This window comes from Streptococcus sp. CF8_Ac1-9 (assembly GCF_024295565.1).
In the GTDB taxonomy this organism is placed as follows: Bacteria; Bacillota; Bacilli; order Lactobacillales; family Streptococcaceae; genus Streptococcus; species Streptococcus parasanguinis_X.
In genome coordinates this window covers 115,344-172,887 of record NZ_JANCOY010000001.1, presented here as the reverse complement: position 1 = coordinate 172,887, position 57,544 = coordinate 115,344, and the positions used below count along the sequence as shown (strand labels likewise).

Below are 57,544 nucleotides of genomic sequence, written 5' to 3'. Positions count from 1 at the left end.
AGTCCCGCCTTTTATTTTTCGTCAATAACGATTCTTACTTTTTTATCTTCAGTTGGGACAGAGTAGACAATCGTTCTTATCGCAGAAATGGTGCGACCTTTTCGACCGATTACACGACCAACATCGCTAGGATCAAGGTCAAGATGGTACTCCAAAAATTCAGGAGTATCTTCGATCTTGATGGTTAAGGCATCCGGTTGCGAAATCAAGGGTTTCACAATTGCAATAATAAGATTTTCAATCGTATCCATACATCAACCTACTTTTTGATTATTTTGAGAATTTAGAATCGTGGAATTTCTTCAATACACCTTCTTTTGAAAGGATGTTGCGAACTGTATCTGAAGGTTGAGCTCCATCAGCCAACCATGCAAGAACGCGGTCTTCTTTCAAAGTTACTTGGTTTTCTTCAACAAGTGGATTGTAAGTTCCAACTGTTTCGATGAAACGTCCATCACGTGGTGAACGTGAATCTGCTACGTTGATACGGTAGTAAGGTTTTTTCTTAGAACCCATACGAGTCAAACGAATTTTAACTGCCATTTTTATAAGTCTCTTTTCTATATTTTAATTTTCGGTGAAATAGACAAGCTATTTAGCACATGATCTATTATAACACATTTTATAGACCTGTCAAGAAAAAAACTTGACACTATTAAAAATTTTTTAATCGATCTCAAAGTAATAAGATTCTTCATTTTTGAAATCCGATTCAATCACATAGTTCCCAGGAGGAAGACCGGATACATCCAAGTGCTTCCCTTCAAATTCTTTGGAGAGGGAAGTCACTGTAATGGTAAAGGAAAAACCCTTAATTTGGCGGTAGGTAGCATAATCCAAGTTCAGAATCCCTCGGAGATCTGTCTCTCCAGCTTTTTCAGCAGCCAGTAAGTCTTTTTCCAGTTGGGCTTCGAAGTCTGGATTTTGAATTGGTAACTGGAGACGAACCTCGCTTACCTCGAGGCGTTGAAGACGGAAGCGCTCTTTTATCTCTTGTTTTAATTGTTGAAATCCTTGAGATTCCGTAAAGCCTCTTTCAAAAAACGGGGCTACTAACCAACTGTTGTAATGTTGAGCCAGTTCTTCAGCCGTGTCATAATTTCTCCCAATTTCTTCTTTGGATAGGAGGCTTGCATAAGGAAAATCAAACTGAACCGTCTTACCCTCAACTCTTTCTTGATAGCTATAAGCATATTTGGTCGACATCCCATGGAGTTCAGCTGCTTTAAAATGTAGGTCTCCTTTAAATCCCGCTTCCTGATATAAGCCAGAAATTTGCTCTTGGATTTCTTTTTCTTCTTGATTAGTAAAATAAAAGAGAAAACCAATCAAGAGAGCGAACCCTGTGAAAAAAACAAGAACCAGATAGAAAAACCATTTCTTGATGTTGAATGCTATTTGTTTAAATATATTCATTTATCCATAATAACAAAAAACTAGCCCGAGAGCTAGTTTGAAAGAACTCTTTACTTAAGGATAGCCAGTAGTTCTTGATAGTCAGCAACAACATAAGTTGGAACGGCTGGACTGGTATTTTCTTTATGATCCGGATTATACCAGACAGTATCAATCCCCGCAGCATTGCCTCCAGCGATGTCCGCCGTCAAAGAATCTCCAATCATGAGAGCTTGTTCTTTGGCAAATCCTGGGATCAAGTTACTGATCTTTTCGTAAAAAGCCACTTCCGGTTTTTGAGTTCCTAATTGTTCAGAGATGAAAATTTCTTTGAAATAAGGGGTGATGGCAGATTTCTTTAAACGCCCTTGCTGAATAGCGGTAACACCATTGGTAGCACCATAGAGCTGGTAACCCCTTTCTACTAGCTTGGCTAACATGTCTTCCGCTCCTGGGAAACTCTGTCCCTGTTGACTAATGTAGTCCTGGTAACGAAGAGCCATCTCTTCACCATCTACCTCTCTACCAAAATGGGCAAATGCGATCGCAAATCGGCTGTTAATCAAGTCTTTCTTGCTAATTTTCTTTTGCTCCAAATCTTTCCAGAGGCCTTGGTTCATGGGTTTGTAGTAATCCTTAAAGGCTTGAATATCTTGAACCCCCTGATCTTGGAGGAATTGCGTTAAGGCCACTTCCTCCGCTGTATCAAAGTCCAACAAGGTGTGGTCTATGTCAAATAGTAAAAATGAATATGTCATTACAAACGATCCTTCAATTTTTCTAAAAATAAATAAGCTGCTGGGCAAGTCAGCGTATTCTTGATGGTCAGATGGTTGATCTGGTAGATCTTCTTGCGATCTGTATGAGGAAATTCCCGACAGGCTTTCGGACGAACATCGTAGATCGAACAGAGATTATCACCACCCAAGAAAGGACATGGCATGGATTTAAAAACCTTATCTCCATCTTCATCCACTTGAAGAAATTCCGCATCAAACGCGGGAAGCTTCATTTTGAAATACTTGGCGATGCGCGTGATATCTGCTTCCTTAAAATCGGGTCCTAGTGTCTTACAGCAATTGGCGCAGGCGGTACAATCAATTTCTTGAAAGACTTCATCGTGAATTTCTTGCGCTATTTTATCTAAATTCTTAGGTGGCTTCTTTTTCAGATTCGCCAATACCTTACGATGCTCCTTTTGCTTTTGGAGCGCTAACTGATGGTATTTTTCTAAGTCAATTTCCTGTGTCATCCTCTATTTCCTCTTCTAAACAATAGAAAGATTATACCACAAAGACTATGAAAAAAGATAGATCCAGCGATCTATCTCACTTGATTAATCCGTTACAGCACCTGTTCCGTCTAAGCTCCAAGTGTCTTCGACATAAGATGTAAATTGAGTTATTGTTTTCTCAAATCCTTCAACAACAATCAAATAAACCTTATCATCTTTTTGGAATACCCAACCAGCAACCTGCAGGCCTGACTTGAGAAAAATATGTATTTTAAGCGACTCATTTCCTCCAACGGTCGTTGTAGATTTTATCATTTTCTCAACAAGTTTAGGGTCATTCCACCTAGTCTCAAATCTTTGGGCCATCATCTCGGCATTAAATTTCACTCCTTCGGGGACATTTGCTTTTTCTCTAGTGGCAGCATTTAAAACAATAATATTGAAGGCGTTTTTATCTGTATACTGAATATTATCTCCGACTTGGATACTATCATTCTTTTTCCAGTCACTCGGGATATTGAGGTAACCATAATCTGCTGAACCGATTCGTTTAGTTTTCACATCCTCCTTATCACTATCCGATATTTCTTTCTCTACCTTGCTACTTGATATTGTAGTCTCTTTCACCACATAAGTGGAACTAGTATCCAATGATGATTTTTTAGACACTTTCTTCGGACTAGTACAAGCAGAAAGACTTACAACAGACAAAAACGTAACAGACGCGAGTAAGAACTTATTTTTCATATTCTCTCCTCAATGATGAATTTTCTTTCCTCTAGTCTACCATGATTTTTTAGGATTTGAAAGTGCGATTTCTATAGTATAAAGAGACTAGAAATGATTCTAGCCTCACTTCATCAATCCGTTACGGCACCTGTTCCATCCAGACTCCAGGTATCTTCGATATACGGGATAAAGGTTTTCAAGGTTTCTGCATCTCCTTCAAAAGAAATGGTGTAAACCTTTTCATCCTTTTGGAAGATCCAAGTAATCAGGTATTGACCGGATTTCATCACAATTTGAAGCTGGTAGGCATCCAGACCTGCGACTTTTGTTCGAGCTCCCGTCATCTTGCCAACATCCTTATTATCTTGCCACATAACGGCTAGTTTCTTGGCTAAAAATTCAGCATTAAACTCCATATCAGCGGGAACTTTGGCTTTTTCTTTGGTAAAACTGTTCAGGGTAACAATATTATAACCACTCCCATCAGTATATTGGACAGCCTCAACCCCACTAAGGTCCGTAAATTTGATCCATTTACTTGGAATATTGATGTATCCATAATCTGCATTTCCAATCCGCTTGGTTTCTTGATTGGTAGTACTTTTCTTTGTAGAAGCAGTATCCTTTGACGAAGAATGACTTGTTTTCTTTTCGACTTTGCTGCTACTTTCTTTTGTAGAAGAAGCAGCTGTATCCTTTTTAGTGGTGTGACTACAAGCCATTAGTGTGCAGACAGAAAGAACCGTAAGGGATGCGACTAGTAATTTGTGTTTCATGCTCAACCTCCTTGAGAACGTTTCTTTCCTCTAGTCTATCATGAATCCGGGTATTTTAAAATAGGATACGTGTCACATCTGATCGAACCTTTCAAATTCAGTTCATTTCTTTTAAACCTAAAACAAAAGGCTGGGACAAAAGTCCTAGCCTCTCATTTGTCTTTGGATTGTCGAGCAAGACGCAGTGGTTGAGTGGGCTCTACTACGCTGATTTCATCAGCTTATACAGCCCTACTCAACTGTGCGGAGGTGGGACACGAAATCGAATTCTAACGAGTTACCGATTTCTGTCCCACTCTCTAATTGTTATTCTTCATCCATTGACAATACGGATAAGAAGGCTTCCTGTGGTACTTCTACGGATCCAATGGCCTTCATCCGTTTCTTACCAGCTTTTTGTTTTTCAAGAAGCTTGCGTTTCCGTGAGACGTCCCCACCATAACACTTGGCCAAGACGTTCTTACGAAGGGCCTTGATATCTGTACGGGCCACGATCTTATGACCGATCGCCGCTTGGATAGGCACTTCAAACTGTTGACGAGGGATAATCTTCTTGAGTTTCTCAACGATCAACTTACCACGTTCATAGGCAAAATCCTTGTGAACGATAAAGCTGAGGGCATCGACAGTATCGCCATTGAGAAGGATATCCATTTTAACTAATTTAGAAGGACGGTATTCAGACAACTCATAGTCAAAGCTCGCATAGCCACGAGTAGAGGATTTCAATTTATCAAAGAAATCAAAGACAATTTCCGCCAGTGGGATTTGATAGATAACATTCACCCGATTTTCATCGATGTAATCCATGGTCACAAAATCCCCACGTTTCCGTTGGGCTAATTCCATAACCGCCCCGACAAACTCTTGTGGCACCATGATTTGGGCTTTTACATACGGTTCTTCGATCGAAGCGATCTTGGTTGGATCTGGGAACTCAGATGGGTTAGACACATCTAGTGCTTCGCCATCTGTTAAATTGACCTTGTAGATAACAGACGGTGCTGTCATGATCAAGTCAATGTTGAACTCGCGCTCCAAGCGCTCCTGGATAACGTCCATATGAAGGAGACCCAAGAAACCACAACGGAAACCAAAACCAAGGGCTTGAGAAGTTTCTGGTTCAAATTGAAGACTGGCGTCATTCAATTGCAATTTTTCCAAAGCTTCCCGAAGATCATTGTATTTGTTAGATTCGATTGGGTAAAGACCGGCAAAGACCATTGGGTTCATTTGCTTGTATCCATGTAGGGGCTCACTTGCCGGATTAGTCGCTTGAGTCACCGTATCCCCGACACGGGTATCCGCAACAGTCTTGATAGAGGCCGCTATATAGCCAACGTCTCCAGTCGCAAGGAAATCGCGTCCAACTGCTTTAGGAGTAAAAATCCCAACCTCGGTGACATCAAAGGTCTTGCCATTGCTCATGAGCTGGATCTTATCGCCTGGTTTAACAATTCCATTGACCACACGGACCTGAAGAATTACCCCACGATAGGCATCATAAACAGAGTCAAAGATCAAGGCTTGAAGAGGGGCTTCAACATCCCCAGTCGGTGCTGGAACTTTCCAAACGATCTGCTCCAAAATCTCTTCAATCCCAATACCAGCTTTGGCAGAGGCTAGGACAGCTTCACTAGCATCCAAGCCGATGACATCTTCTACTTCTGTGCGCACCCGTTCTGGATCTGCAGCTGGCAAGTCAATCTTGTTAATGACTGGAAGGATTTCCAAATCATTGTCCAGCGCTAAGTAGACATTGGCTAGGGTCTGAGCTTCAATCCCTTGAGCGGCATCCACTACGAGAATGGCCCCCTCACAGGCAGCGAGCGACCGCGAAACCTCATAGGTAAAGTCCACGTGTCCTGGTGTGTCAATCAAGTGGAAGATATAGGTTTCCCCATCTTTAGCCGTGTAGTTCAACTCGATGGCATTAAGCTTGATGGTAATCCCACGCTCCCGTTCCAGGTCCATGCTGTCCAAAAGTTGGGCTTGCATCTCCCGACTAGACACGGTTTCGGTTTTTTCTAAAATTCGATCGGCCAAGGTTGACTTTCCATGGTCAATATGGGCGATGATCGAGAAGTTCCGAATCTTCTCTTGTCGTTTTTTTAATTCTTCAAAATTTGGCATAATCATCTTCCTAGTAAATTTAATCGTACTCTTCATTATAACAAAAAAGATAGGCCTTTGCCTATCTTAATTCATTATTTTCAAAAATCGCTTCTGCGTTTTATTACCCTCATAGCCTATTCGTTCGTAAAAGAGATGGGCTTCTTTTCGATGAGAGGCAGAATTTAAACGGATAAAAGCATAATGCTTCCTTTTGGCAAGATCTTCTACTCGCTCCATCAATTGGCGACCAATCCCACGTCCTTGAGCAGATGGAAAAACCGCTAGACCCAAAACATTCAGACCGGCGTCACTATAGAGACTTTCATAAACTTCTGCTTCCACATAGCCAAGAATATGGCCTGTTTGGTCCTCTTCATAAACAAAGCAAAAATGATCCGAATCTGGCGAATTAAATTTATCAATCTGAGCTGCCACTTTCTCCAGGGTCGAATCATACCCCAATGCTTGGTGACATAAATCTCTAATTTGACCTGCATCTTTAACTTGAACAGTACGAATCATGCCTTCACCTCCATGAACCCTTTGGTATTATCTTAGATCTTTTTCCTCAAAAAGTAAAGGAATATCTGATAAAATTTAAAATGAAAATCCGATTTAGATCAAATTCATCTTTTTTCGCATTTCTCAGGGATTTCTATTTACTTTTTCGATTTAATTCATTATAATAGTAAGGGTAAATACAAGGAGGTGAGTACGTTGGCTAGAGGTCGTGGAAAAGCAAGCCCTCAAGACAAAGAGGCATTACGGATTATATCGGAAAAAATCAGAGAATTACTGAAAGAACAAGGAAAAAAACAGATCGAATTATCTCGTATTACTGGAATCCCTGCAAGTACCCTGACTGGATATGTAAAAGGAACTTCTCTTCCCGTTCCTGAAAATTTAGAGAAGATTGCAGCCTTTTTCCAGGTAGCAGTTGCTGAAATTGACCCTCGTTTGCGCAATGATTTTGTGGTCATTGATTCAGAGATCGAACGATTGTATAAAAAGCTCGATGAAGGAAATCAAGAAAATCTTCTTTCTTATGGAAAGAGTCTCTTGACCCATCAGAAAGAAAGACAGAAAATTGAAAAGCAATACCACTCTTATTCTGTCTATGATTCTTTTGCAGCTTACCAAAATCAGAAACAAGCTGATATCGTCTGGTTTGATCAAAAGATTCCTTACGATTTGGCTTTTTGGATTCATACGGATTCCCTCGAGCCTAAATACGTAAAAGGGGCCGTTGTGTTAATCAAGCAAACCTATTATGATCAGGCAGGGGCTATTTATGCCATTGATTTTGATGGGCAAACGTTGATCAAACGAGTATTTCGTGAGGCCAACGGTATTCGACTGGTTTCCCTCAATAAGAAATATAGTGATCAAATCATTCCACTAGATGAGGAACCTGGGGTGATTGGAAAAGTGATTGATGGCTTTGTTCCTCTTGATTTGGAGGAAATCAAATGATTAAATTAATTGCGATTGACTTGGACGGAACTCTTTTGCATGAGGATAAGACTCTCTCTAAAGGCAATATTGAAGCTCTCCACCGGGCCCATGAAGCCGGTTATGATATTGTGATCTGTACTGGGCGCCCTTTAGCGGGTGTACGTCCTATCTTTGAAGAGATTGGACTTCCTGATGGTAACTACTATATGATTATCAATAACGGGTGTACAACCTTGTCTACTCAGAATTGGGAAATCATTGGTAAGGAAGAATTAAGCCTTGAGGACATGCACCGGTTGCAAGTTTTGACGGAAGATACAGACGTCCAGCTAACCTTATTTGATATGGATCACTACCTAGTGGTTGCACCTGAAGCCAGTGAACTTGTCACGATGGATGCGGGTATTGTTAATAGTAAACCGACACCTGTCTCAGAAGAGGATCTGCCCAACCTTGTTCCTATTTTTCAAGCCATGTACGTAGGAGATCCTTCTGCTATTGATGACTTCCAAGCTCAGAACGAGGCTGCATTAGAGGCCGATTTTAACACTGTTCGTTCACAGGATATCTTATTTGAAATCTTGCCAAAAGGCGCGAGCAAGGCTTCTGCTCTTCAAGCATTAAGTCAAACATTAGGTTATAGGAGAGACCAGGTCATGGCTCTTGGAGATGCCAATAATGACCTTGAAATGCTACGTTTTGCTGGTTACAGCGTCGCTATGGGAAATGGCAATGCTGCTGTCAAGGAAATCGCAGACTTCATCACCCTGACCAATGATGAGGATGGCGTGGCCCATGCTATTCACAAATTAATTAAATCTGAAAAAGGAGAATGATCATGAAATACCAAAATTTGTTGGACCGTTTTATTACCTATGTAAAGGTTAACACACGTTCAGACGAAAATTCTACAACCACTCCAAGTACCCAATCACAAGTTGATTTTGCAACAAACATCTTGATCCCTGAAATGAAACGCGTGGGGCTTCAAAACGTCTACTATTTACCAAACGGCTATGCTATTGGGACACTTCCAGCTAATGATCCAAGCTTTACACGCAAGATTGGATTTATCTCTCACATGGATACCGCTGACTTCAATGCCGAAAATGTCAATCCACAAATCGTTGAGAATTATGATGGCGGTGTCATTACCCTTGGTGACTCTGGTTTCACACTCGACCCAGCTGATTTTGCTCATTTGAACAACTACAAGGGACAAACCTTGATCACGACGGATGGTACTACTCTTCTGGGTGCAGACGATAAGTCAGGTATCGCTGAAATCATGACAGCTATTGAATACCTGACAGCTCATCCTGAAATCAAACACGGAGAAATCCGTGTCGGCTTTGGTCCAGATGAAGAAATCGGAGTCGGGGCAGATCAATTTGATGCAGAGGATTTCGATGTAGACTTTGCTTATACTGTCGATGGTGGTCCTCTTGGAGAGCTTCAATACGAAACCTTCTCAGCAGCTGGGGCTGAAATTACCTTCAAAGGGCGCAATGTCCACCCAGGTACAGCCAAAGGTCAAATGATCAACGCTCTTCAATTAGCCATTGATTTCCATAACAAACTCCCTGAAGGAGCACGTCCAGAATTAACCGAAGGCTATGAAGGCTTCTACCACTTGATGAACATCGATGGAACTGTCGAAGAAGCAAGTGCCAGCTACATCATTCGGGACTTTGAAACTGAAAGCTTTGAGAAACGCAAAGACCTTATGAAATCTATTGCCGATCAGATGAATGCGGAGCTCGGTAGCGAACGCGTTCTCCTCACCCTCAAAGATCAGTATTACAACATGAAGCAAGTGATTGAAAAAGATATGACACCGATTACCCTTGCTAAGGAAGTCATGGAAGATCTTGGAATCACTCCAATCATTGAACCAATCCGTGGTGGTACAGATGGATCTAAAATTTCCTTTATGGGGATTCCAACACCAAATATCTTTGCCGGTGGCGAAAACATGCATGGTCGCTTTGAATACGTAAGTCTCCAAACCATGGAACGCGCAGTTGATACCATTATCGGTATTGTGACCAAAAAATAAGAAACAAAAAAGGATTCGGATAGTTTGTCCGGATCCTTTATTGTCTATTAGAAAGCTTGACAATATCTTTGACCTGATCAATTTTCTGAATCAGGTGAAGGCTTGTCTCATTGATCGGAAGATAGTAGACTTTATCTGCCAAAGATTCTGTAAAAGGACGATTCGTGAGTAAGATCACCTGTTGTCCTTTTTCTTTCAGCTCTTTCGTCTGCTTTCGCACCTTTTGGTAAAAATGCTCATCACGAATTTCTAGATCATCCACCAAGACACAAGCATCGTCCAAACCCAATGATTCATTGGTTCCATTCTGGGTCAGATAATAGGCTGCTCCCGCTTTGACCTCATATAAGCCAGCTGATGGCTCAACCGGAAGAAAGGCTGGGCTTGTTGCAACTTCTGCTACTTTTTCCATTGCTACAAGATTGGCTAGGACCTGCAAATAGACAGGTGCTAATTTACTCAAATCCAAGAGTTCCTCAAACTCAAAACCACGTTTCAAAGCTTCTAAGATATAGAAGAGCCGGTGGGGCATATGACGAGCAATTTTCTGGATTAATTCATCATCGCTCATTTCCTCAGGAAGGATGGTCAGCAAGTTCTTGTCTTTAATGGTTTCTAGGGCTTGTTGATAAGCCTCATCGATTCTCTTCCCAAATCCATAAACCGCCCCATAAGAGTGAATTTGGGTATTGAGGCGGGCATTTTTAGCAGCATCAGAAAAAATCGGAATCTTAAAGAAGATATAGTCCAAACTTGGTTCGTAAACGGCCTTTAAATCCTTTAACAAGGGATGAGGCAGATGCTCGAGAGAGCGTCCCAATTGTAACTGAACACCTTGCTCAAACAAGGAATAGCCCAAGCCCATTGAGGCCATCGAGATACTGTCTGAAGCAAATGGATTAACTTCTAGGATATAAAAAGCATAGCTCGTCGGATCCAAAGCAAACTTGATCGAAATGGCTCCTGTCAGCTTCAAATAGCGACTGATGTGGATCGCTGCTTCACGAAGATTTTGAAACTCCCGGTCAGTCAGGGTGACCGCTGGCATAAATTGATAAGAGTCACTAGAGTGGATCCCGACAGGATCAATGCTTTCAATAGAGGCCGCCAGGTAGTGATTGTCTTCGCGATCCCGCATGACCACAAAATCCAATTCCTTAAAGCCATAGGTCGAAAACTCTAGCAAACACTGCTGACTTGGAGAGACCGAAAGTCCTGTTTCTACTGCTTCGCACAAGTCATCCAGGTTATGAGCAATCTTTCGCCCCTGCCCTTGCTTACTCGCTACCGGCCAGATCATAATGGGAAATTGAATGCCTTCAGAAAACTCAATGGCTTCGCGAACCGAACCAACCAGTGCGGAAGCGGGTACCTGATAGCCCAACTCTTGAAAAAGACGTCGTTGATCCGCCTGCTGATAAAAGGTGCGGTAACGTTGAAGGCTCGGTCCCACAATTCTAATCGATGCCTCTTTGAAAAATCCAGTTTCTTCCAATCGAAATAAGAGATTTAAAATCTGTTTATCCGCAAAAGCTAAGAGCAAGCGAGATCGAGTATAAGAAAGAAGAATCGTCCTAAGAGCATCCAGCTTAAGCTTACTGACTACAACCTGTTTTCCAGCTTCTTGGGTGATAGTATTTTCTTCGCCCAGATAAAGGACCAGAGCATTCCCATCCTTGGCATTAAGTTTTTGTGCTTCCTTTACCGCAGCCAAGAGGCTAATATCCTGATAAGAATCTCCACATAGGAGAAGCAATTTCTGGTTTTCTTTCATCATTCCTTCTCCCTTCTACTTTCGTGAATTTTGGCATCAATCAATTCTAAAAATTCATCGTAAAAATAGAGATTTTCCCTTGGCCCTGGACTCGCATCCACTTGGAATTGAACCCCTAAAATCGGTTGGTAACGATGGCGAAAAGCTTCGATACTATGGTCATTGACGTTTTCATGCGTGACCAATAAATCATGGGGTAGGCTATCGCGTGCGATACTATACAAGTGATTTTGACTCGTTATCTCGATTTTCCCTGTCGCAATTTCACGGACGGGAATATTTAAACCGAAATGCCCAACTTCCATGGGAGCTAGCTCAGCCCCGTAAGCTTGAGCCAATACCTGTGCTCCCAAGCCCATACCCCAGATTGGAATCTGACCATTGAGCTTTTTGATCAAGCGGCAGAGTTTTTTCACCTGATGGGGATCGCCAGGCCCACTGGATAAAATAACGCCATCGGGCTGCTGTTCCATCAGTTCATCATAAGAGATATCATAGGGATAAACTGTCACATTACAGTCCCTTTGACTCAGCTGGCGTAAGACAGAGTGCTTGACCCCTAGATCAATCAAGGCAATACTCTTTCCAAAACCTGGTACAGCATAGGCCGTTTTTGTAGAAACTTGACGCACTTGGTCTTTGGGAAGGACCGTTGCTCGCAACTGATCCAAGATATGCTCGATCGAATCCCCCTTGTTAATGACAGTCGCCTTCATCCGTCCATACTTGCGGACAATTTTTGCCACCTGTTTCGTATCAATCCCTACAATACCAGGGATTTTTTTTCGCTTCAAGAATTCATCCAAGGTCATCTGCTGCCGCCAATTGCTCGGCATCTCCACTAGATGCTGAACGACTACTGCTAAACAAGTGGGCGTAATCGATTCAGAATCATCTCGATTGATCCCTGTTGCGCCAATAACTGGAAAGGTAAAGGAGAGGATCTGGCCACTAAAAGCCTGATCCGTGATCAATTCTTGATAGCCTGTCATGGCTGTCGTAAAGACCAATTCACCAGTCACATATAAGTCTGCACCAAAGGCTTCTCCTTCAAATACAGTCCCATCCTCTAGGACCAATAATCGTTTCATCGAACCCCTCCCTTCTTTTTACACTAATCCAATTTTATCATAGTTCCTCAAAAAAAGGAAAGTCAGATTCCATGTAGCTGTCTACTCTGTCCTCTTCCTTTCCTTTCAATGAATTGTCAGTTATCTTATTTTGCACCGCGACCTTTAAGAACGGCTTCAATGATGGCCATACGGACAAAGACACCGTTGGTCATTTGTTCTACGATGCGAGATTTAGGAGCTTCTACCAAGTGGTCCGCAATTTCAACGTCACGGTTGACTGGTGCTGGGTGCATCAAGATCGCTGTATCTTTCATACGGTCATAACGTTCTTGAGTCAAGCCATGAAGACGGTGGTAGTTTTCTTTAGAGAAGAGTGATTCGTAATCATGACGTTCGTGTTGCACACGCAAGAACATCATCACATCCACTTCTTCAATGACTTCATCGATAGTGACGAAGGTTCCATAGTCTTCAAATTCCGCACTTCTCCATTCGTCTGGACCTGCAAAGTAGAGGGTTGCTCCCAAACGTTTCAAGATTTGCATATTTGATTTAGCCACACGTGAGTGATCCAAGTCCCCAGCGATACAAACTTTCAAGCCATCAAAGTGACCGAATTCTTGGTAGATGGTCATCAAATCAAGCAAGCTTTGGCTTGGGTGTTGACCTGAACCGTCCCCACCATTGACGATAGAAGCTGTAATCGTTGGGCTTTCAACCAATTCTTTGTAGTAGTCCACTTCAGGGTGACGGATGACACAGACATCTACACCAAGAGCTGACATGGTCAAGATGGTATCGTAAAGTGTTTCCCCTTTGTTCACAGAGCTTGTCTTCACATCAAAGTCAAGGAGATCACATCCCAATTTCAACTCTGCCACTTCAAAGGCTTTGTGGGTACGAGTTGAAGGTTCAAAGAAAAGGTTTGAGATGATGTGTTGGTCTTCGTAGGATGCTTTAGCTCCGTTTTTGAACTCAATCCCACGTTTGATCAATGCCATTACTTCTTCATTGGTAAGAGTTTCCATTGAGACAAGGTTTTTAAGAGCGATTTGATTTTCAGACATGTTGATTCTCCTTTTATAATGTGAATGCAAATAGTTTACAATTTGTTTAAGCTTCTTTGATGAGGACGCGGTCTTGGCCGTCTAGCTCCACCATCTCGACAATGATTTCCTCTGACTTACTGGTCGGGATATTTTTCCCAACAAAGTCCGGACGAATCGGCAACTCCCTATGCCCACGGTCGACTAGAACCGCCAGACTCACCCGAGCAGGACGACCGTGACTGACCAGATTGTCAATGGCGGCGCGTATCGTGCGACCTGTATAGAGGACATCATCGATCAAGATGACTTCTCTATGAGCGATATCAACTGGTAACACCGTTGTATCTTCTGTCGCCTTCATGTCATCTCGGAAAGGCTTGGTATCTAGTTCTGCTACAGGGACATCGATTTGTTCCAGCTGAGAGAGGCGTTCTTGGATACGGCGAGCGATGTATACACCACGCGTCTTGATCCCCACCAGCACAATCTGGCTTAAATCTTTGTTTCGTTCAATGATTTCGTAGGTGATGCGGGTAATGGCCCGCTTCATCGTCAAATCATCAACGACTTCTTTGGTTTTCATTCAGTCCTCCTTAGATGTAAAAGAAAAACCTCCTTTTTCAAGGAGGTTCAGCAAATGAATGGTCTAAGAGGATAGAGTCTCGCCCTATGGTCCTAGCCATTGTTTTTCACAGTCTCCTTGCCTGCCTCACGGGACAGGATTAAAGGATTTATTTAATTGAGATAACTATATCACAGTTTCAAACGACATGCAAGAAAAAACTCAACATTTTTCAAAAAAATTTAAAAACAAGACTTTTCGTCCGAATAAAGTTCGGCTTTTACTCAGAAATAGCCGATTTTCGCTTGATATTTTTGATCCCATAGAGCACATAGCCAGCTAAAAGGTAGGCGATAAAGATGATCACCACCCATTTGCCCACAAAGGCCCAGCCGTATTTATTGACATTGATAAAGAAATAGGCAAAGGGACTATCTTTTGCTCCTGGAATCGGCCACTTCAAGACCAATCCATTGAGAAGGGCAAAGAGCATGTAAGCCAGGGGAATCGAGGTCCAAAAGAAGGGATCGAGCTTTCGGTATTGCTTGGCTTTATCAATCACTAGGGTATCAAAGAAGAACATCAAAGGAACTATGTAATGACAGAGGAAATTTTCCAAACGATAAAACTTCTCAGGAGTCGCCAGAGGCGCCAACATAAAGTGGTAGATGACACAGGTGATCATAATGGACATGGTAACGGCGCCTTTCATACGAAGGTAGTCCTGAGTCTGCGTTGAACGACCTCGAACCATGCGCCAAACCATGTCTCCCATAAAGAACATGACCAACATGTTAGATAAAATGGTGTAATAGAGCATCATGCCAAAGCCACCATGCTTGGTCAGTTGCAGATAAACGCCGATTACACTTAAGATAAACAATAGAAAACGATAGCTAAATAATAGTTTGAATTTCATAGTATTCTCCTGAAAGAAAAGGGCTAGGCCCTTCAGATTAATCAGGAACTTTCCTTAAGTGAAGACGGACGTCAGCGAACTTCTTCGAAGTTCCATGACTTAGTTTTGAACCCAAAGTTTCAAAACTCCCGAGTACTTGAAACAATATTGTTTCAAGTACTTTCCTCACAGCGGAAAGTTCCTTATAAACTTAAACAACTCTATTAATTTGTATACTTTATATAGAACTATTTCTTCTTTTCTTTAGATCTTCTTCACAAATTCTGATTTGAGTTTCATTGCACCAAAGCCATCAATCTTACAATCGATGTTGTGGTCTCCTTCCACGATACGGATGTTTTTCACGCGCGTTCCTTGTTTCAAATCCTTTGGTGCACCCTTCACTTTTAAATCTTTGATCAGAGTCACCGTATCGCCATCAGCCAATTTGTTTCCGTTGGCATCAATCGCTACGACACCCTCTTCTTCTTCGACCTCAGCTGGGTTCCATTCATACGCACACTCTGGGCATACCAAGAGCGCTCCATCTTCATAGACGTATTCAGAGTTACATTTTGGACAGTTTGGTAAGTTATTCATTTTTATCTCCTTATTCAAATTAACTTTCATAGTATACCATGAAAGCGAAAATTTGACAAATCCTGCTCGACTGTAGCATTTTCAATAAAAAAGGAGGCGACTTGGCCTCCCTACACGGATGATATTTCTCAATCTTCCTGCAATTCTTGAATGTCTCGAATCACGCGCACACCTGCTTGATTCTTCTCGCGCAGTTCAGCATCAGAGTAAGGAAAGGTATTGATCAAGATACTCTCCATCCCGATACTTTGGGCAACAGCGACATCTGTCGTAAAGTCATTCCCCACCATGACCGTTTTCTCAGGGTTCAACTGGTGCTCTTTCATCACTTCCAAGAGAAACTCTGGCTGAGGTTTGCGAATACCTGCATCAGATGACAAGTAAATGGCATGGAAAAGCTCTCTCAAACCAACCAAATCAATCTCCGGATTGGTAAAATCTGATTGGGCATTGGATAAGAGAAAGATTCGGCAACCTGCAGCTTTCATATCCTCTAATACTTCTTTCGTATGAGGATAAAGCTCCAAACGCTTGCGAGAAAGGACACGGAAAGTCCGCGCAATCAAACGTCCCCACTCTTTGAGGTGGACAACACTATTCCCGCTTGGATGGCCTTCTAAATATAATTGTACAAAGATGACCGTTAGATCAATCTCTGGGTAGGAAACTTGTTTTTCCTTAGCCAAGTCTTCTTCGGCTTGTTGCACCAACTCTCTATAACGCAGGCGCAGTCCTTCTCCTGTGTAGCTTGCCCCGTAGGATTGGTAGATCTGAGCCATGGTATCCCATAAAAGGGGACTCGACTCATCCGTTTCGATGTCGACCAAGGTTCCATAAAAATCAAAAATATAGTTTTTAAATGCGTACTTGTGCGGATTCATCTCTCACTCCCGTAACAAACATCGTAAAGGTTGCCTTGCAGACATTGGCCCCGTCTTGATTGGTAATATCGACATCCACAACTCGAGTCGTCCGTCCACTGTGGACACATTCGCCATGGATGGTCAGGACATCACCCAGACGCCCTGCTTTCAAGTAATTGATCGAAGATTGCAAGGTTACCCCATCGACCCCTTGAGAAACCACTACCAAACCACTGACTTGGTCACACAGGGTAAAGAGATAGCCTCCATGCGCATTTCCATAATAATTGAGCGATGATTCCACGACCTTGGTTGTCACCACCACATGGCCATCTCTCATCTTTTCGATTTCATAATTTTCAAATGCAGCAATTGCATCAAAGTGAAAATCTTTCATATACTTGCCACCTTTTCTAGCATCTTTTCAACTCCTCTATCATACTACAATTAAGAAGCAGATACAAGCAAAGGGGCAATTCCTTAGAAGCAGAAAAGGAGACTCCAACTAAGTAAGAAGACGATACTAGGAACAATGTATTTTCTTGGGTGCTTCCAACATTCTCTCTTTAAATTCCATTTTCTTAAAGGGAAATAGATTTCAATCAGTAAGTGCAAAACAGCTTCCACTACTGCTAGAATCATCACTCCTAGTAAAAATAGGATCCCCAAGTCAGGCATGACCACCATTTTTAATAAAAGAGCAACAAATAGATTCACAGATAGGAAATAGGTCAGCAACACACGGTAATACATCAGGTAAAAGAACCGACTCTTAGGGAGAGACTTAACATGATCGATCAAATCTTTATCAGCGGAAATGAGAGTGGTTAATGGCGTATTGACAGAAGCAATCGTTAACAGGATGATGATTTTTAAAGGAGCCTCATAATCCTGTATCAGAATGAGAAGGAGGAAGATGAGAGTAAAGACAAAATTGATGGAAAAATAGCGCTCTTGAAACAAGGAAATCCAAAAATAATTTCCACTTCTTCTCTTTGAAACGAGTAACTGATCATTTTTTGAAATCGCGATCAAGTCCTCATTTTTAAAAATTAAGACAGCAATGAAGGCTGAAAGTAAGATCATATAGGGCACTTGTTGAACCCATAAAGAAGATACTGTAAGAACAGTCGTTACAGAAATGAGGACTCCTCCTAGAAGACTTGGCCTGGTATTGAACTGGATAAAGACATAAAACACACTCAATACCACCAGTAAAGAAAGGAGGACAAGCTTAAAGGATTGTAGCAGGTCTAACCTGACTCCTAAAAAGAGGATCAATAACAGCACGCGCTCTAGTAAATTGAGAAGAAAGGTTACCGTCAGAAAAGACCCTTTGAAATGATTGAGAGACAAAGGAAGTTGGTAGTAGGCCTGGACCCTGTCCATCGAAAAGTAGGAATAGAGCAATTGAAAGGTTGATAGAGCAGTAACAATAGCCGTACTGATCAACAAGACTTGAAAGCTCGTAGAAAATTTTGCCCCAACAAGATAGTAATAAAGAGCAAAGGCTAAGGAAGTCAAGAACAAGAAGAGCCGATTTTTGGACACCACATCTCTAAAAATTGCTAGTAGCATGTTCTACCCCCTCTGACGATTGACGTCATGAAACCAATCTTCTAAATTCGATTCAATCGCGTCTAGGTGACCATCTTCAATAGAATAAGCTGTATCACAGACCCGAACGATACTCTCTGCGATATGCGAACTCATCAGAATAGAGCCTTCTTCTTTATACTGCAATAGCAAACCATATAGAAATTCTGTCGCATCAAAATCAAGGCCATCAAATGGTTCGTCCAAAATAAGGAGGGTAGGTTTGAGATAAAAAGCTGTGATCAAGAAGACTTTCTTCTTATTTCCCGTTGACAAACTACCAATGTCTGTGTTGAGAAACTCTTCAAAATGAAAGCCTGAGATCAGGTCCTGCAATAACGTTTCATCTCTCTTTCGATGATACAAACGACAGACAAAATTAAAATAATGAACAAAATCCCAGTTTAAAAAACTATTGTTTTCAGTAAAAACTGTATAGGTACGGCTCTTATAGAAATTCGTATGAAAAGAGGTCGCCTTGTCTTCTATGGTAACAGTCTCAACTGCATACTGCCGATGATCAAAGACACTACTTAAAGCTTTTAGCAAGGTTGTCTTCCCAGCTCCATTTCGACCAATCAACCCCACTACAGAATGATTGGGTACAAGCAAATTCGTGTCTTTTATAACGGGCTTGTCTTTTTTATACCAAACGTTTAGCCCCCTGATGTTTAAACACTCACTCTTCATCGACGCACTCCTTTATAAAGGTAAGAAGCCCCAACTAAAAGCAACAGCAAAGCGTATAACCATTCCTTTTGAAAGGCAAAGACTAAGGCACCGATCAAGAAGCAAATTCCTATAAGGATTCTAAATTGTAATTTCATATCTTGCCTTCTTTCTATTCACAGTATGAAAGATTACAATTGTATTTTATGCTTATACTATAGTACTTTTTCTAAGCAGATTCAAGCACGAATGGAATATTCTTTCTTCTTTCACCTTACAAGCAAAAAAGAGAGTGGGACAGAAATCGGTAATTCGTTAGAATTCGATTTCGTCGTCCCACCTCCGCACAGTTGAGTAGGGCTGTAAAAGCTGATGAAATCAGAGTAGTAGAGCCCACTCAACCACTGCGTCTTGCTCGACAATCCAAAAATAATTGAGAGGCTAGGACTTTTGTCCCAGCCTCCTTTGCTTAAAATCTTAATTTTTCCCAATCATCGTCTGTCCGTTTGCGATAATAGTACTCGGACAAATCTGGGTCTTCCATCACTTCCAGCAGAGGAAGCATATCGTAGGATAAATCCAACTTTTCTAATTGATCCTTCTCAACCCAATAAACTTCTCCTTCTTCAGACGATCTTAGCTGGCCTGTAAATTCTGTCGCTTTGTAGCAAAAGACGATGTAGCGGCCGCCCTCATCTTGTGGCCAGTCTTTGACTGCGACCAGTTTTGGATTTGTAATTGTAAGTCCTGTCTCTTCGTAGATTTCACGAATGACGGATTCTACAAGGCTTTCTCCTTCTTCGATATGGCCACCTGGAAAAGCATAGCCAGCCCAGTGAGTCTTTTCAGGTGAGCGGTATTGGAGGACTACTTTCCCATTTTCAAGATCTTCGACCATGCAAAGATTGCACAGTATAGTAGGCGTTGTACGTGACATATATTTCCTTTCTATGATGTAATACATCAATCAAAATAAACTTTTTTCTTTACTTCTTTCTTCATCGCAAAGGGATTTACCAGCTCATGGTATTCATCAAAAATATCCAAAAGAAAGCCTCTCTCAAAGACAATGGTCTTCTTTTTTATCGAATTTTCCGACCTTATTTCTCTTATTTTTCCTCAATTTTATTATGAATAAGATCAAGGCCGCTAGAATGAAGAAGATCGCATAGGTCACGATAGGAAACCAGATGTATTTCAGATTCAAGGTGTAAAGTGCTGGAATATAATCTCCCATACGTCGTCCTTTGATCCCAAACCCAATATGCACAACAGACGTAATTTCATTCACGTACAAAAAGACGGTTGCGAAAAATTCAATGGAAGCTCGGTCTTCTTTCTGCACTCGAAAGACATTAAAATATAATCCATTCAGCAATAAATATAGATTCATAAATAAGGGAAATAGATAATTAAAATCACGGTAAGTCCTTGGGATTAGATGATTGTCAAAAAGAAAGACACCTAGGGTAGCTCCCATTGACAAAAACATGATAAAATCCAAAAGCATACCAATACCTGAATGCTTTTCAAGCCACAGGTTTAAGCGAACTAACCAGCTTCTTTTACTCTTTATTTTATTTTGATGGTTGACCTTCTTTACAGTATTTTTCTTCTGCTTCATTAACCTCATTTCCTAACGTTAAGGATTTACTCAGAGTTTTTTCATTTCTGCTGCTACCTTTTGGAGATGGTGTTCCCGCATGCTAGCGGTGTTCACATCCCGGCCGACTTCTCCCAAGATACAGACGCGCTTGGTTTTGATCCCACAGTGGTTCAAGACGGCATTCTTCAAAACAGAGATACCATAACTATCCGGAATGTTGAGAGGACCTGAAAAGATCTTGTACCACCAAGTAGGCGCCATGGAGGTCGCATATATACTAGCTGTTTTCCCTTTGAGCAACTTCTTGAATTGCTTGCCTCTGAGGTAATTCCAGATAAAGCTGCCCTGATCATTAGCCGAGTAAGCAATCCCAGGTGTGAAGACCCGATCAATCCAACCTTTCATGAGGCTCGGCATACTGCTCCACCAGATGGGATAGACAAAGATCAGGTGGTCCGCCCACTGGATCCATTCTTGAGAACGAAGGATAAAGGAATCTTCCTCCATCCGCTTTCGGTAACCATAGCGAAGGACCGGATCAAAGTCCTCTTCATTGAGACTGATCACTTGGAGCTCGTGGCGATTTGAGTCAATAGTTTCGACAATGGTTTGAAAAATAGCCTGACAGTAACTTTCCTTATCCGGGTGTCCATTGATGACTAAAATTTTCATACTTTCCCTCCGCTTAATCCAAAGCCTTGACTTCCAACATCCTATCGCGGATTTGCGCTGCCAGCTCGAAATCAAGCACTTCGACGGCTTCTTGCATTTGACCTTGCAGTTTCTTGACCAGTTCTTTGCGCTCTTGGCGGTTGAGACTGGTGATATCCACTTCCTTGTCTTCTTCCTTGGCCACAGCCTTAGTAACAGAAATAAGATCTCGGATTTCCTTTTTGATGGTTTGTGGCACAATGCCATGCTCTTCGTTATAGGCCATCTGAATCTGGCGACGGCGGGCCGTTTCATCGATGGCTTTTTGCATAGACTGGGTTATGGTGTCCGCATACATGATCACGTGCCCCTCACTATTACGGGCTGCACGACCGATGGTCTGGATCAGTCCACGCTCATTACGGAGGAAACCTTCCTTGTCCGCATCGAGAATGGCCACCAGACTAACTTCTGGTACGTCAATCCCTTCCCGAAGCAGGTTGATACCGACCAAGACATCAAAGACCCCTAAACGCAAATCACGAATAATCTCCGTCCGCTCCAAGGTCTTAATGTCCGAGTGCATGTATTTGACTTTAACACCCATTTCCTTGAAGTAGTCGGTCAAGTCTTCTGCCATCTTCTTGGTCAGGGTAGTGACAAAGGTCCGCTCTCCACGTTCTACACGCGCATTGATCTCACCCAAGAGATCGTCCATTTGTCCCATGGTAGGGCGTACTTCCACTTCTGGATCCAGAAGACCAGTCGGACGAATAATCTGCTCGATGACGGTGTCCGTTTGTTCCATCTCATAGTCACCTGGTGTCGCTGACACATAGACAATCTGGTGGACATGGCTTTCAAACTCTTCACGACGCAGTGGCCGGTTGTCCAAGGCAGATGGCAAACGGAAACCATAGTTGACCAACATCTCCTTGCGTGAGCGGTCTCCATTGTACATACCCTTGATCTGTCCCATGGTCATGTGACTTTCATCGATCATGATGAGGAAATCTTCTGGAAAGAAGTCAAGGAGGGTGTAAGGAGGCTCTCCTTCACTTCGGCCATCCATGTGACGGGAGTAGTTCTCCACCCCATTGGTGTAGCCCATTTCCCGCAACATTTCAATATCGTACTCTGTCCGTTGCTTCAGGCGTTGGGCTTCTAAGAGCTTACCTTCTTTTTCAAAGACTTTTAACTGCTCTTCTAGTTCCGCCTGAATCTTGGCAATGGCCACTTCCATATGGTCGTCATTGGTCACGAAGTGAGTGGCTGGGAAAATGGCTAAGTGGTCCACATCTCCTAGAACTTGGCCCGTCAAAGCTTCAATCTCACGAATCCGCTCAATCTCATCTCCGAAAAACTCAACTCGAAAGGCATGCTCATCACGCGAAGCTGGGAAAATCTCGACCACATCCCCACGGACACGGAATTTCCCCCGTTGAAAGTCGATGTCATTGCGCTCAAACTGGATATCCACCAAGTCATTCAGCAGTTTATCACGTGAAATCTCGAGACCCGGACGCAAACTGACCACGCTGTCGGAATATTCCTTAGGCGAACCCAAACCATAGATACAGGAAACAGACGCAACGACAATCACGTCATTTCGTTCTAAAAGAGCGGAGGTTGCTGAGTGACGAAGCTTGTCAATCTCATCATTGACCGAGCTATCCTTTTCGATATAGGTATCGCTCGATGGTACATAAGCTTCTGGCTGGTAGTAATCGTAGTAAGAGACGAAATACTCGACCGCATTTTCAGGGAAAAATTCCTTGAACTCCCCATAGAGCTGACCTGCTAGGGTTTTATTGTGGGCGATGACCAAGGTCGGCTTATTGACTTGGGCAATGACCTGACTCATGGTATAGGTCTTCCCCGTACCAGTTGCCCCCATCAAGATTTGGGCCTTCTCGCCTCCCTCGATGTTATCCACCAACTGTTCAATGGCCTGCGGTTGGTCCCCAGACGGTTGGTATTTGGAGACTAGTTTAAATTTGTTATCAGTTACTCGATTAATCATCTCTTTGTCCTCACATATATAGACCTTATTTTACCATAAATCACTAGAATTCTCTGAGATGAGGAATGAAAGGGAAAACAACATATTACAAAATAATTAATTGGACACGCATTAGAGTGAAAACTAAACAAGACTCTCGCAATTACTTCGAAAGTCTTGTCTTTTATTCTAAAACAATGCAATACGTAATAAACTTCAGTGTCCATGATATACAAAATTAGCAAGGTTTGCTCATCGGTATCATTTTTACGAAATCAATTTACTACTTAACTTCTTGATTCCTTATCAAAAGGTAAAGAGTGGCTCCAAGTGAAAACACCAATTCCATAGCATAAACACATAGTTGCAAATAGGAAGCTCTCCCTAGTATTGTATCCGCAATAATATTGTAAAATAGATAACTAGTCATTGGTTCCACTACTCTTTCTATGAAAGGTTGTACCAAAATAGGAAATAGCAGCAAAATAGCTAAACTCCCCATTGGACTTTTGAAAAAATAACTTAAGAAGTAAGAAATCAAAAAATATTGGATGGAGCCAATCAAATAGAAACTGAAAAGTTCTAAACTGACACCATTTTCGCTACTAAAAAAATGAAACCATATAAGTAGTACAATGAAATTTAAGGTTGATTGGAGTACTACATCACATAATTCTACGAACAGGATCCGAATTGAACTTAAGATCCTTTTTCCACTTACCAAATAAACCAGTTTTGTTTCGTGTGATTGTAACTCAACAAATGCATTAACACACCCAATACCAACAGAGAGCATTGACGCAAAAACAAGAGCTTGCTTTATAGATAATTGTACAACAGTATCATTGATTGAAACTGGTAAAACACCTAAGAGACACACAAAACCTATCAAAAGTGACTGTATAGCTATCTGGTACTTTACGGGTTTTAAACTATATTTTTTGACGATAAGACTAAAAAATATTCTTGCCATTCTTCCTCCTCATTCGAATCATTTCTACAAGCATTATGAATACCAAGAACAAGATTCCTTCTACTACTAAAAGTGTAAATCCATATAATTGGCTCGTTTGAATCCCTTCAATTCGGCCAAAAGCAAATGACTTTGCTCCAATCAAAGGCAAGAGATTTTCTATTTTAGAAGAAATTCCTCTTAGAATACCTGATAAAGTGATTACCAATAACAAAACGTCTGCAATTAATGAAGTCATTGATTTTTTCGTTACTATTACGAAAAGTAAAGCTAATAAAGTAAGAACGATTGCAAATATCATAACCCTTACCGTGACATCTAAAAACAATGTCAATTCTAAAAAATTCTTTAGAGTTGAATCTAGAAAAACGAATAAAATAACAGCGTTTACTATAGAAAATATTAAAGTAGAGAGTAACGATAGGACAATCGAACTTGCAATAAACCCAGTAAGACGAACTTTCCAGTTAGGAATCAATAACTGGCTAAAATAATCATCACCAAATTGATAATGGGTTGAATAAACAAGTGAAACAAGAATTGGCAAGAAAATAACACTTGCTTGGTAGGGTGAAGATAAGAGAGCATCCCTGACTGTATGCACTGGATTCGATGATAACATAGATGGATCAAGGTTAACCGCTTGTCCATTTCCTTCTACTAAGGCATTTATCACCTGGATATTTTGAATTGAAAAAAATATGCTGACTCCCAAAATAAGAAAAAAAGTAACTTTAAAAGCAGGTAAACTACTATATTTATATAGGTCACTAAAAAAGGAACGCTTCAACAAATTATTCACCTTCTTTCCCTTCGAGTGCTTTAAAATATGCTTCCTCAAAAGAGCCAAACTGTTTCAAAATATCTTTTGTAGGAGCATCAATAACAATTTTGCCATTAGAAATACCAACCAAATGATCTACAGTTAATTCTAACTCACTCATATAATGACTTGTCATTAATACAGTTTTACCTTCATTGACAAAAGATTGTAAAAAATTACGTACCCAGCGAATTCCTTCTGGATCTAGTCCATTGATTGGTTCATCTAAAATTAAAATGTCAGGATTTGCTAATAAGGCTGTTGCTAACCCAAGACGTTGCTTCATTCCTAATGAATAGTCTTTTACCTTTTTATTTTTAGCTTCACTTAACCCCACCAACTCTAAACATTCCTTGCACCTATTTCTATCAACCCCACAAGCCAACCCAATCCACCGAAGATGCTGAAATCCTGTTCTGGTTGGGTAAGGTTGGCAACTGTCAAGGAACGATCCAACAATACAAAAAGGATTATCTCCCAATTGAGAGTATTTTTTTCCATCGATCAATGCCATTCCCATTTGACTATTTTCTAAGCCAAGTAAAATTCTGATTAAAGTTGATTTTCCAGATCCATTCGGTCCAATCAATCCAGTAATCTCACCTTTCTTAGCTTTGAAAGACACGTTTTGAAGGACAATTTTATTATTATATTCCTTATGTAGCTTTTGAATTGTTATCATTCATTCTTTTTCCCTTCTGACTTTTAGTGAAATTCCACCTTCACTTGGAGCAAGTATAACAGGAGAAAATCAGGAAATTCTCAGAATAATTATTTTTTTTATTTTCAACAAATTACATTCTATATTTGCTATAATATGCTCATATAATTGGAGGAACTATGAAGTATAAAATTTTAGCCATTGACGATGATGAAAAAATCTTACGATTAATAGGGAATTCATTAGAAGCAAACAACTTTCACGTGGAAACTCGTAAAAATATAGAGGAGATCAATATCTGTGACTTTACTGGATTTGATCTAATTTTACTTGACGTCATGATGCCTATTTCTGGTTTAGAAATTTGTCGTTCCATTCGTCCACAAATTGCTACTCCAATCTTATTTCTAACCGCTAAAGATTTTGAAGAAGATTTACTAAAAGGAATACAAGCCGGAGCCGATGATTACATTACAAAACCATTCAGCATTAAAGAATTGATTGCAAGAATTCAAATGCATCTTCGGAGAGAAGAAAGATCTCACCCTGCCTCTAAAGAAGAAATGAATTCAGATATTACTTTTTATCGAGATCGTCAAGAAGTTTATTATCAATCAAAGAGAATATCACTAACTAAGCGAGAGTTTGATTTACTTTATCTTTTAGCCAAAAATGAGAACCGAATATTTAGCATAGAAGAACTTTACAATTACCTCTATCCTGTAGACTCTGATGCACAACTACGATCCATTACTGAATACATCTATCAAATCAGACAAAAATTTAAGATTCATCAAATTGATCCAATCAAAACAGTATGGGGAGGAGGATACAAATGGAAAAAGAATTGACAATCAAGCAACTCATTAAGCGTACCTACCTTAAAATCATTTGGCAATTTCTTCTATGTCTGATACTTTTTTACATAGTTCCAGCTCTTCTATCTTCTGTGTCTGGAATTAATGAGAAAAATGCCAATCACTTTGCTTTATTTTTTAGCGTCAGTTCTTGGATTTATCTTTGCATCATTTTAATTTTTATCATTGTAATAAATATTAGACGGTTATTAACCAAGATTCAAACAGAAATGAACATGGTTTATCATAGTGGTCTATATTTCACAAAAAATGAACATCACCATTTGCAGATTAAAGAATTCATTGAAACAAACGATCTGATCGAAAAAATGCAATCTGAAATAAAAAATAGAATTCAAAATGAAAAAGATCAAAAAAAAGAACTCATGTTTCAAGTATCTAGCGCTGCACATGATCTTCGTAGCCCTCTAACTGTCATCAGAGGAAATGCCGAATTCTTACAATCCACCGAGCAAACACCTCAAACAATGGAATGTCTAAAAGATCTGGAGCAAGCAAGTATTCAATTAAATGATTATTTTAACCACTTCATCCAATACTCCAAAACTTTTTATGACCATGATATTCAACTTGAAAACATATCAATTCAACAAGTAACTCATCAATTGAAGGAACAGATCACTCCTTTACTCCCGAGAAATACACAATTTGTTTTTTCAAATACAGTAACTCCATCAACACAAATTGCCATTCATTCCAATTTATTTTTTCGAGCAATCACAAATATTATTAATAATGCAATACAACATCAAAAAGATAATGATGCAAAGATCCAGCTAACAATGTCACAAGAAAAAAATCGATTAGTTCTAACCATATGGAATAATCAATCTACTTTTTCAAAAAATGTATTACAACATGCTGGAAATCTTTTCTATAAAGAGGACCAAGCAAGAACACCCTCTCAAGAAAGTCACTTTGGACTTGGTTTATCTTTCGTGAAACGCGTCATGAAACTTCATAATGGAACTATGCATTTAGAAAATACTCATAATGGTGCACAAGTCAAGCTAATCATTCCCATTATTATATAGAAAAAGCCGAACTCATCAATATGTGTTCGACTCAGAATGCAGACAAACGTCATTTTTGGTGTTTGTCTTTTTCATATATGACTTTCAGACATTACACAGAGGTTAGTCATCAAACTTTTCTTTCCTCTCACCTAAGCGATAGACAATCACTAGGGATACAATAAGAACTAGGGTGGTGATGATTGATCCTTCTGCTCCAAATGCCCCTCCGGTCAACCAATCAGGACCATATCCCATGCTAAAGCTAAAAATCGAGGCATCTGCGCCTGTGCCACTGACTTGAAAACCAAGGAGATTTCCTTGTACATAGTTCCAAGTGCCGTGTTGGGCGACCACTAGCCAGATACTATCCGTATAGATAAAAAGCAGACCAGCCAGCACTCCATCGAGGATGATATTCAGAACGGATAAGAAGGTCACTCCTGCATTTCCCATATGCAGAATGCCAAAGAGACTACTAGAAATCGCGATCGCTAAAGGCAGATTAGTTCTTGCAGCCATCCGAGTCAGAAGCCAGCCTCGCGTCGCTACTTCTTCCGTCCCCCCTTGCAGAAGCCAAAATGGGAATAATCCTAGAATAAAGAGGATGGGTTCTAAACTTAATTCATTCAGCTCAAAAGACCCAATTCCACTTACTTGGTAGACAAGAGCAATGACTCCCATTTGAACAAGTGAAATCATGATCCCCCAGACTAGATACTTGAGCCAATTTCTTTTTACAAAGCCTAAGCTTGATAAAGCATTCTTCTCTATGACCTTCACCCAAAAAATAAAGAGAAATAGTATGATTACAAAACTGAAAAGCTCATAATAGAGAAGATAATGGTAGAAAAATTCTTGAATACTTGCTGTCCCATTTCCTGGCGAAAAGAACTCCACTAGAAAACCTATAACTAAGGAAAATGGCCCCACCAATTCACTACTAAGCCATAGTCCCCCTTCTATAAAGAAGGAGGCTAAAAATATATAGAATAGTGTAGAAATAAGAACTGGCATAGATGTGTTTGTTTTTATATCCTGAATGATCTTTCCTTTCTTCATGATCAACCTCCATTTATCTGATAGGTCCATTGTAACAAAGAAAATCCAGAGGTGCAATATTGTTTCATGTTAGAAAACCTAACATGAAACCTCGATTTTTCTTGCAAAGCAAACTATTTTCTGATATAATAGCTTTTGTAGAAAAACATAAGACCATTCATACTCGTTTTGGTATGAATGATTTGTTTTTTTAAGGCCATCCTTTGGTCAATGTGCTCATGGGTCAAATACCCAAAGAGAAAAGAATTAAAAGGAGACAGAAATGAAGAAAAAATTACTAGCATGTTTGCTTTTCTTATTTCCAATCGTTGCATTCGCTGGTCATGCTCATGCTGAGACGATCAAGGTCGTTTTCGACACAGCATATGCACCGTTTGAATTTAAGGATTCAGATCAAACCTATAAAGGAATTGACGTAGAGATCTTGGACAAGGTCGCTGAAATCAATGGCTGGGATTTGGACAAATCCTTCCCAGGATTTGATGCAGCGGTCAACGCAGTTCAAGCTGGTCAAGCGGATGCCATCATGGCCGGAATGACCAAAACAACAGAACGTGAAAAAGTCTTCACCATGTCTGATACTTACTACGATACAAAAGTTGTCATCGCGACTAAAAAAGCTGACAAAATCACGAAGTACAACCAATTAAAAGGGAAGACAGTCGGTGTTAAAAACGGAACTGCAGCCCAACGCTTCCTCGATAAAAATAAGGACAAGTACGGCTACAAGATCAAGACTTTTGATACTGGCGATCTCATGTACAACAGTTTATCAGCTGGTGCGGTCGATGCGGTGATGGATGACCAACCTGTTATTCAGTACGCCATCCAAAAGGGTCAGGACCTAGCTATCAATATGGACGGAGAAGCAGTCGGTGGCTTTGCCTTTGGTGTTAAAAAAGGTGGAAATCATGAAAAGTTGATCACTGAATTTAACAAGGCCCTCGCTCAAATGAAAGCTGACGGGACACTTGATGAGATCATCAAAAAATGGACAGGTGAAAGTCAATCATCAAGTAACAGTGCTGTTCCAGAAACAACTACTCCTGCTGGTCAAAAAGCAACTCCTAAAAAATCAAAATATGTAATTTCAAGTGACTCATCTTTTGCACCATTTGTCTTCCAAAATGGAAAAAACAAATACACAGGAATCGATATGGACTTGATCAAAGCTATTGCCAAAGACCAAGGATTTACCATCGAGATTAATAATCCTGGATTTGATGCTGCGGTAAGTGATGTCCAATCTGGTCATGCGCAAGGAATGATCGCAGGGATGACCGTGACCGATGCTCGGAAAGAAACATTTGATTTTTCTGAACCATATTATACTGCTAACTCTATTCTTGCAGTCCAAAAGGATAGCAAGATTGATTCTTACGATGACCTAAAAGGAAAGACGGTCGGTGTTAAAAACGGAACTGCATCGCAGACCTTCCTTGAAAAGAATAAAAATAAATATGGCTACAAGATCAAAACTTTCTCTGACGGGGCTTCTATGTATGACAGTTTGAATTCTGGTTCTGTCGCTGCGATCATGGATGACGAACCTGTTATCAAATACGCTATTAAACAAGGACGTAAATTCAAAACACCTATCGAAGGAACTCCAAGTGGTCAACTAGCATTTGCCGTTAAGAAGGGTGAAAATCCTGAATTGATCGAAATGTTCAATAACGGTCTTGCAAACTTGAAGAAAAGCGGTCAATACCAAAAGATTCTCGATAAATACCTTAAAGCAGATAGCAAATCAAGTACTTCAAGTACAACAGCAGATGAAACAACGATCTGGGGCTTGCTCCAAAACAACTACAAACAATTGTTAAGTGGTTTGGGTGTCACTCTTGCCCTTGCCCTTCTCTCTTTCGCCATTGCTATGGTGATCGGTGTTATCTTTGGGATGTTTAGTGTTAGCCCTTATAAGTGGCTCCGCTGGACAGCTGAAATCTTTGTCGATGTCATTCGTGGGATCCCACTCATGATCCTCGCCGCCTTCATCTTCTGGGGAATTCCAAACTTGATTGAATCGATCACAGGTCACCAATCCCCAATCAACGACTTTGTCGCAGGTACCATTGCCCTCTCTCTCAATGCTGCTGCTTATATCGCAGAAATTGTCCGTGGGGGGATCCAAGCTGTACCGATTGGACAGATGGAAGCCAGCCGAAGCCTTGGGATCTCTTATGGAAAGACCATGCGCAAGATCATCTTGCCACAAGCAACCAAACTCATGCTTCCAAACTTTGTTAACCAATTCGTCATTGCCCTAAAAGATACAACTATTGTGTCTGCAATCGGATTGGTAGAACTCTTCCAAACTGGTAAGATCATTATCGCTCGAAACTACCAAAGTTTCAAGATGTATGCGATCCTTGCCGTCTTCTACCTCGTGATTATCACCTTGCTAACACGATTTGCAAAAAAATTAGAAAAGAAGGTTAACTAATGGCTAAATTAAAAATTGATGTCCATGACCTCCACAAATACTATGGTGAAAATGAGGTCTTAAAAGGAATCTCAACAAAATTCTACGAAGGGGATGTGGTCTGCATTATCGGACCGTCCGGCTCTGGTAAATCGACCTTCCTTCGTAGTCTCAATCTCCTCGAAGAAGTTACAAAAGGTCAAATTACAGTTAATGGATATGATCTAACCGATCCAAAAACCAATGTTGATTTGGTCCGTGAAAATATCGGGATGGTTTTCCAACACTTCAACCTCTTCCCTCACATGAGCGTCCTTGAAAACATCATGTTTGCGCCAGTAGAGCACAAACTGATGACCCGTGAAGAAGCTCAAAAAGTCGGTATGGAATTGTTGGAAAAAGTTGGACTCGCAGATAAAGCCGATGCCAATCCAAACAGCCTTTCCGGTGGTCAAAAACAACGTGTGGCTATCGCACGTGGACTTGCCATGAATCCAGATATTATGCTCTTTGACGAACCTACTTCTGCCCTTGACCCTGAGATGGTTGGAGATGTATTGAACGTTATGAAAGAGTTAGCAGAGCAAGGCATGACCATGATCATCGTTACCCACGAGATGGGATTTGCCCGCCAAGTAGCCAACCGCGTCATCTTCACCGCAGACGGTGAATTCCTCGAAGATGGCAAACCAGACCAAATCTTCGACAACCCACAACACCCACGTTTGAAAGAATTCTTGGATAAGGTTCTAAACGTTTAAAATGATAAAATAACGAGTGGTTTCTGAAGCATCTAGCAATTTTGCTAGATGTTTTTTTAGTCTAAAAAAGCATTTTCAGATTTGAAAATGCTTAGATTGAAGATAAAGACATATTAAAAACTTTCCTTAGGTGAGTACGGACGTCAGCGAACTTCTACGAAGTTCCATGACTTAGTTTTGAACCTAAAGTTTCAAAACTCCCGAATGCCTGAAACTAAATTGTTTCAGGCACTTTTCTCACGGCGGAAAGTTTTAATGTTCTCTTAATTCGTTATACAAATTAGGTAGATATTTATTTCTTTACAGAATCACTTTACTTATTTACTTTAAAAATAGTTTGTCTACATTCTAACTAATCTGTTGCTGAGCTGTCTGCATCTTGTAGTAAACACCTTGCGCTTCCATTAGCTCTTCATGAGTGCCATTCTCAACAATATCGCCATCCACCATGACAAGGATTATATCGGCATTTTGAATGGTCGACAAGCGGTGAGCAATGATAAAGCTAGTCCGTCCCTTCATGAGCTGATTAAAGGCATCTTGAATCAAGACCTCAGTCCGAGTATCGATGGAGGATGTCGCCTCATCCAGGATCAAAATCTTAGGAACTGAAAGGAAAACCCGCGCAATCGTTAAGAGTTGGCGTTGTCCTTGAGACAAAGACTCTCCAGCATCTGAAAGATAGGTATCGTACCCTTGTGGCAACTGCCGGATAAAGAAATCTGCATTGGCTGCTTTGGCTGCTTCGATGACTTCTTCTCTAGTTGCATCTGGACGAGAAAAGGCGATATTTTCATGAATGGTCCCGACCTTGAGCCAGGTTTCTTGCAAAACCATACCAAACTGTTGGCGGTAAGAAGCACGGGTGTAGTCCGTAATTGGCACCCCATCAATCGTGATCTCTCCAGAGTTAACAGGGTAGAAACGCATGAGCAGATTAATCAAGGTCGACTTTCCAGCTCCTGTAGGTCCTACAATGGCAACCTTACTGCCGGCTGGAACCTGAATGGTTAGATCTTTGATCAAAGTCCGCCCCAAATCATAGCCAAATGTGACGTGTTCAAAACCAATCGCACCTTTGACATTCTGACTTTCCAGAACCCGTTGCCCTGTCTCTTCGACCTCAGCTTGATCCAAAACGCTATATAAACGCTCTGCGCAGGCAAGGGCACTTTGGAGTTCTGACAATACAGAGGAGATATCATTAAAGGGCTTGGTGTATTGGTTGACATAATTGAGGAAGGTCACCAATTGACCAACAGTAAAGTGAGATCCCGAAATAATACGCACCGCACCAAATCCAGCCACTACTGCATAAATCAAGGCATTCACAAAGCGAGTGGCAGGGTTGACAGTTGAGGAATAAAAGACAGCGGATTGGGAATAATTGGCATAGCTTTCATTCGTCCCTTTAAAAGCCTTACGGAATTGATCCTGAGCATTAAAGGACTGGATCAAACTTTCCTGGGTCAAAGACTCTTCGATCAACTGGGTTTGAAGACCACGCGCCTTGGTCTGCTTTTGGAAAAGCGTATAAGAACGCTTGGCAATAAAACGAGCAATCAAGAGAGATAAAGGGGTCAAGACCAGAACCGCCACCATCATAAAGAAATCCAATTCCGCCATCGTCACGATAGTGACAAGAATGGTTAAGAGGCCAACAAAGAACTGGTTAAAGACCATCAGAAGACCACTATTGAGTTGCTCTACATCGGTCGTGAGGCGACTGACGAAGTCCCCGCTCCCTTGTTTATCTAGATAAGACAAGGGCAAGCGGTGTACTTTTTCCATCACTTCTGCTCTTAGGCTTTGGCTAAAACGATAGACCAATTGATTGTATAACAAGGGATTGATCCATTGGATCAAGGTATTGGCCACAATGACCAGAACCATTTGGATCAAAACAGGCCTTAAGACTTTCATCCCTTGAGGATTAATGACCAAGTCAACCGCATGTCCAATCAGGATCGGTAACCAGACTGTTAAGGCCACTTGAGCGATGGTTCCGAGACTAGCTAGAATCAGGAGCCCGGGATGGTGAGCAAAATCTCTAAACAGACGTTTTACATAACTAGAACGTTTTTGACTCATGCTTCCTCCCTCCCGTGTTGTGAATAATGAATTTCTTGATAAATCTCATTGGTAGACAAAAGGAAATCGTGATTTCCCAGTCCTACTTGATGTCCCTTGTTCAAGACTAAAATCTGATCAGCAGACTTGAGACTATTGGTTCGTTGAGATACTAAGATCAAACTCGTATCACTCAATTCTTCTTTTATCGATTTTAAGAGACGTGCTTCCGTCAAATAATCCAAGGCAGAAGTTGAATCATCCAGAATCAAGAAAGGAGCCTTCTTCAAAAGGGCACGCGCAATGGTCAACCGCTGACGTTGGCCACCTGAGAAATTTCGACCAAAGGCTTCCACTGGCTCATCGAGTTGTCCTTCTTTTTCACGGACAAAATCAGCCGCCTGAGCTGTTTCTAGGGCCCACCACAAATCTTCATCCGATAGATTTTCTTCCATCCCTAGTAAGAGATTCGAGCGGATAGTCCCTCTAAAGAGCTCTGCCTTCTGTGGGACAACAGCTACCCACTCCCGCCACTCCTTGAGGGTTTGAGGAGAGCGACCTTGATGATAGAGGGCTAATTTTCCCTGACTCACGGCATACAAATGACTCAATAACTGAACCAGAGTAGACTTCCCAGATCCTGTACCACCGATAATTCCCAACATCTGTCCATGATCCAGATCAAAGGAAATATTTTCTAGAGCTGGGCTTGAAGCCGTTGGATAAGTGAAAGAAACTTTCTCTGCGCTGATTGCTTCTTGCTCTGTTGCAGTTTCTACTGACAAAGCTTCTAAGAGGTCTTCTTCCTTCAAATCGAAAATCTCTTGCACACGCTTGGCTGAAATATAGCTGACATTTAAAGACGTGACCAGCATAGCCAGCTTGATCAATTCTGTTAAAATTTGTAATAAATAATTGACCAAAGCGACCAACATCCCTTGGGTTAAAAGACCAGCAGAGATATTCAATTGTCCTTGCCAAATGACACAAACCAAGGTCGTATTGACCACAAGGAAGGTCAAGGGGCTCACCAAACTAGACCAGATACCAGCGCGAATTTGCCAGATCTTGTAGCCCTGATTGACCTCTCTAAAATCCTCTAATTCACTAGCATCTTGTCCAAAGGCTCGAATCACCCGCATCCCTTGAAATTGCTGACGCGTCACCGTAACCATCCGGTCTGTGATTTTCCGAATCTTAGCAAAGAGCGGATTGACAAGCCGTGACATGATCACAATAATCAGGGTTAAAATCGCTACCATCCCCAAGAACCAAAGGGTTAATTTAGGACTGATGGTGAAGGCCATGATGATAGCTCCAAAGACAATAATCGGTGCCCTCAAAAAAAGCCGCAAGAAGAGATTGATCCCAACCTGGATTTGATAGGTATCAGAAGTGAGACGGGTTACCAAACTAGAAGTCCCGATCCTATCTCGCTTGTCCTTTGGAAGTGATAAGATCTTATCATACAAATCCTTGGTCATCTCTCGGGTAAAGCCGACAGCTGCTTTAGAAGAAAAATACTGGGCCGTAATAGCTACGACGACACCAAAGCTCGCAAATAAAAACAAAACACCGACCGTCATCACCACTGCGCTCGTTTCCTTTTTTGGAATGACCTGATCGACTAAGTGGGCGATGATTAAGGGGACACACAATTCAAAAATAGCTTCTAAGAGTTTAAAAACGGGCCCTAGAAAAGTTTCCCATAGATAGCCCTTAAAATACTTTAATAATGATTTCATACAACTCGATTCTTTTTAAATAGGATATACCTATTTTACCACAATTATAACTGACAAAAAAACTCTCCCTGCCAAGCAGAGAGTATGAGAACGTAGACAAACTGCTCTTTTATACAAATTAATTAACTTCTATAAAGATAAAATAATTTTATTTGTTAGAGCTATTCAATCATCTACTGAAACTTTCCGCTGTGAGAAAAGTGCTAGAAACACTATTGTTTCTAGCACTCGGAATTATTGAGACCTTAGGCTCAATAATTAGTCATGGAACTTCATAGAAGTTCGCTGACGTCCGTCCTCGCCTAAGGAAAGTTTCTAAGATGACTTTGTCTTCAATCTTACTATTCCTACATAGCATAGAAGGATTGTTCAGTTTTTCTGCTATTTAAATCTTGTTAGACTCAAGAACCCTATAAGTTTTATTCAGTCTTTGTCACCTCGCTTAAGGTCTTGCCCATTCTCCCTAAACCAATCAGTAAGAGAGGGAAAGATAGGAATGTTATAAGGCCTAGCACAAGAAAGACTGCTACAAATCCACAAGTATCGATCAACCAACCAGTCAAAGGGAAGATGACAATCATAGATAGACTAAACATCATCGAATTGATACTCAGCATGGTTGCTCGCACACTGGAAGGCAGATAAGCTTGTAAATCATTGTAGTAGATGGGTTGATAAACTGCATAAAGGGCATTGGTCAAGAGATAGACACTCAAATAGGCGAATGGAGTCTTCAAACCTACCAAAAACAAGGCCAACCCAGTCAGTGCAACCAGAATCGGAAAGACTTGATTACTATTCCATTTTTTCCCGATTTGACTGGCCAAATAAACCGCTAGGAGATTGAATCCACTACCAATCAACATGATAAGCGAAACTTGCCAACTAGTTAAGTCACTAATTTTCTGTTGGTAGTAAAAATAAAACATACACATGATGGTCCCTACCAACTGATAGGTGAGCATCCAGTAAAACAAGACTGGTTTTTCCTGCCATTCTTGTTTCACTACCTCCAATATCCGCTTTAAGGTCAAGTGACTTCTTTCATCACTCTTGCTCTCTGGCTCTTTCATTAGAAAGATCAAAAGAATGGAAATCAAGGATAGCCCGATAGCAATATAATAGGTCCAAGCCAATGCTCCGTGAATCAAGAAGCCTGCCACCACTGTACCTAACGTTCGGGTGACTTCGGCCACCCCAGACAAAAAGCTAGAAATCTGAAGATAACGGTCCTTTTGGCCCGCTTCTACTGCTGAATCAAATAAGAAAGCTGTACTGGTCCCCGAGTCAAAATTATAAGACCAAGCATTGACCATCATGGCAATGGCATAGATCCAAAAATTCCCCTGACCAAATAAAATCAAGATCGAAGATCCAATACTGGACAAGCGAGCCAAGTAGAGATTGGTCTTGTAGCTAAAGCGATCGGCTAGCATTCCCGATGGGATCTCACACAAGAGACTCGTCCCATGAAAGATACTCTCTAATAAACCAATCTGAAGCAAAGAAAGACCATTTTGAATAAAAAAGAGAATCCAAAAACTGGTGATTCCAAAATAAGATGTAAATTCCAGACCTGCTAGGAGTGAAATATTGCGTTTGTAAGTTCTTTTAAACATTGTTTTTCCTCTTTCAATAGATTATATAAGTGTTTCTAAAAGACTTACTTAGATTTGCCTACATCTTCTCCACCTCCTTCATTTTTTCTTGATCCATTTCTTGACGCAGCTGGGCCACTTGATTAGACAAGGACACCAACAATTCGGTTTGCAACTTTTGAATTTCCAGTAAATCCGTCTGGTCTTGTTGCACCATATGGTCAATCTTCGTATGCAACAAGCGAATTTCCCGTTCAGATTCCATATTGACGTTAAAGTCATTTCGTGCTTGCAAGCGATCGTAATCTGCCGCCCTGTTTTGGCTCATCATGATCAAAGGAGCTTGAATCGCCGCAATCGTAGAAAGTGCTAGATTGAGCAAGATGAAAGGATAAGGGTCAAAATTCCAGCCAAAGGGATGCAAGACATTGATCAACATCCAGATAGCCATCATCATGATGAAGCTAATAATAAAGGTCCAAGAACCACCGAAGCGCGCAACAGAATCCGCCACCCGCTGACCGAAGGTATAGCTGGCTGTCAAGCGGTCTTCAACGTTAAAGGGGCGCTCGCTTTCGGGCATGACACCTGTCACCTGCTGTTTAATGGCTTCGTTTTTATCATTGGCACGCTCAATAATCTGACCTAGATAATCCATACAATATTGGCTCAAATTTTTATACGTGATAAAATCATCCATTTGACTTTCCGGATAGGATGTCTTGAGCATCTGTTGAATGGAATGGTCCAGATCCGCAATCAAAGATCCTTGGCCTTCTTCGTATTCTTTCCCATCAATGATGTCTATTTTCAGCATTGAAATTCCTTTCATAGTTTTTTGAAGCAGATAAAAGTGAAAAACGCCTAATGGCGTTTTTACGTCTATTAAGGTTTAATACGGTGCAACATACGTGGGAATGGAATAGCTTCACGGACGTGTTTTGTACCAGCTGCGAAGGTTACCATACGCTCAATCCCAATACCAAATCCACCGTGTGGAACTGTACCGTATTTACGAAGGTCAAGGTAGAATTCATACTCTGTACGATCCATGCCAAGTTCATCCATTTTTGCAACAAGGGCATCGTAGTCTTCCTCACGCATAGAGCCACCGATGATTTCTCCATAGCCTTCTGGAGCAAGCAAGTCTGCACAAAGCACGCGCTCTGGATTTCCAGGAACTGGTTTCATGTAGAAGGCCTTGATAGCTGCTGGGTAGTTCATGACAAATGTTGGCACACCAAAGTGGTTTGAAATCCAAGTTTCATGTGGTGAGCCGAAGTCATCACCATGTTCCAAATGCTCATAATCCGCATCTTCATCATTTTCATGCTCTTGCAAGAGATCAATGGCTTCATCATAGGTGATCCGTTTGAATGGTTCAGCAATGTAGCGTTTCAAGAGCTCTGTATCACGTTCCAAGGTTTCCAAAGCTTGAGGAGCACGGTCCAAAACACCTTGAAGCAAAGCTTTGACATAAGCTTCTTGCAAGTCAAGTGACTCATCGTGTGTCAAGTAAGAGTACTCAGCGTCCATCATCCAGAACTCAGTCAAGTGACGACGAGTCTTAGATTTTTCAGCACGGAATACTGGACCAAAGTCAAAGACGCGACCAAGAGCCATAGCACCAGCTTCCAGATAAAGCTGACCTGATTGGCTCAAGTAGGCTGGTGTTCCGAAATAGTCTGTTTCAAACAATTCAGTTGAATCTTCCGCCGCATTTCCTGAAAGAATGGGGCTATCAAACTTCATGAAGCCATTCTTATCAAAGAACTCATAAGTTGCATAGATGATAGCATTACGGATTTGCATAACGGCAACTTGTTTGCGTGAACGCAACCACAAGTGACGGTTGTCCATCAAGAAGTCTGTCCCGTGTTCTTTAGGAGTGATTGGGTAATCTTGAGATTCACCGATCACTTCGATGTCTGTAATATCCAATTCGTAACCAAATTTAGAACGCTCGTCTTCTTTGACAATACCAGTTACAAACACTGATGTTTCTTGGCTCAAGCGTTTGATGGTATCAAATTTTTCAAGCCCCACTTCTTCGCCGAATTTTTCGATAAAGTTTGGTTTAAAAGCCACACCTTGGAAAAAGGCAGTCCCGTCACGCAATTGCAAGAAAGCAATTTTTCCTTTACCTGATTTGTTGGCCACCCAAGCACCGATGGTCACTTCTTGACCAACATAGTCTTTTACTTCGATGATAGTAATCCGTTTTGTCATCATTCATCTTCCTTTTCTCGTTAAACTTGTCCGAAGACATTATCTTCTTAATTGTATCATAAAAAGGCTTTCAGTGCTAGATTCTACCTGTGAAAACAAGATTTTTTTTAAAAGAAAAAGATCCTCAGCTCATTACTAAGGATCTTGTAATTTTATTTTTCCATAAAGGCCTTGAGTCGGCGAACAGCTTCTTTCAGGGTATCCAAATCTGTCGCATAAGACAAGCGAACATTTTCAGGAGCACCAAAGCCAGCTCCCGTTACTAAAGCAACCTCTGCTTCTTCTAAAATTGCTGTGGTAAATTCCGTCACATCCGTGTACCCCTTCATCTCCATGGCCTTCTTGACATTTGGGAAGAGATAGAAGGCTCCTTGAGGTTTGATGGCTTCAAAACCAGGCACTTCATTCAACAAAGGATAAATAGTATTCAAACGCTCCTCAAAAGCTTGGCGCATGATCTCAATAGAAGATTGGTCTCCTGTGAGGGCTTCGATTGCGGCATATTGGGAAACGGTTGTTAAGTTGGAAGTTGTTTGGCTGATCACCTTGGCCATGGCTCCAATAATCTCTGGATCACCCACTGCAAAACCAACCCGCCAACCAGTCATAGCATAGGTTTTAGAAACTCCGTTAATCACGATCGTTTGCTTGCGAATCGCTTCTGATAAGCTAGAAATAGGCGTAAAGGTATTGCCATTATAGACCAATCGCCCATAGATATCGTCTGCCAAAATCAAGATGTCATGTTCGACAGCCCAATTTCCGATTGCTTGGAGTTCTTCTTTACTGTAGATCATTCCTGTTGGATTGGATGGCGAATTCAGCAAGACCACCTTGGTCTTGTCTGTCCGTGCTGCTTCCAATTGCTCTACCGTTGCCTTGAAGTGATTTTCTTCTGTTGTTTGGAAAGTAACAGGTGTTCCTTCTACCATCTTGACCTGGTCTACATAAGAAACCCAGCAAGGTGTTGGAATGATGACTTCATCACCTGGATTGATAACAGATGTAAAGAAAGCATAAAGAATAAACTTGGCTCCAGTACCAACCACTACTTCATTGCGGTTCACAGCATAGCCATAAAACTCCTTCATGTAGTCGCTAATGGCATCCTTCAATTCTGGAAGTCCAGATGCTACCGTATAAAAGCTAGCGCGACCATCCTCGATCGATGCGACTGCTGCTTCTTGAATATTTTTTGGAGTCGCAAAGTCAGGTTGACCCAGGGTCAAACTTAAGATATCACGACCTTCTGCTGCCAAAGCTTTGGCACGCGCATTTGCAGCCAAGGTCACACTTTCTTCCATTTCCAATACACGATTTGATAATTTCATATTTCCTCCTCAAATCTTAAAAAACACCGGTGACTTTTCCAGTCTTGAAATCCACCACATAATAGGAGCTCCCGGCCTTGACTTCCCAGATCGGTTTGCCTTTAAAGCGTCCAAAAGTTACCCGATCAATCGCGTCCTGACTCTTCTCTTTGACGACGGAAGCTGCCTCTTTGGAACCAACTCCTTCTTTCAAAGGGTAGGTATAGACTGCATCATCCGCCTGCGCCACCAAAACCGCTAGTTCTTGCCCCTCTTGGTCCTTGCCAATAAAGGAAAGATAGGCTTCTTTGCCATGAAAGAAACTCTCCGTCTCAATGGTCGCAATCGAAGAATGAGACAGGGCTATTTTTCTTGCTTGTGCCATTTGATCCTCCAAGCGATCAGAAGTTTTTTCAGCAAGAAATAGCCAAGAAAAAAGGACCGTCAACACTAAGATACAGATTCCTATTATATGTTGCCATACTATAAAAAGATTATTTTTCTGTTTCACTCCCCCATTATACACCAAAGCCACCTAGAATTCTATAGATTTTCAAGAAAGAATTGTTACTAATATTTCATACCTGTTACAATGTTTTAGTATAAAATTGTTTGATAAACAAACTAAAATTAACACCTTTGCTATCATTTGTTCATAGTTTAATAAATTTGTCACAATTTTGTAACTAATTTGAAAATAAAATTAAACGACAGAAATACTATTTATTGATAAAATATAGATATGGAAAATTTAAAGAGATTATTCAAAGAAGCAAACGTAGATTTAAAAACCATGATCGTCTTCCACAAGGCAGAACGATTGATCCGTGCGTCTGAGGCTCATATCTTTAAAAAGCACCAGTTGACACCAACTCAATTCTCTGTACTTGAGACCTTGTACAGCAAAGGCGATCTTCGCATTCAAGATCTAATTGATAGCATTCTTGCGACCTCTGGAAATATGACTGTGGTTATTCGCAATATGGTCCGCGATGGTTGGATTACACGCGAAACCGATCCAGAAGACCGCCGTGCTTATCTTGTATCTATTACAGATGCCGGTCGTAAAAAGATCGAAGAAGCTCTTCCAGATCATATCAAAAATATTCAACGCTTGATGCAAGTCTTTAATAGCGGCGAGCAAGCTGAGTTGACAGAACTCTTGAAGAAATTCAAACATATCGCCTAAGCCTACTGCTCAAGACGATTCTGACTCCAAAATCCTCTATTTTGGAGTTTTCATCGTGTATTCTCTTTATCTAACAGATCAAAAAAATATTCCTGACGCTTCTCAGGAATATTTTTATTTATTCTTTCACAAAGATCCATTCTTTCTCTTGCGATAAATCCTCACGATAAGAGAAACCTGCTACTTCTAGTGATTTCAGATCTTCTAGATGGGTGATTTCTTCCTTCATCATGGCTGTCACCATAGCCCCACGTGCTTTCTTTGAAATCGTTGAATGAATCTTTAGTGTCCCACCACGATTCTCCATGAATTTGATCCGAATCATTCGCTCACGAATGGCTTTTGAAAAGACCTGTTCAAACTCAGAAGACAAAAGGGATAAGATCTGCTCCTCACCTTCTACTGCCTGATCATAGTCCTCTTTCCAAAGTGCCTTTAGAGATTTTCCAGCTGGTTTTAGCTTCATCATAAAATCCAAGCGATGGGGAGCTATCCCTTCATAGGCAGGTAGTACACCGTATAAAGCAGTCGTGATCAACAAATGCTCCTGCAGATAAGCCTGCTCTTTTTCGGATAAGTCTTGACGCTCGATACTACGGTACATAAGGCCATCAAACAGTTCCAAAGCAGGATAGGTTTTAGCACTCCCAGCTAACAGAGCTTCAATTCTTTCCTTTTCTACTAGGGCTCTTTCTTCTGAGATCCCGTAAAAGGTCGCTAATTCTTCTAGGGAGAATGCCTTCAAAGCTTGGAGGATAGTTTTTGTGTTCTCTGACAAGGGTTGGGGCTCGACGATACGAGCCTGTTCGTTCAGTTCTTTGGCGGATGGAATTAATACTTTCATAGGTCTATTGTACCATATTTTTCAAATTTTCTTGACAGGAGTTTTTATTAATGTTATTATCTAGTTATGAAAACTAGATTAAAGAAAGGTGAAGATTTCGTGTCCACTTTTTCCTATCCAACGTGGGAGCAACTGCCTGAGCTAGACCTCTATCTCGATCAGGTCCTACTTTATGTCAATAAAACCTGTGCACCTGTTCTCTCTTCTTCAGACAAGGGCTTGACGGCTGCCATGATCAACAATTACGTAAAACATGGCTATGTCGAAAAACCAGATAAGAAGAAATACCAGCGTAGACAGGTAGCTCGCTTGATTGCTATTACAACCTTAAAAACTGTCTTTTCTATTCAGGAGATCGCTTCTACCTTAAATTTCTTGCAGGACCAGGCGAGTTCAGATCTTCTCTATAATAGCTTTGTCGCTTATCTCAATGAGCAAAAAGAGCCGATCGCTCCCATCATTCGCTCTGCCTGTCAGACAGTTCAACTTTATCTTGAAACCCTATCTTATATTCAACCAGTAAAAACGGAGGAAGAAACTGATGAATTATACCATGAAACTAAGTAAAAAATTATCCTTTGGAGAAGAGATCGCCAATAGCGTAACCCACGCTGTTGGCGCCCTCCTCATGTTGATCTTACTTCCGATCTCAGCAGTCTATAGCTTTGAGCAACACGGTCTGCTTAGTGCTTTTGGGACTTCTATCTTTGTGATCAGTCTATTTTTGATGTTTCTGTCTTCGACCGTCTACCATGCTATGTCTTACGATTCACCTCAAAAGTATGTGCTTCGTATTATCGACCATTCCATGATCTACATTGCGATCGCAGGTAGTTACACACCAGTTGTCCTCACCTTGATGAACAACTGGATGGGCTACAGCATTATCTTGATCCAATGGGGGACCACCATCTTTGGTATTCTCTACAAAATCTTTGCCAAAAAAGTCAATGAAAAGTTCAGTCTCGCTCTTTACTTGATCATGGGCTGGTTGGTTATCTTTATTATTCCCCAAATCGTAAGCCAAACCAATCCGATCTTCTGGGGTCTCATGCTCATGGGCGGTCTGTGCTACACGGTTGGAGCTGGCTTTTATGCCAAGAAAAAACCATATTTCCATATGATTTGGCACCTTTTCATCCTTGCTGCTTCTGCCCTTCAGTATTTAGCCATTGTTTACTTTATGTAATACTGCCGCCACTCTTCGGAGTGGTTTTTTTGTGATTTTTTCTGTACAATAGAAAAAAACTGTATGGGGACAGTCAGGATGAAGACGAGCAAATACCAACAAATTATCGATTTCTTAAAAAAAGCTATTCAACAAGGCCAGCTCGAAACCGGACAGAAAATTCCTTCTGTTCGTCAGTTAGCTAGTCAATTTTCTTGTAGTAAGGACACGGTGCAACGAGCCTTGCTGGACTTGACTTACCAGCACTTCCTCTATGCTAAGCCTCAAAGTGGCTACTATGTTTTGGAGCAAGAACCTAATCGACATGAGGATCTTCCACTAAAATTAGAGAAAGACCGCAACCAGGCTTTCGAGGACTTCCGGACCTGTATCAATGAAACCTTGATTGGACGGGAGAATTATCTCTTCAATAACTTTTCGGACCAAGCAGGCTTACTAGAAGTACGCCAATCCATTCAAGGCTTATTAAAGGAGGAAGGTATTTATACGACTGCTGATCAGATTGTTTTGACTGCTGGTACTCAGCAGGCGCTTAATATCCTCAGCCAGATTGACTTTCCCATTAAAAGATCGCAGATCTTGATCGAGCAACCGACTTATCATCGGATGAACCAACTCTTAGATTCGCAGCGACTTGCCTACCGTACCATTCAACGTAATTTAACGGGGATTGATCTCGAAGAACTTGAGGAGATTTTCAAAAGTGGCCATATCAAATTCTTCTACACGATCCCCCGTTTTCACTATCCGCTCGGTCATAGCTATTCTACCAAGCAAAAAGAAGCGATCTTGCAACTAGCTGACCAATATGATGTCTACCTTGTTGAGGACGACTATTTGGGAGATCTTGATGGCAGTAATGCTCCATCTTTTCATTATTTGGATCAAAAGAACCGGGTGATCTACATCAAATCTTTTTCGACCAATCTCTTTTCTGCTCTTCGCATCACTTCCATGATCCTTCCCCAAGACCTTCTAAAGCCGGTCTTAACCTATAAGACGATTCTGGACTATGATAGCAATCTGATCATGCAAAAGGCCTTGAGTCTCTACATTGATAACGGTATGTATCTGACCAATAAAAAGCGACTCCTAGCCAGAAAAAAAGAGGAAGAAGCTAGTCTAAAGACCTTGATGGATCAGTCTTCTCTTCTCCCTCATCTGACCCTGACCCACGATGGGATCCTTCTAGAACTCAGACAAGTTCAATCCCTCGCTGCCATAAAACACAGTGGACTCCCGCTTGATTTCTTTGAAGCAGCCTACATTACTACTTGTCCTTATCAACTCGCCAAGATCAAATCGGCAGATGTGGCCAATGTTTTACCAAAGCTTACGCCTTTTTTTGAAAGAGAAACCCTCGTATAGACTATACGAGGGTCTTTCCTATTTCTTTAATTGCTCATAGATAAGTTTAGCATTTTGAAGGCCGATCCGATAATCGAGGCGAATTAGGCGAATCGCTTCCATCTCTGGTTCTTTGAGGTACTTCTCTCTTTGTTCCTTTGAAATACTACCTGGTTTTAGAAGATAGTAAGTAAATTGATTTCTGACTTTATTGAGCTCAACTTGAAGAGTGAAATAAAGTCCAAATAAGACAATCACAACTCCCATCAGGATCAGATCGTTTGACATGGTGTATGCTCCCTTTTTCTGTTCTTTTCTTTATTTTACAGCTTTCAAAGAAGAAAAACAAGAGAGTGGGACAGAAATCGGTAATTCGTTAGAATTCGATTTCGTCGTCCCACCTCCGCACAGTTGAGTAGGGCTGTAAAAGCTGATGAAATCAGCGTAGTAGAGCCCACTCAACCACTGCGTCTTGCTCGACAATCCAAAAATAATTGAGAGGCTAGGACTTTTGTCCCAGCCTCCTTGTTTATCCTTATTTCATCATACCGGCCTGGAGGTCATACATTTTCTTATACGTTCCTCCTAGAGCAATCAGTTGGTCGTGGTTGCCTGATTCGATGATTTTTCCCTTATCGAGAACATAGATGCAATCAGCATCTTGGATGGTAGAAAGGCGATGGGCAATGGCAATGGTTGTCCGCCCTTGGCGCATCTTCTTCAGAGAGTTTTGGATCATCTCTTCCGTCTCTTGGTCGATATTGGCAGTGGCCTCATCCAAAATGAGGATCTTAGGCTGGGCAGCAATCGTTCGGGCAAAAGCCAGAAGCTGACGCTGACCGGTCGATAAGGTAGACCCCCGCTCTGTTACCGGATGATCATAGCCACCAGGTAGACTCTCAATAAAGTCTGCCACATCCACAAATGCAGCTGCTTGACGGATTTCCTCATCTGTCAGTTCTTCATGGTACATCCGGATATTAGAAGCAATGGTTCCATGATAGAGGAAGGGATCCTGCAACACTAGACCAATGGACTTGCGCAAGGCTTCCTGGCTGTAGTCCTTGATATCCTGTCCATCAATCAAGATCTGGCCACGATCAAATTCATAAAAGCGCATGAAGAGATTGATAATAGAGGATTTACCAGAACCAGTATGACCAACAAAAGCGATGGTTTGTCCGTTTTTAACCTCAAAGGAGATATCTTTTAGGACATCCCGTTTGCCATCATAAGAAAAAGATACATGGTCAAAGCGAATATCTCCCCGCTCGATTTCTTTCAGGCTACCAGCTTGCTTTGGCTCGTAGTCATCTCGATCCATCATTTCAAAGACACGACCTGCAGAAATGGTTGAGGTCTGCAAAGTTGCAAAATTTTGGGTGACATCAATCAAGGGCTGGAAAAGCTGGCTAACATACTGGATAAAGGCATAGATAAGACCGGCTGTAAATCCAGAGGACTGCCAATTTAGGCCGAAAAAGGTTAGAATAACCGCATAAGCCAGGACCTGTAACAAGGTCATAGCTGGCCTCAAAAAGAGGGAATTAACATCTACAGATCGGTTGGCATAATCCAAATGTTCCCCATTAATCTGTTCGAATTCATCCGTCAAGCGCTTTTCTTGACGAAAGGCCTGCACGATCCGCATTCCTTCGATAGATTCCGATAATTTCACATTGATATCTGATAATTTTTGTCGGGTCATCTTGACCAAGCGATTGGATAACTTGCGATAGAGACGGATGGAAAACCAAATGATGGGAAGAAAAGGCAGGATCCAAATGGTCAAATGCCAGTCCAAGCTAAACATGGTTACCAGGGTGACTAGAAAAAGTAAAAAGGATGAAACCAGGCTTGAAAAGACCGTAGAAAACATATCTGCGACTGCCTGTGTATCATTGGTCACCCGCGAGACAATCGAACCTGCTGCTGTCTGGTCATAAAAGGACATGCCCAGCCTTTGAAGATTTTTGAAAATATCTAGACGAATGTCTCTTACGATAGAATTGGATACACGCGCAAAGGTTAACTGGCTCAGGTAAGTTGCCAGCACGCGCCCAATGAATAAGCCATAGTAGAGAATGAGAAACTGAAAAGCTGTCAGAACTGGTGAGCCTGCTTCTTTTGGATCCACTAGGTGGTCAATATACCAGCGGGCTGCAAGAGGAATCGCCGTCAATAAGAGACTAGTCAGGAAGGTAAAGGCTAAGGCTAGGGCTGTTAACCACTTATAACGCCACATGTAAGTCAAGAGCCGCTTCATCACATGAGCTTCAGATGTTTTCATTCAGCTTACCCTCCATTTCTTCTGATAATTGTTGGGCTTGGTAGGTTTCATAGTACCAACCTTTTTGATCCATTAATTCCTCGTGATTGCCTCGCTCCTTGATCTGTCCATTCTCCATTACTAGAATCAAATCCGCATGAACAATCGCTGATAGGCGGTGGGCTGTGATGATCGTTGTTTTCCCCTTGCGTTCCTGCTTCATATTTTCAATGATTTGGTGCTCCGTTTTAGCATCTACTGCAGACAGGGAATCATCCAGAATCAAGATCTCAGGATTCATGACCAACGCTCGACTCATGGCAATTCGTTGCTTTTGCCCGCCAGAAAGAGAGACTCCTCTCTCTCCCAGCACTGTCTCCATCTGGTCTGGCATGGCCAGAATATCTTCATAGACTCCACAAGTGCTCAGAGCCTTCATCACCTCTTCTTCCTTGATCTGTGGATCTGAAAAAGCGACATTCTCGCGAATGGTCATGGCAAAGAGAATCTGATCTTGAGGGACGTAGCCGATCAAGCTTCGAAGATCTTCTAAACGATAGTCTTTGATAGAGATTCCATTGAGCAAGATAGCTCCCTGCTCCAAGTCGTGCTCTCTAAGCAAGAGACGCAACAAGGTGGTCTTTCCAGATCCAGTTGGACCCACAATTCCAAGGGTTTGCCCTTTTTCTAAATGAAAGGCAATCTTCTCAAGGACAGGCTCTTTCTCATAGGCGAATTCTTTAATGTCATATTCCAGATTGCCGTTTAGAATGACTGTAACTGGTTGACTTGGATCTTGGATATCAGGTGTTTCTGCTAAAAGTGTCTCAATCCGATCATAGGAGACGCTAGCACGCTGACTAATATTAAACAAGAAGCCCATAGCTTGAAGGGGCCAGACAAGCATATTGAGATAGGTAATAAAGGTTACAATTTGTCCAACCGTCAGGCTCCCTTCCTGAACAAATAGCCCCCCGAAGTAGAGCGTCAAAACATAGGAGAGACCGACAAAAAGAAGAGTAGTCGGATCAAACAAAGCATTGTAACCGGCTGAAGTCATATTCTTTGAAAAGACCATTTGATTAGTTTTTTCAAAAGCCCGAATCTCATCTGCCTGAAAGCCAAAGGATTTGGTCACCTTGACTCCTGATACGGATTCCTGAACAAAGTTGTTCAGCTCTGAGAAGCCTTCTTGGGCCTCTTTAAAGGCTTTGTGGTTTTTGCGTCCAATAGCTGAAGTCACTACCACCATAACCGGTAGGGGCAAAATAGCCAAGAGGGTTAAGCGCCAATCAATCATGAAAAACATGCTGACTAGGGTCACCAAAGCGGTCACAGAAGCATCCACTGCAGACATAACGCCGCCACCAGCAAACATGGTTACCGCATTAATATCATTAGTAGCATGGGCCATGAGATCACCTGTCCGATAACGCTGATAAAAAGACGGAGACATGAGCGTAAATTGCTGAAACAAACGGTAACGCAAGATCCGAGCCAACTTATTGGCCGTTCCAAAAATATAACGTCTCCAGACAAAACGAAGGCCATACATGGCTAGAGCTGCGAGGACCAAAAGGGCAATATCCATAACTAACTGCCCCAGCGTCAGCCTTCTTTTATCGATCAAATCGATCACAAGTCCCATGATTCTTGGAGGAATGAGGTTTAAAAAACTAACCAAGACCAAGGACCCTATCCCGATCAAGTATCGCTTCTTCTCTAAATTAAAAAACCAAGATAATTTCCTCAACAGATTCATCTTATTTCCCCTTTTTGGTGAGGTGCCAGCTACTATCCACCAGAGCAAACAAGTCCTCATCAGCAATTGTTCCATCTAGGGGGATACTCACCCAATATTTTTTATTCATATGAAAAGCTGGATAAATCCCTTTCTGTTGGATGAAATAGGCTACTTGATCAGACTTGACATTCAAAACTTCTATTTTCCCAGACTTGCCAGCATCCAGTTTTTTCCAATCAATGGTCATAAAGACACCATACCACTTGAGGGTGTCTCGGTGGCGAATGGCACCGGATTCTGGAGATCTTTCCCACAAATACTCAATCGTTCCCTGATAGTGCAGAGAGATATAGGCCATGAGACGCTTGGCTTGAGGATAGAGAAATTTCTCTACCTCAAAACAAGCTTGGCGAATCCTTGCAAGACTTTCCTGACAGGCTTCCCTGACTTGGCCAACGAAATTTCCCTGTAGCTGTTCCTGATGGATCTGGATATACTCGTCCCCTGTATCCTGATCATAGACCTGAAAAGATATCTTCTGGTCGCAGACACGGACCTTTAAGAGAAAAGAGTCCGATAAGACGGGACACTGGTACTCATAGCCTGCCCCTCTCTTTTCAAATCCAAAAGCCAATCCCTTTTCTGGCTGAAAGGTGTATCGGTCAAAATAATGCTCTAAAAACATTTTCTCTCCCTTATTCATTTTTGCACTAGAAGAGGCTGGAAACAACGTCTCCAACCTTGATAACGGATCTTCAAAACTACTTCAGGCAGTGAGCGTTTCTTTTTTAAAACACGATGCGCGTGCCATGCAGTTGACAAACGCCCAATTGGTCCAAAAAGAGCTGACGATTGTCAAGAGTTACACCCCCACCTGGCAGGATCTGAATCTTTCCCTTAGCCGCATCTAATAAACGATGATAGTGGGCAAAACGTTGCTCTAGTGGGTCACCTGGACTTCCAGCTCGTGTTAAAATGCGGGCTACACCCTGATCAGAAAGCCACTCAATCGCTTCTAGCTGATCTGTATGTGCTAACTCATCAAAGGCCATATGAAAGACCACCTCTGCCTCTCCACAGGCTGCTAGTAAAAGCTGCATGACCCTCTGGTCCAACTTTCGATCACTCGTCAACGCACCCAGCACAAAACAAGTAACCCCTATTTCTTTCGCAGCACGAATATCCATCAGCATAGCTTCGACTTCCAGATCAGTGTAGACAAAATCTCCACCACGGGGCCGGATAATGACACATAGATCCACGGACTTCTCTCTTGTCAGTTTGATTGCTTCATTGATCACACCTATACTCGGTGTGGTCCCTCCTACTGCCAGGTTGTCGCACAGTTCAATGCGACCTGCCCCAGCAGCAATCGCCTTATCAATATAAGTTAAATTCTCTGCACAAAATTCAAAGACAAGCATGACAACTCCAATTACAAAGACTTAAAACAAGGATATACTAACGGTTACCTTCGCATTGCCATTTTCCACTCTCGCTTTTGAGATACTATAGCCTGCTTGAGGAATCTCAAGGGTGATTTGATCACCATTCACTGTAAAGCCGCCTCCATTTTGATTGGATTGATCCTTCAAATAGTTGAGAACCAAGAATTTTGGAATGGGCATTTTCCCTAATTTAGCACCGGTCACAGTCAAATTCATGACATTGTTTTCGACTTGACCGGTCATGGTTAAATCTAGATAGCTATCAACTGGTCCTAAGGAAACAGGAACTTTGACGTGAAGGTCATTGCCATCCATTCCTAGTGCCATCTTTTGATAGTCAGAATTGTCAAGGGCGGTTCCAGCACTTGTTTTTACGACCTGACTTAATTGTACAGAATTGAGACTTAGCTCAGTTGAGAGCCCTTCAGTGCTCACAGAAGCGTTTGAAACTGCATTTTGAGCCAGCTCAATCAAAGAACTCCCTGCCTGCACATTTCTCAGTTGCTCCCCATCAGGAATAGATCCAGGGACCAATAAGATCACTAATAAAATAAATAAAACGATCACCATGCCAATCAGGCGTCTCATCCACTTAAACATCTGCTCCTCCAATACGTGAAAAGTTGTATTCTTATTGTACCCTAAATCTAAAGAAATTGCGACTATGAGGGGCCTTTAGAAAGCAAAAGAGAGCGTGGGACAGAAATCGGTAATTCATTAGAATTCGATTTCGTCGTCCCACCTCCGCACAGTTGAGTAGGGCTGTAAAAGCTGATAAAATCAGCGTAGTAGAGCCCACTCAACCACTGCGTCTTACTCGACAATCCAAAAACAATTGAGAGGCTAGGACTTTTGTCCCAACCTCTCTCTGTGCATTATTTCGATTTAATGTAGTTAACACCATCTGCTTTTGGTGCGACTGCTTGTCCGAAGAAGGCTGCCAAGACAACCATGGTCAAGACGTAAGGCGCAATTTGCAAGTAGATGGATGGGATACCTTTAAGCAAAGGCAATTGATTCCCGATAACAGCCAAACTTTGCGAAGCTCCAAAGAAGAGACTAGCCAGCATGGCCCCGATTGGGTTCCATTTCCCGAAAATCATAGCTGCGAGGGCAATGAACCCAGGACCAACAATAGTAGTCACCGCAAAGTTAACGGAAATAGATTGAGCGTATATGGCTCCTCCAATACCAGCTAGGGCACCTGAGATCATCACTCCTAAGTAGCGCATTTTATAAACATTGATTCCCAATGTATCTGCTGCTTGTGGGTGTTCCCCAACTGAACGAAGACGCAATCCAAATTTTGTCTTGAACATGATAAACCAAGCAAAGAATGAAAAGAGAATCGCAACCCAGCCGATGATGCTGGCATTGTTGAAGAAAATATCCCCAATCACCGGAATTTTAGATAAGACCGGAATGGACGTTTTCCCGAAGGCAACTTTGATATTATCAGTTTGTCCCTTGTTATACATCGCTTTAACAAGGAAGACTGCCAATGGAGGTGCCATCAAGTTCAATACTGTACCTGAGACGATATGGTCAGCACGGAAATGAATGGTTGCCACCGCGTGAATCAAGGAGAAGAGTACTCCAATCCCTGCAGCAACGATCAAGGACAACCATGGTGTCAAACTTCCTAACTCAGGTTCAAAAGTCAAGTTAAAGATAATACCTGAGAAGGCTCCCATAACCATGATTCCTTCTAGACCAACGTTAACAACCCCAGCGTGTTCTGAGTATGCTCCTCCGATACTTGTGAAGATCAGCGGCGCCGCATACACAATCATAGAGGAAACAAGAATACTTAAAATCGTTACAATACTCATTAGTTTGCTCCTCCTTTTTTAGCTGAACGCATCGAGATCATCTTTTCAATAATGTAGTGAGCACATACGAAGAAGATAATGGATGCTGTCACAATTTGAACGACTTCTTCAGGGATGGCAGCTGGCTTCATACCAACTCCCCCAATTTGAAGTGCTCCAAACAAGAAGGCAGCAAATGGAATACCAATTGGTGAATTCATCGCAAGAAGGGCAACGGCCATTCCGTTAAATCCAACACTCATTGAGCTGGTTTGAACGTAGACATTTGAGTAAATACCTAGACCTTCTGCTACCCCACCGATACCAGCAAGAGCACCAGAAATGATCATAGAAAGGATAATGGTCCGTTTTGCAGACATCCCAGCATATTCTGCCGCATTCGCATTGAGACCAACGGCACGGATTTCAAAACCAAGTGTTGTTTTCTTCATCAAGAACCAGATGACCACCACTGCGATGATGGCAAAAAAGATCCCGATGTTCATTTGTGATTTGTCTGTCAAATTACGCAACCACTCCGTTTGGTAGACAGCGTTAGCTCCCACATCAATGGTTGAGTCCTTATTTTTCATCAAGGAAGCTGGGAAGCTATGAATCAAGGCATTCCCACCATAGAGAACAATGTAGTTCATCATAATGGTGATAATGACCTCACTGGTTCCGAGATAGGCACGAAGGAAACCAGGAATCGCTCCAATAAATCCACCTGCGATAGCCGCAATCAAAACGGTCATCGGAATCATCAGTAAGCGAGGCATATTTGGGAAGGAAAGGGCAAACCAAGTCGCCATGATCCATCCTGCAAAAGCCTGACCAGGAAGTCCAACGTTAAAGAAGCCGGCCCGGCTAGCTACCGAAAATCCAAGAGCAACTAAAATCAGTGGCCCCATAGCACGGGAAATATTACCCCAACTCTTAATCGAACCAAAGGCTTTCTTAAACAGCAATTCATATCCCCAAAGGGCATCATAGCTGAAGGCCCACATAATAATGGCACCTAAGACCAATCCTAAAAGGACAGACACCAATGGAACGGCAATTTGTTTTAAATTCTTATTCATTTGATGCTCCCTCCTTTACTTGTCCTCCTGCCATGAGGATTCCAAGTTCTTGCTTATTCGTTGTTTCAGGGGTTACGATCCCTTGGATCTTCCCATCATGAATAACTGCAATACGGTCAGAAACATTCAAAATTTCATCTAATTCAAAGCTGACAACCAGAACGGCTTTTCCATTATCCCGTTCTTGAATCAAACGTTTGTGGATATATTCGATCGCTCCAACGTCCAATCCACGAGTTGGCTGGCTGACGATTAAGAGATCTGGATCGCGATCGATTTCGCGAGCGATAATGGCTTTTTGCTGGTTCCCTCCTGAGAGAGCCTTAGCAGGTACCACTTCACTGGCTGCACGAACGTCAAACTCTTCCATCAACTTCTTGGCATAAGAGGTAATATTTGGATAATTTAAAATACCATTCTTGCTAAGAGGTTCTTTGTAGTAAGTTTGAAGAGCCATGTTTTCAGAGATCATCATATCAAGGACCAAACCATCCCGGTGACGGTCTTCAGGGACGTGCCCTACCTTCATTTCTGTGATTTGACGTGGACGTAGTCCTACAACATCCTTGCCTTTAATCTTAATTGAACCCGATTTTACCTTCCGTAGACCTGTAATGGCTTGGATCAACTCAGACTGACCATTTCCATCAATCCCTGCGATCCCAACGACTTCACCAGCACGAAGTTCCAGTGACAAATTCTTAACAGCTGGGACACCACGGTTTTCGTTTACAACCAAGTTTTCGATCGACAAGACCACTTCTTTCGGTTGAGAAGGACCTTTTTCAGTCTTAAAGGAAACAGAACGGCCGACCATCATTTCGGCCAAGTCTTGGTTAGTAGCTCCACCAATCTCTACTGTCTCAATAGATTTCCCACGGCGAATAACCGTTACGCGGTCTGAAACAGCACGGATTTCATCCAACTTGTGCGTAATCAAGATAATGGATTTTCCTTCATTCGCCAAGTTCTTCATGATTGTCATCAATTCTTCGATTTCAGCTGGTGTCAACACTGCAGTTGGTTCATCGAAGATCAGGATGTCGGCTCCACGATAAAGCGTCTTTAAGATTTCCACACGTTGCTGCGCACCAACGGAAATATCCTCAACTTTAGCATGTGGATCTACTGCCAAGCCATATTTTTTAGACAAATCAAGGATATCTTGGCTGGCTTTTTTAAGGTCCAAAACACCATGTTTAGTGGTTTCAGAACCAAGGATGATATTTTCAACAACAGTGAAGGCTTCAACCAACATAAAGTGTTGGTGCACCATTCCAATTCCTAAAGAAGCTGCTTTTGAAGGTGAGTCTAGGTTAACAGTATTTCCATTTACCACAATGTCTCCGCTTGTTGGTTCCAACAAACCAGCCAGCATATTCATCAGGGTAGATTTCCCTGCACCATTTTCTCCAAGAAGTGCATGGATTTCACCTTTGCGCAACTGAAGATTAATCTTATCATTTGCTACAAAGTCACCAAATTTTTTGGTAATCTCACGCATTTCGATGACATATTCATGTGTCATGTGGGTGTTTTCCTTTCAAAATTTTTTATTTCAATAAAATCTGCTAGAGAACTAACAGATTTTATTGAGACAAAAATGTCTCACTTTAAAAGAAACGGCCCTTAAAGGGAGGGCCGCCCAATCAAATATTATTTTTCAGGAACTTTAAGAGATCCATCAAGGATTTTAGCTTTGGCATCTTCGACAGCTTTTTTAGCATCTGCAGAAAGGTTGTCAGTTGTCAAATCAACTCCACCATCTTTCAAGCTATAAGTAATCACTTTACCGCCAGGGAATTTACCGTCAGCAGCTTTCTTAGCCAAGTCTTTTACAGATTCTCCGACTTTCTTCAAGCTTGAAGCCAAGACAAAGTTAGATTTTTTACCATCTTTAGAAGTGTATTCACCTTCAGCTTTTTGGTCACGGTCCACACCAAGAACCCAAACTTTTTCGTCTTCATTTTTCTTCTCGTTCAAGTCTTTTGCTTCAGAGAAGACACCTGCTCCAGTACCACCAGCTACTTGATAGATAACGTCAGCACCTGCAGCGTATTGTGCAGCAGCAATTGTTTTACCTTTAGCAGCGTCACCGAATGAACCAGCGTAGTCTACTTGAACTTTGATAGATGGGTCAACAGATTTAACACCAGCTTCAAATCCAGCGCGGAAACGAGTGATAACTTCACTTTCCATACCACCTACAAAACCAACTTGTTTAGTTTTTGTAGTTTTCGCAGCAGCGATACCAGCAAGGTAACCAGCTTCGTTGTCGGCAAAGACAGCAGATGCTACGTTCTTTTGTCCTTCAATACGGTCGTCAATGATAACAAAGTTTGTTTCTTCGTTGTCAGAAGCCGCTTTTTCTACTGCATCACGCAAGGCAAAACCAACACCAAAGATCAATTTGTAGTCGTTAGAAACAGCTTCATCAAGGTTTGTCGCATATTGAGATTCATCTGTTGATTGGAAGTAGTCAAATCCGTTCCCTTTAGAAAGACCGTTTTCTTTCCCCCAAGCTTGCAAACCTTCCCAAGCAGATTGGTTGAATGATTTGTCATCCACACCACCAGTATCGGTAACGATAGCAGCTTTCAAATCAGTTTTTGATTCTGAGTTTGCGCTATCTTTTTTAGACGCACGATTTCCACATGCTGCAAGTCCGATAGCAGCGACAGTTACTAGACCAAGGCCTAGCCATTGTTTCTTGTTCATTACTGAACCTCCTAAATTATTGTGCAACATTGTTGCGAAGTATTGAAAGGGTCAAAAGACCGCCTCACAGACCTATTAAGTCAGGTCTGTAAAGGAATATGGAAGTAATTCCTTGACCGTCATCACGACCGTCGATTTATCTTTAGATACTAAGGTTACAGGAAGGTCTGGCTCAAAAAATTCAGCCATGACCTGGCGACAAGCACCACATGGAGAGATGGGCTTTTCTGTTTGCCCGTAGATAATGAGCTCTTGAAACTCACGAGCTCCTTCAGAAACAGCTTTAAAAATGGCTGTCCGTTCTCCACAGTTGGTCAAACCAAAACTGGCATTTTCGATATTGACACCTGTATAGATTTCTCCATCCTTCGTTAGCAGTACAGCTCCAATTGGGAAATGAGAGTAAGGCACATAGGCTTGTTGACTCACTTCAACTGCTAAGTCAATCAACTCAGTAGTCGCCATGAGCCACCTTACCTTCCATGATGGCTACACCAGAAGAAGTCCCGATACGGGTCGCACCAGCTTCGATAAAAGCAAGAGCATCTTCATAAGAGCGAGCACCACCAGAAGCTTTAACACCCATGTCGGGTCCAACAGTTTGACGCATTAAGTCCACATCTTCTACCGTTGCTCCTCCAGTTGAGAAGCCAGTTGAAGTCTTCACAAAGTCTGCGCCAGCTGACTTAGCAATTTGGCAAGCAACGATCTTTTCATCATCTGTTAAGAGACAAGTCTCAATGATGACTTTGACGAGCTTATCACCGCTCGCTTCGACTACAGCTTGGATATCTTCCTCAACTAGTGCTAAATTCTTAGACTTAAGAGCCCCGATATTAATGACCATGTCAATCTCATCGGCACCATTTTGAATCGCATTTTTTGTTTCACACGCTTTGACAAATGGTGTATTTGCTCCCAAAGGAAAACCAATGACGGTACAAACTTTAACGTCTGAATCACGCAAGCCCTCAGCCGCAAAATTCACCCATGTCGGGTTCACACAGACACTCGCAAAATCATAAGCCTTGGCTTCTTCGATCAGCTTTTCTATCTGTTCTTGTTGTGCATCTGGTTTTAAAAGAGTGTGATCGATATATTTATTTAACTTCATACAATCTCCTGAGCTGCTTAAGATATTATTTCAATAATTTCTTTAACGCTTTCAGCCCTTTCTAGTATTTTAACATTTTTTTTAAATTCTGTAACTCTTTCTTGTGAATTTTTTTCATTCATGAAAATACGGGCA

The 57,544-nt window shown here is 41.6% G+C and carries 59 protein-coding genes (1 of these 59 running past the window's edge); 11 read left to right on the top strand and 48 right to left on the bottom strand.

Translation table 11 applies throughout. The annotated features are described in order from the left end of the window. Nucleotides 1-11: 11 nt before the first annotated feature. The 9 genes from kphA to NML76_RS00855 form a co-directional block, all read right to left on the bottom strand. Nucleotides 12-251, bottom strand: coding sequence for an RNA-binding protein KphA (kphA, locus tag NML76_RS00895; RefSeq protein WP_003001620.1), 240 nt, complete (start codon nt 249-251; stop codon nt 12-14). A gap of 19 nt (nt 252-270) precedes the next feature. Continuing rightward, nucleotides 271-543: a 30S ribosomal protein S16 gene (rpsP, locus tag NML76_RS00890; RefSeq protein ID WP_006596292.1), complete on the bottom strand. Its 273-nt coding sequence runs from the start codon at nt 541-543 to the stop codon at nt 271-273. A gap of 123 nt (nt 544-666) precedes the next feature. Continuing rightward, on the bottom strand, nt 667-1,416 hold the full coding sequence (locus tag NML76_RS00885) for a hypothetical protein (RefSeq protein ID WP_254732463.1): 750 nt from the start codon (nt 1,414-1,416) through the stop codon (nt 667-669). A gap of 50 nt (nt 1,417-1,466) precedes the next feature. After that, on the bottom strand, nt 1,467-2,153 hold the full coding sequence (locus NML76_RS00880; protein WP_254732462.1) for a YjjG family noncanonical pyrimidine nucleotidase: 687 nt from the start codon (nt 2,151-2,153) through the stop codon (nt 1,467-1,469). After that, the gene (locus NML76_RS00875; protein WP_254732461.1) at nt 2,153-2,647 is read right to left on the bottom strand and encodes a YkgJ family cysteine cluster protein; all 495 of its coding nucleotides are present in this window, start codon (nt 2,645-2,647) and stop codon (nt 2,153-2,155) included. Before NML76_RS00875 ends, NML76_RS00880 begins: the two co-directional genes overlap by 1 nt. An 84-nt stretch (nt 2,648-2,731) precedes the next feature. Continuing rightward, nucleotides 2,732-3,376, bottom strand: coding sequence for a hypothetical protein (locus NML76_RS00870; protein WP_254732460.1), 645 nt, complete (start codon nt 3,374-3,376; stop codon nt 2,732-2,734). A gap of 113 nt (nt 3,377-3,489) precedes the next feature. Next, complete coding sequence (locus NML76_RS00865; RefSeq protein WP_254732459.1) at nt 3,490-4,134, bottom strand: hypothetical protein; 645 nt, start codon at nt 4,132-4,134, stop codon at nt 3,490-3,492. 306 nt (nt 4,135-4,440) lie between these two features. Further along, nucleotides 4,441-6,267, bottom strand: coding sequence for a translation elongation factor 4 (gene lepA / locus NML76_RS00860; protein ID WP_254732458.1), 1,827 nt, complete (start codon nt 6,265-6,267; stop codon nt 4,441-4,443). Between the two features lie 66 nt (nt 6,268-6,333). Next, on the bottom strand, nt 6,334-6,771 hold the full coding sequence (locus NML76_RS00855; protein ID WP_223141841.1) for a GNAT family N-acetyltransferase: 438 nt from the start codon (nt 6,769-6,771) through the stop codon (nt 6,334-6,336). 195 nt (nt 6,772-6,966) lie between these two features. Between NML76_RS00855 and NML76_RS00850 the strand changes: the two genes are divergently transcribed. From NML76_RS00850 to pepT, 3 genes are read left to right on the top strand one after another with little or no spacing between them, the layout of a single operon-like run. Beyond that, nucleotides 6,967-7,722 (top strand): XRE family transcriptional regulator, encoded by a 756-nt coding sequence (locus NML76_RS00850; protein ID WP_024056088.1) that lies wholly within the window; start codon nt 6,967-6,969, stop codon nt 7,720-7,722. Beyond that, nucleotides 7,719-8,540 carry a Cof-type HAD-IIB family hydrolase gene (locus NML76_RS00845; RefSeq protein WP_254732457.1) on the top strand — a complete coding sequence of 274 codons (822 nt, stop codon included), beginning with the start codon at nt 7,719-7,721 and terminating at the stop codon, nt 8,538-8,540. The genes NML76_RS00850 and NML76_RS00845 overlap by 4 nt, the downstream gene beginning before the upstream one ends. 2 nt (nt 8,541-8,542) lie before the next feature. Further along, nucleotides 8,543-9,763, top strand: a complete 1,221-nt coding sequence (gene pepT, locus NML76_RS00840; protein ID WP_254732456.1) for a peptidase T — start codon at nt 8,543-8,545, stop codon at nt 9,761-9,763. Between the two features lie 37 nt (nt 9,764-9,800). Here the strand turns inward: pepT and NML76_RS00835 are convergent, their stop codons facing one another. The 17 genes from NML76_RS00835 to NML76_RS00755 form a co-directional block, all read right to left on the bottom strand. Continuing rightward, nucleotides 9,801-11,540: a carbamoyl-phosphate synthase large subunit gene (locus tag NML76_RS00835; protein ID WP_254732455.1), complete on the bottom strand. Its 1,740-nt coding sequence runs from the start codon at nt 11,538-11,540 to the stop codon at nt 9,801-9,803. Next, on the bottom strand, nt 11,537-12,628 hold the full coding sequence (locus NML76_RS00830; RefSeq protein WP_254732454.1) for a carbamoyl phosphate synthase small subunit: 1,092 nt from the start codon (nt 12,626-12,628) through the stop codon (nt 11,537-11,539). The genes NML76_RS00835 and NML76_RS00830 overlap by 4 nt, the downstream gene beginning before the upstream one ends. A 125-nt stretch (nt 12,629-12,753) precedes the next feature. After that, entirely contained in the window at nt 12,754-13,677 is a 924-nt protein-coding gene (locus tag NML76_RS00825; RefSeq protein ID WP_003007497.1) for an aspartate carbamoyltransferase catalytic subunit, read from the bottom strand. A 46-nt stretch (nt 13,678-13,723) separates the two neighbouring features. Continuing rightward, nucleotides 13,724-14,242, bottom strand: coding sequence for a bifunctional pyr operon transcriptional regulator/uracil phosphoribosyltransferase PyrR (gene pyrR / locus NML76_RS00820; protein WP_003001719.1), 519 nt, complete (start codon nt 14,240-14,242; stop codon nt 13,724-13,726). A gap of 259 nt (nt 14,243-14,501) precedes the next feature. After that, nucleotides 14,502-15,140, bottom strand: coding sequence for a Pr6Pr family membrane protein (locus tag NML76_RS00815; protein WP_049493071.1), 639 nt, complete (start codon nt 15,138-15,140; stop codon nt 14,502-14,504). Nucleotides 15,141-15,383: 243 nt separating this feature from the next. Beyond that, entirely contained in the window at nt 15,384-15,719 is a 336-nt protein-coding gene (locus tag NML76_RS00810; RefSeq protein ID WP_003016288.1) for a zinc ribbon domain-containing protein YjdM, read from the bottom strand. A gap of 128 nt (nt 15,720-15,847) precedes the next feature. Continuing rightward, complete coding sequence (locus tag NML76_RS00805; RefSeq protein ID WP_254732453.1) at nt 15,848-16,600, bottom strand: HAD family hydrolase; 753 nt, start codon at nt 16,598-16,600, stop codon at nt 15,848-15,850. Beyond that, the gene (locus NML76_RS00800) at nt 16,575-16,979 is read right to left on the bottom strand and encodes a PaaI family thioesterase (protein WP_003016342.1); all 405 of its coding nucleotides are present in this window, start codon (nt 16,977-16,979) and stop codon (nt 16,575-16,577) included. Before NML76_RS00800 ends, NML76_RS00805 begins: the two co-directional genes overlap by 26 nt. An 83-nt stretch (nt 16,980-17,062) precedes the next feature. After that, nucleotides 17,063-18,160 (bottom strand): hypothetical protein, encoded by a 1,098-nt coding sequence (locus NML76_RS00795; protein ID WP_254732452.1) that lies wholly within the window; start codon nt 18,158-18,160, stop codon nt 17,063-17,065. Nucleotides 18,161-18,163: 3 nt separating this feature from the next. Continuing rightward, nucleotides 18,164-18,868, bottom strand: coding sequence for an ABC transporter ATP-binding protein (locus tag NML76_RS00790; protein ID WP_254732451.1), 705 nt, complete (start codon nt 18,866-18,868; stop codon nt 18,164-18,166). A 448-nt stretch (nt 18,869-19,316) separates the two neighbouring features. After that, nucleotides 19,317-19,784 carry an 8-oxo-dGTP diphosphatase gene (locus NML76_RS00785; RefSeq protein WP_173020169.1) on the bottom strand — a complete coding sequence of 156 codons (468 nt, stop codon included), beginning with the start codon at nt 19,782-19,784 and terminating at the stop codon, nt 19,317-19,319. A 123-nt stretch (nt 19,785-19,907) separates the two neighbouring features. Next, nucleotides 19,908-20,471, bottom strand: a complete 564-nt coding sequence (locus tag NML76_RS00780) for a hypothetical protein (RefSeq protein ID WP_254732450.1) — start codon at nt 20,469-20,471, stop codon at nt 19,908-19,910. 30 nt (nt 20,472-20,501) lie between these two features. Next, nucleotides 20,502-21,125: an NAD(P)H-dependent oxidoreductase gene (locus NML76_RS00775; protein WP_129824596.1), complete on the bottom strand. Its 624-nt coding sequence runs from the start codon at nt 21,123-21,125 to the stop codon at nt 20,502-20,504. 13 nt (nt 21,126-21,138) lie between these two features. Next, on the bottom strand, nt 21,139-23,127 hold the full coding sequence (gene uvrB / locus NML76_RS00770; protein WP_254732449.1) for an excinuclease ABC subunit UvrB: 1,989 nt from the start codon (nt 23,125-23,127) through the stop codon (nt 21,139-21,141). Nucleotides 23,128-23,389: 262 nt separating this feature from the next. Further along, a complete protein-coding gene (locus NML76_RS00765; protein WP_061590608.1) occupies nt 23,390-24,079 on the bottom strand; it encodes a hypothetical protein in 690 nt (229 codons plus the stop codon). Next, nucleotides 24,060-24,872: a hypothetical protein gene (locus NML76_RS00760; RefSeq protein ID WP_302851174.1), complete on the bottom strand. Its 813-nt coding sequence runs from the start codon at nt 24,870-24,872 to the stop codon at nt 24,060-24,062. The genes NML76_RS00765 and NML76_RS00760 overlap by 20 nt, the downstream gene beginning before the upstream one ends. 1 nt (nt 24,873) lies before the next feature. Continuing rightward, on the bottom strand, nt 24,874-25,584 hold the full coding sequence (locus NML76_RS00755; RefSeq protein ID WP_129299205.1) for an ABC transporter ATP-binding protein: 711 nt from the start codon (nt 25,582-25,584) through the stop codon (nt 24,874-24,876). A 158-nt stretch (nt 25,585-25,742) separates the two neighbouring features. Between NML76_RS00755 and NML76_RS00750 the strand changes: the two genes are divergently transcribed. Together NML76_RS00750 and NML76_RS00745 are read left to right on the top strand one after the other, a co-directional pair. Continuing rightward, nucleotides 25,743-26,414, top strand: coding sequence for a response regulator transcription factor (locus NML76_RS00750; RefSeq protein ID WP_134974767.1), 672 nt, complete (start codon nt 25,743-25,745; stop codon nt 26,412-26,414). After that, a complete protein-coding gene (locus NML76_RS00745; protein WP_049493105.1) occupies nt 26,399-27,475 on the top strand; it encodes a sensor histidine kinase KdpD in 1,077 nt (358 codons plus the stop codon). The genes NML76_RS00750 and NML76_RS00745 overlap by 16 nt, the downstream gene beginning before the upstream one ends. Nucleotides 27,476-27,577: 102 nt before the next feature. Here the strand turns inward: NML76_RS00745 and NML76_RS10245 are convergent, their stop codons facing one another. Next, the gene (locus tag NML76_RS10245) at nt 27,578-28,516 is read right to left on the bottom strand and encodes a CPBP family intramembrane glutamic endopeptidase (protein WP_368077135.1); all 939 of its coding nucleotides are present in this window, start codon (nt 28,514-28,516) and stop codon (nt 27,578-27,580) included. Nucleotides 28,517-28,778: 262 nt separating this feature from the next. Here NML76_RS10245 and NML76_RS00735 point away from each other — a divergent pair, with 262 nt between their 5' ends. Further along, complete coding sequence (locus tag NML76_RS00735; RefSeq protein WP_254732446.1) at nt 28,779-30,962, top strand: amino acid ABC transporter substrate-binding protein/permease; 2,184 nt, start codon at nt 28,779-28,781, stop codon at nt 30,960-30,962. Next, nucleotides 30,962-31,702: an amino acid ABC transporter ATP-binding protein gene (locus NML76_RS00730; protein WP_003007564.1), complete on the top strand. Its 741-nt coding sequence runs from the start codon at nt 30,962-30,964 to the stop codon at nt 31,700-31,702. Before NML76_RS00735 ends, NML76_RS00730 begins: the two co-directional genes overlap by 1 nt. A 348-nt stretch (nt 31,703-32,050) precedes the next feature. Here NML76_RS00730 and NML76_RS00725 read toward each other — a convergent pair whose 3' ends face one another. The 7 genes from NML76_RS00725 to NML76_RS00695 all read right to left on the bottom strand — a co-directional run bounded on the left by NML76_RS00725 (nt 32,051) and on the right by NML76_RS00695 (nt 41,105). Continuing rightward, nucleotides 32,051-33,793, bottom strand: coding sequence for an ABC transporter ATP-binding protein (locus tag NML76_RS00725; RefSeq protein ID WP_251457408.1), 1,743 nt, complete (start codon nt 33,791-33,793; stop codon nt 32,051-32,053). Next, nucleotides 33,790-35,517, bottom strand: a complete 1,728-nt coding sequence (locus NML76_RS00720; protein ID WP_251457405.1) for an ABC transporter ATP-binding protein — start codon at nt 35,515-35,517, stop codon at nt 33,790-33,792. Before NML76_RS00720 ends, NML76_RS00725 begins: the two co-directional genes overlap by 4 nt. Nucleotides 35,518-35,936: 419 nt before the next feature. Beyond that, nucleotides 35,937-37,136, bottom strand: coding sequence for an MFS transporter (locus NML76_RS00715; RefSeq protein ID WP_155124848.1), 1,200 nt, complete (start codon nt 37,134-37,136; stop codon nt 35,937-35,939). Between the two features lie 58 nt (nt 37,137-37,194). Beyond that, entirely contained in the window at nt 37,195-37,932 is a 738-nt protein-coding gene (locus NML76_RS00710) for a DUF1003 domain-containing protein (protein WP_173018780.1), read from the bottom strand. A gap of 68 nt (nt 37,933-38,000) precedes the next feature. After that, the gene (asnS, locus tag NML76_RS00705) at nt 38,001-39,347 is read right to left on the bottom strand and encodes an asparagine--tRNA ligase (protein ID WP_254732445.1); all 1,347 of its coding nucleotides are present in this window, start codon (nt 39,345-39,347) and stop codon (nt 38,001-38,003) included. Between the two features lie 149 nt (nt 39,348-39,496). After that, on the bottom strand, nt 39,497-40,675 hold the full coding sequence (locus tag NML76_RS00700; RefSeq protein ID WP_070588924.1) for a pyridoxal phosphate-dependent aminotransferase: 1,179 nt from the start codon (nt 40,673-40,675) through the stop codon (nt 39,497-39,499). Between the two features lie 16 nt (nt 40,676-40,691). Continuing rightward, nucleotides 40,692-41,105 (bottom strand): DUF5590 domain-containing protein, encoded by a 414-nt coding sequence (locus NML76_RS00695; RefSeq protein WP_338146943.1) that lies wholly within the window; start codon nt 41,103-41,105, stop codon nt 40,692-40,694. A 291-nt stretch (nt 41,106-41,396) separates the two neighbouring features. On the opposite strand from NML76_RS00695, the gene NML76_RS00690 reads away from it, so the two are divergent. Next, nucleotides 41,397-41,843 carry a MarR family winged helix-turn-helix transcriptional regulator gene (locus NML76_RS00690; protein ID WP_003001765.1) on the top strand — a complete coding sequence of 149 codons (447 nt, stop codon included), beginning with the start codon at nt 41,397-41,399 and terminating at the stop codon, nt 41,841-41,843. Nucleotides 41,844-41,961: 118 nt separating this feature from the next. Here NML76_RS00690 and yaaA read toward each other — a convergent pair whose 3' ends face one another. After that, nucleotides 41,962-42,687 (bottom strand): peroxide stress protein YaaA, encoded by a 726-nt coding sequence (gene yaaA / locus NML76_RS00685; RefSeq protein WP_155169664.1) that lies wholly within the window; start codon nt 42,685-42,687, stop codon nt 41,962-41,964. A 66-nt stretch (nt 42,688-42,753) separates the two neighbouring features. Between yaaA and NML76_RS00680 the strand changes: the two genes are divergently transcribed. The 3 genes from NML76_RS00680 to NML76_RS00670 all read left to right on the top strand — a co-directional run bounded on the left by NML76_RS00680 (nt 42,754) and on the right by NML76_RS00670 (nt 45,244). Beyond that, nucleotides 42,754-43,254, top strand: coding sequence for a DUF1836 domain-containing protein (locus NML76_RS00680; RefSeq protein ID WP_070675587.1), 501 nt, complete (start codon nt 42,754-42,756; stop codon nt 43,252-43,254). Beyond that, the gene (locus NML76_RS00675) at nt 43,229-43,876 is read left to right on the top strand and encodes a hemolysin III family protein (protein ID WP_003011253.1); all 648 of its coding nucleotides are present in this window, start codon (nt 43,229-43,231) and stop codon (nt 43,874-43,876) included. The genes NML76_RS00680 and NML76_RS00675 overlap by 26 nt, the downstream gene beginning before the upstream one ends. Before the next feature lie 63 nt (nt 43,877-43,939). Then, a complete protein-coding gene (locus tag NML76_RS00670) occupies nt 43,940-45,244 on the top strand; it encodes a PLP-dependent aminotransferase family protein (RefSeq protein ID WP_254732444.1) in 1,305 nt (434 codons plus the stop codon). Nucleotides 45,245-45,262: 18 nt separating this feature from the next. Here the strand turns inward: NML76_RS00670 and NML76_RS00665 are convergent, their stop codons facing one another. The 13 genes from NML76_RS00665 to NML76_RS00605 all read right to left on the bottom strand — a co-directional run. Next, on the bottom strand, nt 45,263-45,511 hold the full coding sequence (locus NML76_RS00665) for a hypothetical protein (protein WP_254732443.1): 249 nt from the start codon (nt 45,509-45,511) through the stop codon (nt 45,263-45,265). Between the two features lie 247 nt (nt 45,512-45,758). After that, nucleotides 45,759-47,513 carry an ABC transporter ATP-binding protein gene (locus NML76_RS00660; RefSeq protein WP_254732442.1) on the bottom strand — a complete coding sequence of 585 codons (1,755 nt, stop codon included), beginning with the start codon at nt 47,511-47,513 and terminating at the stop codon, nt 45,759-45,761. Beyond that, nucleotides 47,500-49,254, bottom strand: coding sequence for an ABC transporter ATP-binding protein (locus NML76_RS00655; RefSeq protein WP_254732441.1), 1,755 nt, complete (start codon nt 49,252-49,254; stop codon nt 47,500-47,502). The genes NML76_RS00660 and NML76_RS00655 overlap by 14 nt, the downstream gene beginning before the upstream one ends. A gap of 1 nt (nt 49,255) precedes the next feature. Beyond that, complete coding sequence (locus NML76_RS00650) at nt 49,256-49,921, bottom strand: MmcQ/YjbR family DNA-binding protein (RefSeq protein WP_254732440.1); 666 nt, start codon at nt 49,919-49,921, stop codon at nt 49,256-49,258. Nucleotides 49,922-50,024: 103 nt separating this feature from the next. Beyond that, nucleotides 50,025-50,660 (bottom strand): copper homeostasis protein CutC, encoded by a 636-nt coding sequence (locus NML76_RS00645; RefSeq protein ID WP_254732439.1) that lies wholly within the window; start codon nt 50,658-50,660, stop codon nt 50,025-50,027. Nucleotides 50,661-50,681: 21 nt separating this feature from the next. Beyond that, nucleotides 50,682-51,284 (bottom strand): hypothetical protein, encoded by a 603-nt coding sequence (locus NML76_RS00640; protein WP_254732438.1) that lies wholly within the window; start codon nt 51,282-51,284, stop codon nt 50,682-50,684. Between the two features lie 275 nt (nt 51,285-51,559). After that, the gene (locus tag NML76_RS00635) at nt 51,560-52,516 is read right to left on the bottom strand and encodes an ABC transporter permease (RefSeq protein ID WP_003007618.1); all 957 of its coding nucleotides are present in this window, start codon (nt 52,514-52,516) and stop codon (nt 51,560-51,562) included. Continuing rightward, entirely contained in the window at nt 52,516-53,577 is a 1,062-nt protein-coding gene (locus tag NML76_RS00630; protein ID WP_003007621.1) for an ABC transporter permease, read from the bottom strand. The genes NML76_RS00635 and NML76_RS00630 overlap by 1 nt, the downstream gene beginning before the upstream one ends. Further along, complete coding sequence (locus NML76_RS00625; protein WP_118095264.1) at nt 53,570-55,105, bottom strand: ABC transporter ATP-binding protein; 1,536 nt, start codon at nt 55,103-55,105, stop codon at nt 53,570-53,572. Before NML76_RS00625 ends, NML76_RS00630 begins: the two co-directional genes overlap by 8 nt. 128 nt (nt 55,106-55,233) lie before the next feature. Continuing rightward, the gene (locus tag NML76_RS00620) at nt 55,234-56,295 is read right to left on the bottom strand and encodes a BMP family protein (RefSeq protein WP_254732437.1); all 1,062 of its coding nucleotides are present in this window, start codon (nt 56,293-56,295) and stop codon (nt 55,234-55,236) included. A 75-nt stretch (nt 56,296-56,370) separates the two neighbouring features. Then, a complete protein-coding gene (locus tag NML76_RS00615; protein WP_003007631.1) occupies nt 56,371-56,760 on the bottom strand; it encodes a cytidine deaminase in 390 nt (129 codons plus the stop codon). Beyond that, nucleotides 56,747-57,409 (bottom strand): deoxyribose-phosphate aldolase, encoded by a 663-nt coding sequence (gene deoC, locus NML76_RS00610; protein ID WP_049506548.1) that lies wholly within the window; start codon nt 57,407-57,409, stop codon nt 56,747-56,749. Before deoC ends, NML76_RS00615 begins: the two co-directional genes overlap by 14 nt. A gap of 17 nt (nt 57,410-57,426) precedes the next feature. Further along, nucleotides 57,427-57,544, bottom strand: partial view of a pyrimidine-nucleoside phosphorylase gene (locus tag NML76_RS00605; RefSeq protein WP_254732436.1) — the final stretch only. The gene runs 1,160 nt beyond the window's last position; the window shows 118 of its 1,278 coding nt (coding positions 1,161-1,278); the start codon falls outside the window, past its right edge; its stop codon occupies nt 57,427-57,429.

What these genes read in the sequence shown, in the direction of transcription:
- NML76_RS00845 (WP_254732457.1), top strand. Translation starts at nt 7,719, where the DNA reads ATGATTAAATTAATTGCGATTGACTTGGACGGAACTCTTTTGCATGAG.
- NML76_RS00835 (WP_254732455.1), bottom strand. Translation starts at nt 11,540, where the DNA reads ATGATGAAAGAAAACCAGAAATTGCTTCTCCTATGTGGAGATTCTTAT.
- NML76_RS00730 (WP_003007564.1), top strand. Translation starts at nt 30,962, where the DNA reads ATGGCTAAATTAAAAATTGATGTCCATGACCTCCACAAATACTATGGT.
- NML76_RS00660 (WP_254732442.1), bottom strand. Translation starts at nt 47,513, where the DNA reads ATGAAAACATCTGAAGCTCATGTGATGAAGCGGCTCTTGACTTACATG.
- NML76_RS00755 (WP_129299205.1), bottom strand. Translation starts at nt 25,584, where the DNA reads ATGATAACAATTCAAAAGCTACATAAGGAATATAATAATAAAATTGTC.
- NML76_RS00710 (WP_173018780.1), bottom strand. Translation starts at nt 37,932, where the DNA reads ATGCTGAAAATAGACATCATTGATGGGAAAGAATACGAAGAAGGCCAA.
- NML76_RS00885 (WP_254732463.1), bottom strand. Translation starts at nt 1,416, where the DNA reads ATGAATATATTTAAACAAATAGCATTCAACATCAAGAAATGGTTTTTC.
- NML76_RS00615 (WP_003007631.1), bottom strand. Translation starts at nt 56,760, where the DNA reads ATGGCGACTACTGAGTTGATTGACTTAGCAGTTGAAGTGAGTCAACAA.
- NML76_RS00810 (WP_003016288.1), bottom strand. Translation starts at nt 15,719, where the DNA reads ATGAATAACTTACCAAACTGTCCAAAATGTAACTCTGAATACGTCTAT.
- NML76_RS00880 (WP_254732462.1), bottom strand. Translation starts at nt 2,153, where the DNA reads ATGACATATTCATTTTTACTATTTGACATAGACCACACCTTGTTGGAC.
- deoC (WP_049506548.1), bottom strand. Translation starts at nt 57,409, where the DNA reads ATGAAGTTAAATAAATATATCGATCACACTCTTTTAAAACCAGATGCA.
- NML76_RS00780 (WP_254732450.1), bottom strand. Translation starts at nt 20,471, where the DNA reads ATGAAGCAGAAGAAAAATACTGTAAAGAAGGTCAACCATCAAAATAAA.
- lepA (WP_254732458.1), bottom strand. Translation starts at nt 6,267, where the DNA reads ATGCCAAATTTTGAAGAATTAAAAAAACGACAAGAGAAGATTCGGAAC.
- NML76_RS00795 (WP_254732452.1), bottom strand. Translation starts at nt 18,160, where the DNA reads ATGCTACTAGCAATTTTTAGAGATGTGGTGTCCAAAAATCGGCTCTTC.
- NML76_RS00690 (WP_003001765.1), top strand. Translation starts at nt 41,397, where the DNA reads ATGGAAAATTTAAAGAGATTATTCAAAGAAGCAAACGTAGATTTAAAA.
- NML76_RS00650 (WP_254732440.1), bottom strand. Translation starts at nt 49,921, where the DNA reads ATGTTTTTAGAGCATTATTTTGACCGATACACCTTTCAGCCAGAAAAG.
- NML76_RS00625 (WP_118095264.1), bottom strand. Translation starts at nt 55,105, where the DNA reads ATGACACATGAATATGTCATCGAAATGCGTGAGATTACCAAAAAATTT.
- NML76_RS00825 (WP_003007497.1), bottom strand. Translation starts at nt 13,677, where the DNA reads ATGTCTGAAAATCAAATCGCTCTTAAAAACCTTGTCTCAATGGAAACT.
- NML76_RS00745 (WP_049493105.1), top strand. Translation starts at nt 26,399, where the DNA reads ATGGAAAAAGAATTGACAATCAAGCAACTCATTAAGCGTACCTACCTT.
- uvrB (WP_254732449.1), bottom strand. Translation starts at nt 23,127, where the DNA reads ATGATTAATCGAGTAACTGATAACAAATTTAAACTAGTCTCCAAATAC.
- NML76_RS00800 (WP_003016342.1), bottom strand. Translation starts at nt 16,979, where the DNA reads ATGAAAGATTTTCACTTTGATGCAATTGCTGCATTTGAAAATTATGAA.
- NML76_RS00725 (WP_251457408.1), bottom strand. Translation starts at nt 33,793, where the DNA reads ATGAGTCAAAAACGTTCTAGTTATGTAAAACGTCTGTTTAGAGATTTT.
- NML76_RS00645 (WP_254732439.1), bottom strand. Translation starts at nt 50,660, where the DNA reads ATGCTTGTCTTTGAATTTTGTGCAGAGAATTTAACTTATATTGATAAG.
- NML76_RS00620 (WP_254732437.1), bottom strand. Translation starts at nt 56,295, where the DNA reads ATGAACAAGAAACAATGGCTAGGCCTTGGTCTAGTAACTGTCGCTGCT.
- NML76_RS00870 (WP_254732460.1), bottom strand. Translation starts at nt 3,376, where the DNA reads ATGAAAAATAAGTTCTTACTCGCGTCTGTTACGTTTTTGTCTGTTGTA.
- yaaA (WP_155169664.1), bottom strand. Translation starts at nt 42,687, where the DNA reads ATGAAAGTATTAATTCCATCCGCCAAAGAACTGAACGAACAGGCTCGT.
- NML76_RS00830 (WP_254732454.1), bottom strand. Translation starts at nt 12,628, where the DNA reads ATGAAACGATTATTGGTCCTAGAGGATGGGACTGTATTTGAAGGAGAA.
- NML76_RS00865 (WP_254732459.1), bottom strand. Translation starts at nt 4,134, where the DNA reads ATGAAACACAAATTACTAGTCGCATCCCTTACGGTTCTTTCTGTCTGC.
- NML76_RS00675 (WP_003011253.1), top strand. Translation starts at nt 43,229, where the DNA reads ATGAATTATACCATGAAACTAAGTAAAAAATTATCCTTTGGAGAAGAG.
- NML76_RS00875 (WP_254732461.1), bottom strand. Translation starts at nt 2,647, where the DNA reads ATGACACAGGAAATTGACTTAGAAAAATACCATCAGTTAGCGCTCCAA.
- asnS (WP_254732445.1), bottom strand. Translation starts at nt 39,347, where the DNA reads ATGATGACAAAACGGATTACTATCATCGAAGTAAAAGACTATGTTGGT.
- NML76_RS00670 (WP_254732444.1), top strand. Translation starts at nt 43,940, where the DNA reads ATGGGGACAGTCAGGATGAAGACGAGCAAATACCAACAAATTATCGAT.
- NML76_RS00680 (WP_070675587.1), top strand. Translation starts at nt 42,754, where the DNA reads ATGAAAACTAGATTAAAGAAAGGTGAAGATTTCGTGTCCACTTTTTCC.
- NML76_RS00715 (WP_155124848.1), bottom strand. Translation starts at nt 37,136, where the DNA reads ATGTTTAAAAGAACTTACAAACGCAATATTTCACTCCTAGCAGGTCTG.
- NML76_RS00765 (WP_061590608.1), bottom strand. Translation starts at nt 24,079, where the DNA reads ATGGCAAGAATATTTTTTAGTCTTATCGTCAAAAAATATAGTTTAAAA.
- NML76_RS00720 (WP_251457405.1), bottom strand. Translation starts at nt 35,517, where the DNA reads ATGAAATCATTATTAAAGTATTTTAAGGGCTATCTATGGGAAACTTTT.
- NML76_RS00785 (WP_173020169.1), bottom strand. Translation starts at nt 19,784, where the DNA reads ATGTCACGTACAACGCCTACTATACTGTGCAATCTTTGCATGGTCGAA.
- NML76_RS00655 (WP_254732441.1), bottom strand. Translation starts at nt 49,254, where the DNA reads ATGAATCTGTTGAGGAAATTATCTTGGTTTTTTAATTTAGAGAAGAAG.
- pepT (WP_254732456.1), top strand. Translation starts at nt 8,543, where the DNA reads ATGAAATACCAAAATTTGTTGGACCGTTTTATTACCTATGTAAAGGTT.
- rpsP (WP_006596292.1), bottom strand. Translation starts at nt 543, where the DNA reads ATGGCAGTTAAAATTCGTTTGACTCGTATGGGTTCTAAGAAAAAACCT.
- NML76_RS00630 (WP_003007621.1), bottom strand. Translation starts at nt 53,577, where the DNA reads ATGAATAAGAATTTAAAACAAATTGCCGTTCCATTGGTGTCTGTCCTT.
- NML76_RS00640 (WP_254732438.1), bottom strand. Translation starts at nt 51,284, where the DNA reads ATGTTTAAGTGGATGAGACGCCTGATTGGCATGGTGATCGTTTTATTT.
- NML76_RS00790 (WP_254732451.1), bottom strand. Translation starts at nt 18,868, where the DNA reads ATGAAGAGTGAGTGTTTAAACATCAGGGGGCTAAACGTTTGGTATAAA.
- NML76_RS00635 (WP_003007618.1), bottom strand. Translation starts at nt 52,516, where the DNA reads ATGAGTATTGTAACGATTTTAAGTATTCTTGTTTCCTCTATGATTGTG.
- NML76_RS00700 (WP_070588924.1), bottom strand. Translation starts at nt 40,675, where the DNA reads ATGAAATTATCAAATCGTGTATTGGAAATGGAAGAAAGTGTGACCTTG.
- NML76_RS00855 (WP_223141841.1), bottom strand. Translation starts at nt 6,771, where the DNA reads ATGATTCGTACTGTTCAAGTTAAAGATGCAGGTCAAATTAGAGATTTA.
- NML76_RS00775 (WP_129824596.1), bottom strand. Translation starts at nt 21,125, where the DNA reads ATGAAAATTTTAGTCATCAATGGACACCCGGATAAGGAAAGTTACTGT.
- kphA (WP_003001620.1), bottom strand. Translation starts at nt 251, where the DNA reads ATGGATACGATTGAAAATCTTATTATTGCAATTGTGAAACCCTTGATT.
- NML76_RS00805 (WP_254732453.1), bottom strand. Translation starts at nt 16,600, where the DNA reads ATGAATCCGCACAAGTACGCATTTAAAAACTATATTTTTGATTTTTAT.
- NML76_RS00750 (WP_134974767.1), top strand. Translation starts at nt 25,743, where the DNA reads ATGAAGTATAAAATTTTAGCCATTGACGATGATGAAAAAATCTTACGA.
- pyrR (WP_003001719.1), bottom strand. Translation starts at nt 14,242, where the DNA reads ATGAAAACCAAAGAAGTCGTTGATGATTTGACGATGAAGCGGGCCATT.
- NML76_RS00735 (WP_254732446.1), top strand. Translation starts at nt 28,779, where the DNA reads ATGAAGAAAAAATTACTAGCATGTTTGCTTTTCTTATTTCCAATCGTT.
- NML76_RS00665 (WP_254732443.1), bottom strand. Translation starts at nt 45,511, where the DNA reads ATGTCAAACGATCTGATCCTGATGGGAGTTGTGATTGTCTTATTTGGA.
- NML76_RS10245 (WP_368077135.1), bottom strand. Translation starts at nt 28,516, where the DNA reads ATGAAGAAAGGAAAGATCATTCAGGATATAAAAACAAACACATCTATG.
- NML76_RS00815 (WP_049493071.1), bottom strand. Translation starts at nt 15,140, where the DNA reads ATGAAATTCAAACTATTATTTAGCTATCGTTTTCTATTGTTTATCTTA.